Annotated in this window: 51 protein-coding genes and 1 tRNA gene (2 of these 52 cut by a window edge); 26 read left to right on the top strand and 26 right to left on the bottom strand. The window is 49.2% G+C overall.

Features of this window, described 5'->3' with window-relative positions:
- Positions 1–1,422: the 3' portion of a S8 family serine peptidase gene (locus tag B2Q61_RS03400; RefSeq protein WP_290621383.1), read on the top strand. The gene continues 852 nt to the left of window position 1, outside the view; 1,422 of the gene's 2,274 nt are visible here — the last part of the coding sequence; its start codon lies off the left edge, out of view; it ends in the stop codon at positions 1,420–1,422.
- A gap of 79 nt (positions 1,423–1,501) precedes the next feature.
- On the opposite strand, the gene B2Q61_RS03395 is transcribed toward B2Q61_RS03400, so the two are convergent.
- From B2Q61_RS03395 to B2Q61_RS03365, 7 genes are all read right to left on the bottom strand, one after another.
- Positions 1,502–2,770 (bottom strand): inorganic phosphate transporter, encoded by a 1,269-nt coding sequence (locus tag B2Q61_RS03395; protein ID WP_290621382.1) that lies wholly within the window; start codon positions 2,768–2,770, stop codon positions 1,502–1,504.
- An 18-nt stretch (positions 2,771–2,788) separates the two neighbouring features.
- A complete protein-coding gene (locus B2Q61_RS03390; protein WP_290621381.1) occupies positions 2,789–3,466 on the bottom strand; it encodes a TIGR00153 family protein in 678 nt (225 codons plus the stop codon).
- 156 nt (positions 3,467–3,622) lie between these two features.
- Positions 3,623–4,333: a phosphate signaling complex protein PhoU gene (gene phoU, locus B2Q61_RS03385; protein WP_019676505.1), complete on the bottom strand. Its 711-nt coding sequence runs from the start codon at positions 4,331–4,333 to the stop codon at positions 3,623–3,625.
- Between the two features lie 44 nt (positions 4,334–4,377).
- Complete coding sequence (gene pstB, locus B2Q61_RS03380; protein WP_290621380.1) at positions 4,378–5,145, bottom strand: phosphate ABC transporter ATP-binding protein PstB; 768 nt, start codon at positions 5,143–5,145, stop codon at positions 4,378–4,380.
- A gap of 28 nt (positions 5,146–5,173) precedes the next feature.
- A complete protein-coding gene (gene pstA / locus B2Q61_RS03375; RefSeq protein WP_414631486.1) occupies positions 5,174–6,163 on the bottom strand; it encodes a phosphate ABC transporter permease PstA in 990 nt (329 codons plus the stop codon).
- Between the two features lie 2 nt (positions 6,164–6,165).
- Positions 6,166–7,962 (bottom strand): ABC transporter permease subunit, encoded by a 1,797-nt coding sequence (locus B2Q61_RS03370; RefSeq protein ID WP_290621379.1) that lies wholly within the window; start codon positions 7,960–7,962, stop codon positions 6,166–6,168.
- Positions 7,959–8,924 carry a PstS family phosphate ABC transporter substrate-binding protein gene (locus tag B2Q61_RS03365; protein WP_290621378.1) on the bottom strand — a complete coding sequence of 322 codons (966 nt, stop codon included), beginning with the start codon at positions 8,922–8,924 and terminating at the stop codon, positions 7,959–7,961. Before B2Q61_RS03365 ends, B2Q61_RS03370 begins: the two co-directional genes overlap by 4 nt.
- Positions 8,925–9,128: 204 nt before the next feature.
- Here B2Q61_RS03365 and B2Q61_RS03360 point away from each other — a divergent pair, with 204 nt between their 5' ends.
- The 3 genes from B2Q61_RS03360 to B2Q61_RS03350 all read left to right on the top strand — a co-directional run bounded on the left by B2Q61_RS03360 (position 9,129) and on the right by B2Q61_RS03350 (position 13,441).
- Positions 9,129–9,638, top strand: a complete 510-nt coding sequence (locus B2Q61_RS03360; RefSeq protein ID WP_290621377.1) for a glycine cleavage system protein R — start codon at positions 9,129–9,131, stop codon at positions 9,636–9,638.
- A 138-nt stretch (positions 9,639–9,776) separates the two neighbouring features.
- Positions 9,777–11,912 carry a polyphosphate kinase 1 gene (ppk1, locus tag B2Q61_RS03355; protein ID WP_290621376.1) on the top strand — a complete coding sequence of 712 codons (2,136 nt, stop codon included), beginning with the start codon at positions 9,777–9,779 and terminating at the stop codon, positions 11,910–11,912.
- Positions 11,909–13,441, top strand: coding sequence for an exopolyphosphatase (locus B2Q61_RS03350; RefSeq protein WP_290621375.1), 1,533 nt, complete (start codon positions 11,909–11,911; stop codon positions 13,439–13,441). Before ppk1 ends, B2Q61_RS03350 begins: the two co-directional genes overlap by 4 nt.
- A 45-nt stretch (positions 13,442–13,486) precedes the next feature.
- On the opposite strand, the gene B2Q61_RS03345 is transcribed toward B2Q61_RS03350, so the two are convergent.
- Positions 13,487–14,389, bottom strand: a complete 903-nt coding sequence (locus tag B2Q61_RS03345; RefSeq protein ID WP_290621374.1) for a patatin-like phospholipase family protein — start codon at positions 14,387–14,389, stop codon at positions 13,487–13,489.
- Positions 14,390–14,669: 280 nt separating this feature from the next.
- Between B2Q61_RS03345 and B2Q61_RS03340 the strand changes: the two genes are divergently transcribed.
- The 6 genes from B2Q61_RS03340 (at position 14,670) to B2Q61_RS03315 (ending at position 21,249) form a co-directional block, all read left to right on the top strand.
- Positions 14,670–16,112, top strand: a complete 1,443-nt coding sequence (locus tag B2Q61_RS03340; protein WP_290621373.1) for a dihydrolipoyl dehydrogenase — start codon at positions 14,670–14,672, stop codon at positions 16,110–16,112.
- Between the two features lie 80 nt (positions 16,113–16,192).
- A complete protein-coding gene (gene corA / locus B2Q61_RS03335; protein ID WP_290621372.1) occupies positions 16,193–17,149 on the top strand; it encodes a magnesium/cobalt transporter CorA in 957 nt (318 codons plus the stop codon).
- Positions 17,150–17,281: 132 nt separating this feature from the next.
- A complete protein-coding gene (locus B2Q61_RS03330; RefSeq protein ID WP_290621371.1) occupies positions 17,282–18,601 on the top strand; it encodes an amidohydrolase in 1,320 nt (439 codons plus the stop codon).
- Between the two features lie 26 nt (positions 18,602–18,627).
- Positions 18,628–19,239 carry a DNA-3-methyladenine glycosylase I gene (locus B2Q61_RS03325; RefSeq protein ID WP_290621370.1) on the top strand — a complete coding sequence of 204 codons (612 nt, stop codon included), beginning with the start codon at positions 18,628–18,630 and terminating at the stop codon, positions 19,237–19,239.
- Between the two features lie 253 nt (positions 19,240–19,492).
- On the top strand, positions 19,493–20,395 hold the full coding sequence (locus B2Q61_RS03320) for an SDR family oxidoreductase (protein WP_290621369.1): 903 nt from the start codon (positions 19,493–19,495) through the stop codon (positions 20,393–20,395).
- An 8-nt stretch (positions 20,396–20,403) separates the two neighbouring features.
- Entirely contained in the window at positions 20,404–21,249 is an 846-nt protein-coding gene (locus B2Q61_RS03315; RefSeq protein ID WP_290621368.1) for a hypothetical protein, read from the top strand.
- A 7-nt stretch (positions 21,250–21,256) separates the two neighbouring features.
- Here B2Q61_RS03315 and phoR read toward each other — a convergent pair whose 3' ends face one another.
- Together phoR and phoB are read right to left on the bottom strand one after the other, a co-directional pair.
- Positions 21,257–22,600 carry a phosphate regulon sensor histidine kinase PhoR gene (phoR, locus tag B2Q61_RS03310; RefSeq protein ID WP_290621367.1) on the bottom strand — a complete coding sequence of 448 codons (1,344 nt, stop codon included), beginning with the start codon at positions 22,598–22,600 and terminating at the stop codon, positions 21,257–21,259.
- Between the two features lie 5 nt (positions 22,601–22,605).
- Positions 22,606–23,292 carry a phosphate regulon transcriptional regulator PhoB gene (gene phoB, locus B2Q61_RS03305; RefSeq protein WP_290621366.1) on the bottom strand — a complete coding sequence of 229 codons (687 nt, stop codon included), beginning with the start codon at positions 23,290–23,292 and terminating at the stop codon, positions 22,606–22,608.
- 368 nt (positions 23,293–23,660) lie between these two features.
- Here phoB and B2Q61_RS03300 point away from each other — a divergent pair, with 368 nt between their 5' ends.
- Positions 23,661–26,348 carry a hypothetical protein gene (locus B2Q61_RS03300; protein ID WP_290621365.1) on the top strand — a complete coding sequence of 896 codons (2,688 nt, stop codon included), beginning with the start codon at positions 23,661–23,663 and terminating at the stop codon, positions 26,346–26,348.
- Between the two features lie 102 nt (positions 26,349–26,450).
- The gene (locus B2Q61_RS03295; protein WP_290621364.1) at positions 26,451–29,111 is read left to right on the top strand and encodes a TonB-dependent receptor domain-containing protein; all 2,661 of its coding nucleotides are present in this window, start codon (positions 26,451–26,453) and stop codon (positions 29,109–29,111) included.
- A 52-nt stretch (positions 29,112–29,163) separates the two neighbouring features.
- On the opposite strand, the gene B2Q61_RS03290 is transcribed toward B2Q61_RS03295, so the two are convergent.
- The 11 genes from B2Q61_RS03290 to B2Q61_RS03240 all read right to left on the bottom strand — a co-directional run bounded on the left by B2Q61_RS03290 (position 29,164) and on the right by B2Q61_RS03240 (position 40,619).
- Complete coding sequence (locus B2Q61_RS03290; RefSeq protein ID WP_019676526.1) at positions 29,164–29,865, bottom strand: OmpW/AlkL family protein; 702 nt, start codon at positions 29,863–29,865, stop codon at positions 29,164–29,166.
- A gap of 59 nt (positions 29,866–29,924) precedes the next feature.
- Positions 29,925–30,485 (bottom strand): hypothetical protein, encoded by a 561-nt coding sequence (locus B2Q61_RS03285; protein ID WP_019676527.1) that lies wholly within the window; start codon positions 30,483–30,485, stop codon positions 29,925–29,927.
- A gap of 132 nt (positions 30,486–30,617) precedes the next feature.
- Positions 30,618–31,313 carry a response regulator transcription factor gene (locus B2Q61_RS03280; protein ID WP_019676528.1) on the bottom strand — a complete coding sequence of 232 codons (696 nt, stop codon included), beginning with the start codon at positions 31,311–31,313 and terminating at the stop codon, positions 30,618–30,620.
- Positions 31,310–32,902 (bottom strand): sensor histidine kinase, encoded by a 1,593-nt coding sequence (locus B2Q61_RS03275; protein WP_019676529.1) that lies wholly within the window; start codon positions 32,900–32,902, stop codon positions 31,310–31,312. The genes B2Q61_RS03280 and B2Q61_RS03275 overlap by 4 nt, the downstream gene beginning before the upstream one ends.
- Positions 32,903–33,013: 111 nt before the next feature.
- Positions 33,014–34,123, bottom strand: a complete 1,110-nt coding sequence (locus tag B2Q61_RS03270; RefSeq protein WP_019676530.1) for an OprO/OprP family phosphate-selective porin — start codon at positions 34,121–34,123, stop codon at positions 33,014–33,016.
- Positions 34,124–34,377: 254 nt separating this feature from the next.
- On the bottom strand, positions 34,378–35,163 hold the full coding sequence (pstB, locus tag B2Q61_RS03265) for a phosphate ABC transporter ATP-binding protein PstB (RefSeq protein WP_290621363.1): 786 nt from the start codon (positions 35,161–35,163) through the stop codon (positions 34,378–34,380).
- A gap of 68 nt (positions 35,164–35,231) precedes the next feature.
- The gene (gene pstA / locus B2Q61_RS03260; RefSeq protein ID WP_290621362.1) at positions 35,232–36,623 is read right to left on the bottom strand and encodes a phosphate ABC transporter permease PstA; all 1,392 of its coding nucleotides are present in this window, start codon (positions 36,621–36,623) and stop codon (positions 35,232–35,234) included.
- A 3-nt stretch (positions 36,624–36,626) separates the two neighbouring features.
- Positions 36,627–38,024, bottom strand: a complete 1,398-nt coding sequence (gene pstC / locus B2Q61_RS03255) for a phosphate ABC transporter permease subunit PstC (RefSeq protein WP_290621361.1) — start codon at positions 38,022–38,024, stop codon at positions 36,627–36,629.
- Between the two features lie 170 nt (positions 38,025–38,194).
- Positions 38,195–39,223 carry a substrate-binding domain-containing protein gene (locus tag B2Q61_RS03250; RefSeq protein ID WP_290621360.1) on the bottom strand — a complete coding sequence of 343 codons (1,029 nt, stop codon included), beginning with the start codon at positions 39,221–39,223 and terminating at the stop codon, positions 38,195–38,197.
- A gap of 217 nt (positions 39,224–39,440) precedes the next feature.
- Positions 39,441–39,662, bottom strand: a complete 222-nt coding sequence (locus B2Q61_RS03245) for a hypothetical protein (protein WP_290621359.1) — start codon at positions 39,660–39,662, stop codon at positions 39,441–39,443.
- 222 nt (positions 39,663–39,884) lie between these two features.
- The gene (locus tag B2Q61_RS03240) at positions 39,885–40,619 is read right to left on the bottom strand and encodes a phosphate signaling complex PhoU family protein (protein ID WP_290621358.1); all 735 of its coding nucleotides are present in this window, start codon (positions 40,617–40,619) and stop codon (positions 39,885–39,887) included.
- A 161-nt stretch (positions 40,620–40,780) separates the two neighbouring features.
- Here B2Q61_RS03240 and B2Q61_RS03235 point away from each other — a divergent pair, with 161 nt between their 5' ends.
- From B2Q61_RS03235 to folM, 5 genes are all read left to right on the top strand, one after another.
- A complete protein-coding gene (locus tag B2Q61_RS03235; protein WP_290621357.1) occupies positions 40,781–41,125 on the top strand; it encodes a metalloregulator ArsR/SmtB family transcription factor in 345 nt (114 codons plus the stop codon).
- A 19-nt stretch (positions 41,126–41,144) separates the two neighbouring features.
- On the top strand, positions 41,145–42,155 hold the full coding sequence (locus B2Q61_RS03230; protein WP_290621356.1) for an ArsJ-associated glyceraldehyde-3-phosphate dehydrogenase: 1,011 nt from the start codon (positions 41,145–41,147) through the stop codon (positions 42,153–42,155).
- Between the two features lie 2 nt (positions 42,156–42,157).
- Positions 42,158–43,405 carry an organoarsenical effux MFS transporter ArsJ gene (gene arsJ, locus B2Q61_RS03225; protein ID WP_290621355.1) on the top strand — a complete coding sequence of 416 codons (1,248 nt, stop codon included), beginning with the start codon at positions 42,158–42,160 and terminating at the stop codon, positions 43,403–43,405.
- A 127-nt stretch (positions 43,406–43,532) separates the two neighbouring features.
- On the top strand, positions 43,533–45,437 hold the full coding sequence (locus B2Q61_RS03220; RefSeq protein ID WP_290621354.1) for a putative bifunctional diguanylate cyclase/phosphodiesterase: 1,905 nt from the start codon (positions 43,533–43,535) through the stop codon (positions 45,435–45,437).
- Positions 45,438–45,494: 57 nt separating this feature from the next.
- Positions 45,495–46,262 (top strand): dihydromonapterin reductase, encoded by a 768-nt coding sequence (folM, locus tag B2Q61_RS03215; RefSeq protein WP_290621353.1) that lies wholly within the window; start codon positions 45,495–45,497, stop codon positions 46,260–46,262.
- Positions 46,263–46,319: 57 nt separating this feature from the next.
- Here the strand turns inward: folM and B2Q61_RS03210 are convergent, their stop codons facing one another.
- Positions 46,320–46,616, bottom strand: a complete 297-nt coding sequence (locus B2Q61_RS03210) for a high-potential iron-sulfur protein (RefSeq protein ID WP_290621352.1) — start codon at positions 46,614–46,616, stop codon at positions 46,320–46,322.
- 267 nt (positions 46,617–46,883) lie between these two features.
- On the bottom strand, positions 46,884–47,882 hold the full coding sequence (locus tag B2Q61_RS03205; RefSeq protein ID WP_290621351.1) for an SMP-30/gluconolactonase/LRE family protein: 999 nt from the start codon (positions 47,880–47,882) through the stop codon (positions 46,884–46,886).
- A 147-nt stretch (positions 47,883–48,029) separates the two neighbouring features.
- Here B2Q61_RS03205 and B2Q61_RS03200 point away from each other — a divergent pair, with 147 nt between their 5' ends.
- From B2Q61_RS03200 to B2Q61_RS03165, 8 genes are all read left to right on the top strand, one after another.
- Positions 48,030–48,653: a GNAT family N-acetyltransferase gene (locus B2Q61_RS03200; RefSeq protein WP_290621350.1), complete on the top strand. Its 624-nt coding sequence runs from the start codon at positions 48,030–48,032 to the stop codon at positions 48,651–48,653.
- Between the two features lie 113 nt (positions 48,654–48,766).
- The gene (locus B2Q61_RS03195) at positions 48,767–49,225 is read left to right on the top strand and encodes a hypothetical protein (RefSeq protein WP_290621349.1); all 459 of its coding nucleotides are present in this window, start codon (positions 48,767–48,769) and stop codon (positions 49,223–49,225) included.
- Between the two features lie 119 nt (positions 49,226–49,344).
- Positions 49,345–49,911 (top strand): type 1 glutamine amidotransferase domain-containing protein, encoded by a 567-nt coding sequence (locus B2Q61_RS03190; protein ID WP_290621348.1) that lies wholly within the window; start codon positions 49,345–49,347, stop codon positions 49,909–49,911.
- A gap of 97 nt (positions 49,912–50,008) precedes the next feature.
- A complete protein-coding gene (locus B2Q61_RS03185) occupies positions 50,009–51,292 on the top strand; it encodes a sensor domain-containing diguanylate cyclase (RefSeq protein WP_290621347.1) in 1,284 nt (427 codons plus the stop codon).
- Entirely contained in the window at positions 51,264–53,231 is a 1,968-nt protein-coding gene (locus B2Q61_RS03180; RefSeq protein ID WP_290621346.1) for a TonB-dependent receptor plug domain-containing protein, read from the top strand. Before B2Q61_RS03185 ends, B2Q61_RS03180 begins: the two co-directional genes overlap by 29 nt.
- The gene (locus B2Q61_RS03175) at positions 53,231–53,725 is read left to right on the top strand and encodes a YfiR family protein (RefSeq protein WP_290621345.1); all 495 of its coding nucleotides are present in this window, start codon (positions 53,231–53,233) and stop codon (positions 53,723–53,725) included. The genes B2Q61_RS03180 and B2Q61_RS03175 overlap by 1 nt, the downstream gene beginning before the upstream one ends.
- 104 nt (positions 53,726–53,829) lie before the next feature.
- The gene (locus B2Q61_RS03170; RefSeq protein ID WP_290621344.1) at positions 53,830–54,801 is read left to right on the top strand and encodes a GGDEF domain-containing protein; all 972 of its coding nucleotides are present in this window, start codon (positions 53,830–53,832) and stop codon (positions 54,799–54,801) included.
- A gap of 173 nt (positions 54,802–54,974) precedes the next feature.
- Positions 54,975–55,682 carry a substrate-binding periplasmic protein gene (locus tag B2Q61_RS03165; RefSeq protein ID WP_290621343.1) on the top strand — a complete coding sequence of 236 codons (708 nt, stop codon included), beginning with the start codon at positions 54,975–54,977 and terminating at the stop codon, positions 55,680–55,682.
- 3 nt (positions 55,683–55,685) lie between these two features.
- On the opposite strand, the gene B2Q61_RS03160 is transcribed toward B2Q61_RS03165, so the two are convergent.
- Together B2Q61_RS03160 and B2Q61_RS03155 are read right to left on the bottom strand one after the other, a co-directional pair.
- Positions 55,686–56,402, bottom strand: coding sequence for an efflux RND transporter permease subunit (locus B2Q61_RS03160; RefSeq protein WP_290621342.1), 717 nt, complete (start codon positions 56,400–56,402; stop codon positions 55,686–55,688).
- A 198-nt stretch (positions 56,403–56,600) separates the two neighbouring features.
- A tRNA-Leu gene (locus tag B2Q61_RS03155) sits at positions 56,601–56,687 on the bottom strand.
- A 193-nt stretch (positions 56,688–56,880) separates the two neighbouring features.
- Here B2Q61_RS03155 and B2Q61_RS03150 point away from each other — a divergent pair.
- Positions 56,881–57,396: an RDD family protein gene (locus B2Q61_RS03150; RefSeq protein WP_290621341.1), complete on the top strand. Its 516-nt coding sequence runs from the start codon at positions 56,881–56,883 to the stop codon at positions 57,394–57,396.
- Positions 57,397–57,423: 27 nt separating this feature from the next.
- On the opposite strand, the gene lptG is transcribed toward B2Q61_RS03150, so the two are convergent.
- A protein-coding gene (lptG, locus tag B2Q61_RS03145) for an LPS export ABC transporter permease LptG (protein ID WP_290621340.1) crosses the window boundary here: on the bottom strand, positions 57,424–57,671 show its 3' portion. It continues 820 nt past the right edge of the window; the window shows 248 of its 1,068 coding nt (coding positions 821–1,068); the start codon falls outside the window, past its right edge; its stop codon occupies positions 57,424–57,426.

Here is a 57,671-nt window from a genome sequence, read left to right as displayed (position 1 = left end):
GCGTTATCTTATCCGGCATCCTATGACTCTGTGGTCTCGGTTGCTGCCGTAGATAACACAAAAACCCTGGCAGGCTTTTCTCAGCGCAACGCTCAGGTAGAATTGGCCGGCCCGGGTGTAGATGTGCGCTCTACCTACCCTGAAGGTACGGCACTGGAAGGACAACTTAGTGTAAATAGCGTATTTTACGCTGCAAACCCGATGTCTGGTTCTGCCGGCGGTTCGGTCAATGCAGAATTCGCTGACTGTGGCCTGGCAATTGACGCCTGTACCGACGTTGCCGATAAAGTCTGTTTAATTTCCCGGGGTGAAGTCGCCTTTTCGCAAAAAGTGGAATCATGTCAGGCGGGTGGAGGTCTGGCTGCCATTATTTATAACAATGAAGCGGGCAATTTCAGCGGTACTGTTGAAGGGACAAGCGCGACGATTCCAGCGGTGAGTATTTCACAGGAAGATGGCCAGATGCTGATGACTCAACTTGGCAGCATGGCTAATCTGACATCGGGCGCCAGTAATTATGGCCTGATGAGCGGTACTTCGATGGCATCACCTCATGTTGCCGGTGTAGCCGCATTGGTCTGGAGCCATTTCCCCACGTGTAGTAATGCAGAAATTCGCGCTGCGCTGGCTGCCAGCGCTGATGATTTAGGAGCCGCAGGACGTGACACGTCTTATGGTTTTGGTTTGGTGCAAGCTAAAGACGCCGTAGATTATCTGGCCGAGTTCGGCTGTGCCGGTTCGGGCGATGGCCCGGACGAGCCTACGCCACCAGAGGCAACAGCCCTGGAAAATGGCGAAACTGTAGCGGATCTCGCGGGCGCTGGTGGCGAGGCGTTATTGTTCTCGCTGGACGTGCCCGCCATGGCAACTGATTTGGCATTTACCATGAATGGTGGCACTGGTGACGCTGATCTGTATGTTAAATTTGGCGCTGAACCCACCGCAAGCGACTTCGACTGCCGGCCCTATCTTGCTGGTAACGACGAGAGTTGTCTTATCGATCCGGCCCAGGAGGGGACATACTTCGTTAAGGTAATGGGTTACACCACTTTCACCGGCGTTAGCCTGACGGGTAGCTTTATCGCCGAAGATGAGCCTGGCGATCCGGATTTACCTGATGCCGGTGGTGAAACCATCACCAATATCAATGTCGGCCGTCGCAGCTGGCAGCACTATACGCTGGATGTGCCGGCAGGCATGGCTGAGCTTAGCGTAACCATTACCGGTGGCCGCGGCGATGCTGATCTTTATCTGAAGTATGGCAGCACACCTGGTGCAGGAAGCTATGATTGCCGGCCAAACCGCAATGGCAACGAGGAAACCTGTGTTATCAGCAATCCTGAAGCTGGTGTCTGGCATATGTCAGTTTATGGCTTTCGCACCGTCAGAGATTTAACCCTGATCAGTGCATACCAGCCGTAACCCATTAGTCTATTCAGGACGGGTCGCAGCCAATAGAAAAGGGGCTGAATTTCAGCCCCTTTTTGTTATTTCAAAACGACTACAGCGTAAACAAGAACTGCAGGATATAGAAAAAGATAATCGCCAGGCCAGCACCAACCGGCAGGGTGATTACCCAGGAAATAAAGATATTACGTACCACGCCTAAGTTAAGTGCAGCAATACCGCGGGCTAACCCCACACCTAATACCGCCCCTACCAGGGTCTGAGTAGTTGATATTGGTAAACCGGCACCCGACGCGATAACCACCGTTGACGCCGCCGACAATTCTGCAGCAAAACCACGGCTTGGGGTTAAATGGGTAATAGCGGTGCCGACGGTTTTAATTACTCTGGCGCCCAGCGTAGCCAGACCAATCACAATACCAACCCCCCCCAGAGGCAGGATCCACCAGGCCAGGGCGGCTTTGCTGGCGATTTCGCCACCAGAGCTGACCACGCTGACTACTGCTGCCAGCGGGCCTATGGCATTGGCAACATCGTTTGAGCCATGCGCAAACGCCATACAGCAAGCGGTGGTGATCATTAATACACTGAAAATGCGCTCAACATTATTAAATTGCATTTTTTTATCTGCAGCCGGGTCAATTTTAATCCGGCTGATAGCCACTTTACCAATGAGGCCGACGATCACCCCCAGTACCAGTGCCATTAAGTAACCATTGGCAGTACTGATATCCAGACCAATATGCTTTAAGCCTTTTTGCACCGTTACCAGCGCCATAACAAATGCAGCAAATGCCATATAGAACGGGACATACTTCTTGGCATTAACAATGGGTTGATCGGTATCGAAAATCAGCTTTTGGGCACTCATAAAAAACATATAGGCCAGAATACCTGCCAGGATAGGCGTGACTACCCAGCTACCAACTATGCCACCCACCTTATCCCAGTGCACCGCATCAAAACCCACGCCAACAGCAGCGAAACCAATAATAGCGCCGACAATAGAATGCGTGGTTGATACCGGCCAGCCAAAATAGGATGCGGCAATTAACCAGGTAGCTGCAGCCAGTAAGGCGGCTATCATGCCGTATACCATCAGCTCAGGTGCATCGACAAAAAATGCCGCGTCGGTAATGCCCCCCCGGATGGTCGACGTAACCGAGCCACCGGCGAGATACGCTCCGGCAAATTCAAAAATAGCTGCAATAAAAATAGCCTGCTTAATGGTAAGCGCTTTAGAACCAACCGAGGTTCCCATCGCGTTGGCAACGTCGTTAGCACCAACACCATAAGCCATCAAAAAACCAAAAACTGCAGCCAGAATAATCAGAATGAGGCCGTATGATTGAATAATATCCATCAGTAATACCTTTGTTAATTAACGGGCGAGCATTATTTCTAAGCGGGAACCCACTTTCTGGGCAATGTCGGCCAAATCGCCAATCCACTCAATGGTCCGGTATAAAAACATCACGTCTACCGGGTTCAAATCGGCTTCGGCAATCCGAACCGCCTTGCGCAGCTTAATCTGCATTTCGTCAGTGTCATGTTCAATCGCATCCAGCTTTTCTACCATCTTGATCACGAGATCAACCTCACGACCACGGAAACCCGTTTCCAGCAACTCATCCAGCTCGTTGATGGCCTCAGAGGCCATCGCCGTGGCATCAATACAGCGCTGGATATACGCATGAAAGTCGGTTTGAATGGCCTCAGGAATCTCCAGCTCGCGGCCCAGTACCCGGCCAGAGATATCTTTGGTTTTATTAGCGATTTTGTCTTGCTGCGCCACTAATTCCAGAATATCAGTCCGGTCTACCGGCAAAAATAAGCCGCGGGGCAAGTTAATCCGGATGTCCCGCTTCATGCGGTCGGCATCTTTTTCCAGGGTAACGATGCCTTTTCGCACCTCTGCCGCTTGAAGCCAATCTTTCTGATACACCGCAGCAAAAAACGGTAACAGTAGCTCACTGGCTTCGTGTACCTTGCGAATATGTTCTTCGATAGGTTTTATCGGTGATTTAGCAAACACGGATAAAAATGTATTACCTGGCATAGTGTGGCCTCATAATATTCAGGGTGAATAAGGTCGGCGCGCATTGTAACTGCAATCAAACCGCAATAAAAATGAAATATTAGCAGATAAAACAGAAACGCCTCAGCCAGAAGTCTGGATGAGGCGATTTAAAAAAGCGAGTCTGTTTTGATAAAGTTAGCTGCGGGCTTCTTTCTCTAGCATTTCTTCTGAGCTGTGTCTGACCACTTTACCCTTTACAAAGAAAATAATGTATTCAGACAAATTTTTACACCTGTCACCAATCCGCTCCAGCGAACGGGCCGACCACAACACATTCATAATTTTCGGTATTGAGCGGGGGTCTTCGATCATATAGGTCATCAACTGGCGGGTGATAGACTCATATTCACGGTCAACTTTTTTATCTTCTTTGTGCACCGTTAACGCCGCTTCGACATCCATTCTGGCAAACGCGTCCAACACGTCATGTAACATCTGGCCGACATGCCGGCCCAGATTATCCAGATTAACCAGCAGGTCTTGCTGGGCACTGTTAAACGATTCTAATGCAACCTTGGCTATGCGCCGGGTTTCATCGCCGATCCGCTCCAGATCAGCGATCGTTTTTAATATTGCCATAATTAACCGTAAATCGCTGGCAGCCGGCTGGCGCTTAGCAATAATCCGGGTACATTCCTGATCGATTTGCAACTCCCAGTCATTGACCTTTAAGTCGTTCTGAATCACTTGTTGCGCCAGCTCGCTATCGCTGTTGGCTATTGCTTCCAGTGCATCAAACAGCTGTCTTTCAATTAAGCCGCCCATCGCCATTACATGGTTACGAACCTGCTCTATCTCTTCATTAAACTGACTAGAGATATGCTTTGATAAATTTAACTTATCCATTGCCTGACCCTTGCTGCTGTTAAATGTGCTGTTTGCTGAATCCGTTAACCAAACCGTCCGGTAATATAATCTTCGGTGGCGCGCTGGCTGGGATCAGTAAACATCTTATTTGTCTCATCAAATTCTATCAGCTGCCCCATATTTAAAAAGGCGGTGTAATCTGACACCCGGGCAGCTTGTTGCATGTTGTGCGTTACGATTACCAGAGTATAGTGCTGTTTTAAATCGTACATCAGTTCTTCAATCTTTAGGGTTGAAATCGGATCTAATGCCGACGCTGGTTCATCGAGCAGCAATACTTCGGGCTCGATCGCGATAGCCCTGGCGATAACCAGTCGCTGCTGCTGGCCACCCGATAAGTTAACCGCGCTATCATGCAACCGGTCACGTACTTCGTCCCACAACGCTGCTTTACGTAAAGCAGATTCCACTAGCTCGTCTAATTGTCTGGCTTGCTTAATGCCCTGCAAACGCAGACCAAAGGCCACATTTTCATACACACTGTGCGGGAAAGGGTTAGGTTTTTGAAAAACAATGCCGACTCTGCGCCGCAGCTCCGCCACCTCGACCGCCGACTGATAAATATTCTGGCCATCCAGCAACACGCTGCCGGTGGTCTGGGTATCGTCCAGTAATTCGTTCATCCGGTTAAAACTTCGCAGCAAACTTGATTTACCACAGCCAGAGGGGCCAATAAACGCGGTAATCTTATGCTGTGGAATACGCATGTTGATGCGCTGCAATACCATCTTATCAGCAAATTTCAGCGATAAATCCTGCACTTCAAGTTTTGCTGCAACCTCTACATTCATATCTTACCCTGCTAATGTTACAGTTTTATTACTCATTAACCGTCCGATTGCGATAGCGCGAATTTAACCGCTTACGCAGCCGGTAAGCCAGCAAATTCAGTATAAATATCAATGTTATAAGCACCATTGCTGAGGCAAACACCAGCGGCTCAGCTCGCTGTGCGTCCGGGCTTTGTAACCCGGCGTCGTAAATATGCATACTCAGGCTGGTTATTTTTTGTTGCAGCTGCAAATATGGGAACTCAGAACTGATCGGCAGCGCCGGTGCAGACTTTACCACGCCGACAAACACTAACGGCGCCACTTCGCCAGCGGCACGCGCTATCGCCAGCATCAGAGCGGTAACCATCGCCGGAGAGGCCTGAGGTAGCACGATCTTCCAGATTACTTCTGCTTTCGTGGCACCAAGTGCAAAGCAACCCAGGCGCAAATTTTTAGGGATACCGGCCAGCCCCTGCTCAGTTGCCACAATAACCACCGGTAAGGTGAGCAATGCCAACGTCAACGACACCCATAGCAACCCCGGGGTTCCAAAAGTCGGCGTAGGCAATTGGTCTGGATAAAACAGACTGTCGATGCTGCCGCCCAGAAAGTAAACAAAGAACCCCAGGCCGAATACGCCAAATATAATAGACGGCACCCCGGCCAGATTATGCACGGCAACCCGAATCACTTTTAATAGTGGCCCTTCTTTGGCGTATTCGTGCAGATAAACTGCCGCCAGCACGCCCAGTGGCGTTACCAGCACCGACATCAGCATTACCATCAGCACGGTGCCGAGAATGGCAGGAAAAATGCCTCCCTCGCTTGAATCGCCACTGAGAAACTGCCACCAGTTCTGTAGGTATTGTAGTAACTTACTGCCAAGATGGCCTGACATGTCTGCTGGCCAGAACACACCAACACTCTGCATGACAATAAATACCAGTAAACCACCGACCAGTAACAAACTCAATGCCACTGCACCTGCATTTAACCAAATCCATGGGGTACCCTGAGCAAACCAATTTCGCAGCACGGTCATAACCTCTGATACTTTTTACGTAAGCGTTGCCGGATCACTTCAGCCGCGGTATTGGCAACAAAGGTAAACAGTAATAACACCAGAGCGGCAACAAACAATACCCGAAAATGACTGCTGCCGACGGTTGCTTCAGGTAATTCGATAGCCAGCGTGGCTGTTAAACTGCGTAGACCTTCAAACACATTAAAATTAGTTATCGGGCTGTTGCCGGTCGCCATCAGAATTATCATGGTTTCACCAAGGGCCCGGCCAACCCCTACCAGCGTGGCAGCAATCAGGCCTGGCGCAGCAAGCGGCAAGCTAATTCGCAGCACAGTCTGCCAAGGTGTAGCGCCTAAGGCCAGTGCACCACGGGTTAATTGTCGCGGTACCTGATACAGCACGTCATCTGCAATCGCGAAAATACCGGGAACGACCGCAAAGCCCATCGCAATACCGATTACCAGCGCGTTGCGCTGCTCATAAAAAAAGCCCTGCTGATCAAGATAGACGCGCAAGCCGCCATCAAAAAGGCTGCGGTCTAACTGACTTGCTCCGACAAATATCAGAGCGCTAATCAGCGCCAGCCATAGCATCAGCAGCGGGATTTCCCAACCGTCACTCCAACGCAACCTAAGTTGCAGCGGCACCTTCGGCCACAGTGCAGCAAATACCAAAATACTCAGTGGCAAAAATATTACCCACAGTAGTAACGCCAGCAAATGCCCTTCAATAGCCGGCGCCAGCCATACTGCGGCAATAAAACCGAGAATTACCGTTGGAAACGCCGCCATCAACTCAATCAGGCCTTTTATTCGTCTGCGCGGCCCTGCAGGCAGAAAGCAGGCGCTATAAATGGCGGCCATAATCGCCAGCGGCGCTGCAAACACCATGGCATAAAAAGCCGCTTTCAGGGTACCGGTGGTGAGAGGGACCAAGGAAAACTTCGGTTGATAGTTATCTGCAGCTGATGAGGTTTGCCAGACAAAATCAGGCCTGGCAAACCCTTCGTACCAGACACTGTGCCATAACGTTTGCCAGTTAACCTCCGGATGAGGGTTATCCAGAGCAAAGGGGTAGCGGGTTTGGTCAGTGTGAATACTCAGTTGCTGGTTGTTGGCTGAAAATACCAGGCCGGTAGCGTCAGTAATCGCCGTAGTCTGCTGCCACAATGGTCGGGCAATACTCGAGTAATAAACTGCCAGTTGTCCATCTGCCGCCAGAGTAGCAAAGCCGCGCCGGTTGTGTTCCGGAGCAATGTGCAGTATCGCAGCCTGTTGGCCGGGCAGTTCTCTTACCAACTGTAAATGTGCGGCCTTGCTATTTTCAGCCACTAAATACCATTGTTGCAAGCGACCACTCTGATACCCGGCCAGCACAGCCTGATCAGCAGTCAGCCAGCTTAAACTGGTCAGTGTGTCAGCAGTTTGGGTCAATTGCCATTGCTGTAAACAGTCTGCAGCATGCTTGGTAGAATGTAAGCAGGCATGGCCGTCTGCGGTTGCCAGTAACTGATAGTTGCCGCTGCCAGAAACAGCATTAAACGCCGGGGTGCCCGGCCAGCCAGATAGCTGGTTTTGTTCTAACGGAGATGGTGCTGAAAACACCGCAGCCACTGGCGGCAGCGCAGTGCCGGTAACGCTACGGAATAATGGCACAACTTCGCTAACCAGATAGATAAACAAAGCCGCCAGCATTATTACCACGCTGATACCTGACAGACCAATGACTGCCTGCAACAAACGATTATACCAGCGCCGGCGACGTTGCAGCTGACGTGTTGCCTTGTGTGCAGCAAGCGGCAGCGGTGTCATGGTTGCTCCGACAATGCTGGCAGACCGAGCGTTTGCCGCCAGCGCGCAATCACCGCTGCGGGTAACGGCAAAAAGCCGTCCTGCAGCACGATTTGCTGACCCGCCTCCGATAATACCAGATCAAAAAAAGCGGATTGGTTCGCCGTCAGCGCCCGGCCAGGTGTCCGATTGACATAAATATAAAGCTGCCGGGCCAGCGGATAATCCCCGCTTAATGCATTAGCAGCCGTTGGCGCAAACGCCGGACCATCGTCTACCGCCAGCGCCAGTACCTTGACATCGTCGGTTGCATAGCCAATACCAGAATAGCCGATACCACCTTGCGACTGGCTGATAGCCCTGAGCATGGCAGACGAACCGGCCAGCTGATTAGTCCGGGCTTTGATATCGCCATTACACAATACATGTTGCTTAAAGTAACCATAGGTTCCCGACACGGCATTGCGACTGTACAGCGAGATAAAACGCTGCTGCCAGGGCCCGGTCAGCCCCAACTGCCCCCATCGCTGAAGATCGGTTGGGGCACCGCAGCGCCGGTTTATTGAGAATATGGCGTCCAGCTGAGACAGGCTTAACTGATCCAGCGGATTATCGGGATGAACATAAACCGCCAGCAGATCAATAGCTACCGGCACGGCCGTTGGCAGATAACCAAACCGCTGTGCAAACTGCTGCAATTCCGTCTGGCGCATCGCCCGGCTCATGGGCCCAAGCTGCGCAGTGCCTTCAATCAGCGCAACGGGGGCGGTGGATGAACCAATACTTTGGATTTGAAAATTCACGTTAGGGTGGCGACGTCGGTATTCGTCTGCCCACAATTGCATGACTTGCTGCAGGGTATCAGAACCAACACTGGACAGAGTGCTGTCGGTTTTGGCTGCAACGGCTGACACCCAGCCCCCCCCTAAAAACGATATCAGGATCAGCCCTGGCAATGCTGTGTGCCATTTGGTTAGCACCATCTTTTATACCCGTACTTTCAGACTTGCTGGCCCTATCTTATAACAGCTGCGCATGACAAGACAGCAAACCAAAAATAAATAGTTAACTAGCGTTTTAAAATCATAAAGTTGGGTCTACACTCTAAAACACTTTTTCACGTATATTATGTAATAGCTGACCGCTCACCGGCGGTTTAACCTTTAGTGATAGTAAGGGATGTCAATATGAAGCAGTTAGTCCTTACCGTTATTGGTAAAGATAAAGCAGGGTTAGTAGAACAGTTAGCCAGGGTAATAAATGACCAAAATGGCAACTGGATGGCCAGCAACTTAAGCCATCTGGCAGGTTATTTTGCCGGCATAGTGCAAATAGAAGTGGCAGAACCTGATCTGGGAGCTTTAGTCACCGCGCTGAGCAAGATTAGCGATTTAGATATCAAAGTGCAGCAAGGTGAGCAGAGCGAGCTGAACAAACAACAACAATTGCGCTTTGTTATTACCGGCAATGATCGCGCCGGAATCGTCCGTGAATTATCGTCGGTGATTAAGCATAAGGGTACGAATATTATTCAGTTTTCCAGTAACAGACAAAGTGCGCCAAACTGGGGGGTACCGCTGTTTCATGCTGAAGCCACAGTGCAGTTGCCAGCAGGCCTGAGCCGTGATGAGGTCATTAAGGCTCTGGAAGCTATTGCTGCTGATATTGTGGTAGATGTGGAAACCTCAGTAGACTAACCCCCCGTTACCTTACCTATGGTGATCCCCAGTTATGATGAAACGCGACTGCCAGCGGCTAGCTGGCAGTCGCGTTTCATCATTCTGTCACAAAAATGCCATAGTGTGCTTTGCAGGCAGTAAGCAGGAGCAATCAACATGGATCAGCCAGCATCACCATCCCAGAACAGCGGGGCTCACCCCGACTACCCGTTATTTCCTCGCGAATTAAGTTGGCTGGCCTTCAATGGCCGGGTGCTGCAAGAAGCGGCAGACACCCGCAACCCGCCGATTGAGCGCTTACGGTTTTTAGGTATTTACTCCAATAATCTGGATGAATTTTTCCGGGTGCGGGTCGCCGATGTTAAACGGCGCATTCTGCTGAAAAAGTATCAGACCTGGGAGCATGAAGATGCGGAAACCCTGCTGCAGCAAATACAGCTGCAGGTTAAAGAGCTCGCCAAGCAATTTAATAAAATATATCTGGATATTCAGCTGGAGCTGCGTAAGCACAATATCGAATTGATTGATGACAGTAAGCTGACTGAAGCGCAGTCAAGCTGGGTAAAAGCCTTTTTCCGCAGTGAAGTAAAACGGCATATTTCACCCATTATATTATCCAGTACCGACAGTTCGCTGAGTAAAATTCTGGAAGATAACACCACCTATCTGATGGTGGAAATGACCGGCAGCGGCAAACCTGACTACGCAATTATTGAAGTGCCTACTGCGGAAGTATCGCGTTTTATTGAGCTGCCGCTGCAGTTAAATACCCGTAAAAAGAATGGCCATTACCGCCGTCAGATATTGTTGCTGGACGACATTATTAATCATTGTGCCAGTGATTTATTTAATGGTTTTTTTCAATTCGATACGATATGTACCTTTTCGCTCAAACTGACCCGCGATGCCGAGTACAATATCAGCGATACCCTGGATCAAAGTCTGATTGATAAAATGTCAAAAGGCATCCGGCAGCGCTTAAAGTCTGAACCAACCCGACTGGTTTACGATGCCGCCATGCCGGAACAAATGCTTAAAGTGCTGACCCGGCAATTGGGCACCAGCTCTACTGATGCCCTGATTGCCGGCAGTCGTTATCGCAATTTTAAGGACTTTATCGGTTTTCCGAACCTGGGCCATCAGAGTATGGAGTTTCCGGCCATGGAGCCACTGCCAAGCCCGGATTTTGAGCACTACCCAACCAGTTTCGATGCCATCCGGGCCACCGATATTCTGCTGTATTACCCCTACCATAATTTCAGTTATTTTACCGAGTGGGTGCGCCAGGCATCGTTTGATCCGAAAGTCAGCCATATTAAAATGACTATGTACCGGGTAGCCAAACACTCACGGGTTATCCATTCGCTGCTGGATGCGGTGCGCAACGGCAAAAAAGTAACGGTTGTGGTCGAGCTTAAAGCCCGTTTTGATGAAGAAAATAACATCAACTGGGCACGAAGAATGACGGATTCGGGTATTGAAGTTATTTTTGGCCAAACCACGTTAAAAATCCACTCAAAACTGTGTTTAATAACCCGGCAGGAAAAAGGCAAAGCCGTTCGCTACGGTCATATTGGCACCGGGAATTTTAATGAAAAAACCGCCCGTATCTATACCGACATGAGCCTGTTTACCTGCCATAGTGAAATTACTGCTGAAATTGATCAGGTATTTGAGTTTATTCAGTACTCCTACCGGCCTTTTAATTTTCAGCACTTAATTGTCTCCCCTACCTGGAGCCGGCCGCGGCTATTGAGTTTAATTCAGCGTGAAATTGATTTTGCTACCAGCGGCCGTAAAGCCGAAATCTTTTTAAAAGTGAACAATCTGGTCGACGAAGAAATTGTCCAGCTATTGTACAAAGCCAGCCAGGCCGGGGTTAAAATCCGGATGATTATCCGCGGCATGTGCTCGTTAATGCCAGGGCTGGCGGGTAAAAGCCAGAATATTAAAATTATCAGCGTGCTTGATCGTTATCTGGAGCACGCCCGGGTATATTTGTTTCACAATGGTGGCGACAATGCATTATATATCTCCTCTGCGGACTGGATGACCCGCAATATCGACCAGCGGGTCGAGGTAGGCGTGCCGGTATATGATAGCCGGATCAAGCAACAAATTATCAGTACCCTGGATATCCAGTGGCGGGATAACGTTAAGGCGCGTATTATTGACGGCAAACATTCAAATGCTTATGTTAAGCGTGGCAATAAACGCAATCTGCGTTCTCAACAGGAGATTTATTATTTTCTGGCGCGACAACAGGCGATACAGGTTGATACAGACAATTGACAGATTCTGAAAAAATAGCGTCCTCTGACGCTGATTACATGGCAGCCGTTGATCTTGGCTCCAATAGTTTTCATATGGTTATTGCCAGGGTAATTGATGGCTCATTGCAGTTATTGCATCGGGAAAAGCAAAAAGTGCAGTTGGCTGAAGGCCTGAATGATGAGCTGGTGCTTAGCGAGGAAGCTATTGAACGGGGTTTACAGGTACTGGCCCAGTTTGCCGATACCCTGCAGCCTTTTGCTCCCAATGCAGTGCGGGTAATAGCCACTTACACCCTGCGCCGGGCCCGTAACTCAGCCACCTTTTTGCGTCGGGCAAAGGTGGTATTCCCGTTTCCGATAGAAGTCATCTCCGGTCAGGAAGAAGCCCGTTTTATTTATCAGGGCGTGGCCCATTTCGAGCATTTCAGTAACAAGCGGCTGGTGATTGATATTGGCGGTGGCAGTACTGAATTTGCTATTGGCGAAGGCCTGCAGCCATTACGATTAAGCAGCCGTAATATGGGCTGCGTTAGCTATGGCCAAAGCCATTTCAGCCAGGGCAAGATCAGCTCGCGCCGCTTTGAGCGGGCTATTTTACAAGCCGAGCAGGAACTGGAGCCCATTGTCAGTAGTTTTCGTACGGCCGGCTGGCAGCAAGCGGTTGGCACTTCAGGTACCGTAAAAACCATTAAAGACGTGATTGCGGGTCTTGGCTGGAACAGCACCAGTCTGCGGCTGAATGATTTAACCGCCTTAAAACGGCACGTGCTGCAGTACGACAATGCCAGCGAACTGGAACTGGCAGGCTTAACAGATGATCGCAAACTGCTGCTTTGTCCTGGACTGGCGATTCTAATTGGTGCATTTAACATGCTACAAATTGATGAGATGGTGTATGTCGATGCCGCGCTCAGAGAAGGCGTGTTGTATGAAATGAGCGAGCGCCTGCAACATCATGATATTCGCGAGCACACCATCAGCAGTATGATGCGCCGGTATACCGTTGATGATGCCCAGACACAACGGGTACAACACACCGCTCAGGCTTTATTTAACCAGGTGCAAACGGCCTGGCAGCTGACTGACGACGATGGCCTGCTGCTCAGTTTTGCTTGCAGAGTATATGAAATTGGTCTGCATATTAACTCGTCAGGTATTCAGAAACATTCGGCTTATATTTTGCAAAATGCCAACCTGCCGGGCTTTAACCAGGAGCAACAGCAGTTACTGGCCTGTCTGGTGCGCTTTCATCGCCGTAAAATCCGGGCAGATGAGCTGCCTATTTTCAGTTTGTATCAGTTGCCTCAGGTTATAAATTTATTGGTGTTATTACGACTGGCAGTGTTGCTAAATCAGAAACGACGCGATGATTTTATCCCGCAATTCACTGCCAGTGCCAGTGCCCAGCAGCTACAACTGCTATTGCCGCCAGAATGGCTGACCCAGCAAAGTGTGTTATCTGCTGATTTGCAGCTGGAACAAAAAGCCCTGAAGAAAATTGCGTTCAGGCTGGATTGCCCGGGCCTGCCAGAAACAATTGTTTATTAATAACAGACTGTCTAGTTGTCAGCGCCTGACCAACGAATCGCCACTTTAGCCGGTGGCTATCTTTGATAACGGCATGGCTTCCAGGTTATTTGTGGCTTCCGAGATACCCGATACCTGCTGCAAACCGCTGCGCCGGCCGGCCTGATAGCCGGCTTCCAGCAGTTGCGGGTTCTGACAAAAACGGCCTACGGCAAAATCAGCAGGCGGCGCCACCACATTCACTTTGCAATCTGCCGGTGGGCTGGCAATAAAATTCAATGCCTGATTATAACGCGCTGTTCTGCTTAGCACAGCGCTGAACATCTGGGGGTACTGTTTAAAAAACGGTTTCATTAATACCGGCAAGCGGCTGGTGCGTTTGCGATACCCCTCAGGCTGTGACAAAACCACGGTAATGTCGCGCGCGCCCATGGCATAAGCCTTTAATACCGGAATGGCATCAGCCAAACCACCATCAGTCATCTGCTCACCGTTAATTTGTGGAAAATCACGGTACATCAGCGGTATCGCGCACGATGCCGGAAACAACTGATGCATGTTGTCTGCGGTCACCTCAAAATAGTGGGCCAGGCCGGTATTCACACTGGTAGTGACGGCATAAAGCGGTACCTGCTGACGCAGATAGTGAGCAACATTCAGCGGGACTTCGTCAAAAGAGGCATGCCATAACCAGCTGACATCGCAGAAATGGCCGCCCTTCAGGTAACGGCGCCAGTTTAAAAAATCGGTGCGACGGGCATGGTCCAGTAAAATTTGCCGGCTGCGGCCATGATTGCCGGCCAAATAGCCAATTAAATTAGTGGAGCCGGCAGAAACGCCAATAGCAAACTGAAACGGCTGATACTGCTGCTCCATAAAAGCATCCAGCACGCCTGCCGCAAAAATGCCCCGCATGGCGCCCCCTTCCACCACCAATGCCGACGATGCTGGCGCTAACTGCTTACTCATCGTACCTCCTGTTGCCAGAGTAAAGCCTAGCACAGCACCCGTCAGAGATACAGGTCAAACTTTAACCAGCCTTCTATGAATTAAGGCTGTAGCGGGTGTCTACCTGCTTACAGGGCATGGCTGAAATTTTTGCAGGTGCATCGCTATTACTGTGTCCTCGACTGCTTCTGCTATGCTGTCAGTAACTAACACTCTGATCCCGCGGCGAAAGCACAGATATACTTATACTTGCTTTTAGCTGACGGCAAAACAGAACTGCTGACAGTATCAGGACCGATTTATGGATAGAAAACAGGTAGACGTTGCCATCATTGGTGCCGGCACGGCCGGGCTAACCGCTTATAATGCAGCGCGCAAGCACACCGACAAGCTGGTACTGATTGAAGGCAGCAGCTATGGCACCACCTGTGCCCGGGTGGGTTGTATGCCCAGCAAATTATTGATTGCCGCCGCAGAGCGTGCCCACGACGCTGCACATAGTGAGCTATTTGGTATTCAGATTAATGATGTTGTTATTGATAGCCAGCAGGTGCTGCAACGGGTTCGTAAGGAAAGAGATAACTTTGTCGATTCAGTACTTAAGTCAATGGAAGATATTCCTGATGACCACAAACTAAAGGGCCCTGCCCGTTTTCTCTCGCCGGGTTTGCTGGCGGTTGGCGCAACAACAGAAATAACCGCAAAGCGTATTGTTATTGCTACCGGCTCAAGCCCTTATATTCCTGAGATGTTTCAAGGCCTGGGCGAGCGGCTGCTCACCACTGACACTCTGTTCGAATTGGCCGTCTTGCCAAAGAATATAGCCGTATTTGGTGCCGGTGCGGTCGGACTGGAACTGGGCCAGGCGTTAAGCCGGCTGGGTGTTGACGTGTATATGTTTGGCCGCAGCGATGCGTTGGCCGGCATTGCTGATCAAGACATTCGCGACTATGCCAGGCAATGTTTTAGCAAAGAATTTTATTTAGACACCGATGCCGACGTCACTGATATTTCAGCTGTGACTGACGGTGTGACCATCAGTTTTACGCATCGTAACAACGGGCCGGTAACCGGGCTGTTTGACTATGTTTTACTGGCCACCGGTCGCTCACCTAACCTTCAAAGCCTTGACTTGCCTAACAGTGGCCTGACCTTAAATGACAAAGGCGTGCCGCTGACCGATCCTTCAACATTACAATGTGGCGATAAACCGGTGTTCCTGGCCGGTGATGCCAATCAGCAAAGCCCGCTGCTGCATGAAGCAGCCGCTGAAGGCAGAATTGCCGGAGCTAACGCAGGACGTTATCCAGAGCTTAAAACTGCAAAGCGCTATGTGCCGTTTTCAGTGGTATTCAGCAGCCCGCAAATTACCCGCGTCGGCACTGTGCCCTGCCAGATGACAGCGGCTGAACGGCACAACTATGCAGAAGGTTGCTGTTCTTTTGAAGATCAGGGCCGCAGTAAGGTTATTGCAAAAAATCAGGGCATACTGAAAGTATACGCCAGCCGTGACAGCGGCGTGTTTAGCGGCGCCGAAATGTTGGGTCCGGCGGCTGAGCATATAGGCCATCTGCTGGCCTGGGCAGCACAACAACAGATGACAGTTTCTTCGATGCTGGCGATGCCTTTTTATCACCCGGTTATCGAAGAGGGGCTGCGTACCGCGCTGAAAGATTTGCAGCGTAATCTACAAAAATCCAGTGCTGAGGTTAACCCCTGCCTGGAATGCGGCCCCGGGACCTAGCAATGATGGCTATCGCATTTAATCAATATTGGCGCTTTTGGTAGACTGCAGGCTTAGCATAGCTTATTAAGGGAGGCGCTATGATCCGCTTATTTACGATTGATCAAAGTATTATCCGGGAAATTCCGGTGGCCGGGGCCACTGATGATATTGAGCTGATGCGCACCGCTCACTGGATAGACGCCCATGAGCCGACTGAGCCCGAGCGTGAGCTGCTAAGTACCCTGCTCAGTGTCGAGCTGCCTGAATCAGATGATGTCGAGGAAATTGAAGCCTCAGCCCGCTGCTTTGTGGATCAGGCCGGCATTCATGTCCATTCACTGTTTCTTGCGCCCCAGGAAGGACGGCATACCACGGTAACCGTTGCCTGCATTTTGCAGGACGAGCGGCTTATCACCATTCGGGAAGATGAAATTGCCGACTTTCGGTTATTACGGTTGCGGGCACGGCGTGGTCAGGTAACGTGCTCTGATCCGGCCGGGCTGCTGGTCACTATTCTTGAGCAGAAAGTGGAAAACCATGCTGATACGGTAGAAGATTTGCACCGGCAGCTGGAAGACGTCAGTCATCTGGTACTGGAAGAAAAAGATTCAGAGCTTTATCAGGCGATTAGCAAAATGGCGCGACTGGAAGACAGCAACGGTAAAATCCGGCTGTGCTTAATGGATACCCAGCGCGACATCTCTTTTTTGCTGCGCAATCTGAAAGGCCGGCCCGCGCACGAAGAAACCCTGCGGGAAATTATGCGTGACGTCGAAACCCTGATGTCCCACACCACCTTTTTATTCGATAAAATTAACTTTCTGATGGACTCAACCCAGGGTTTTATCAATATCCGCCAGAATCAAATCATTAAAACCTTTTCCATTGCTGCGGTAGTGTTTTTACCCCCAACGCTGGTGGCCAGTGCCTATGGTATGAACTTCAGCCATATGCCGGAATTGGAATGGCTGCTAGGCTACCCGTGGGCGTTGGGGCTGATGCTGCTTTCCGGTTTTGCCCCCTACTGGTTTTTTAAACGCAAAGGCTGGTTGTAACAGCCTGGTTATAACAGCCTCGTTGTAACAGCATGGCTATAACAGCCAGCTTGGAACTGCAGCATATGGCTTGGCTTTTTTAGCCAGAGCGCTTAAGGTAGGAATACTTAATAGTCACTATCCGGAATTGCTATGCGTCTGTCACTGCTAAGCCTGTCTGTTTTACCTTTTTTATTCACGCCACTGGTTATTGCTGAAGAGCGGCCTGAGCTTGCAAAAAACATTCAGAACGTGATGCCAAAGGTTATTGCCTGGCGGCGCGATATTCACCAGCACCCGGAACTGTCAAACCGCGAGTTTCAAACGGCCGCTAAGGTCGCAGCCCATTTAGAAAAACTGGGCCTTGAAGTACGCACCGGTATTGCCCACACCGGTGTGGTCGGTATTTTAAAAGGGGCAAAGCCCGGCCCGGTAGTGGCGCTGCGGGCCGATATGGATGCCCTGCCGGTAACCGAGCAAACCGGTTTGCCGTTTGCTTCTAAGGTAACCAGCGAATTTAACGGCCAGCAAACCGGCGTTATGCATGCCTGTGGTCATGATGCCCATGTTGCAATACTAATGGGTACCGCAGAAGTGCTGAGCAAACAGCAAGCCGATATTGCCGGCACTATCATGTTTATCTTTCAGCCGGCGGAAGAAGGCCCGCCAGCCGGTGAAGAAGGCGGCGCCAAGATGATGCTGGCCGAGGGGCTGTTTGCCAATCCTGCCCCAAGCGCTATTTTCGGGCTGCATGTCTGGCCGGGCGAACCGGGCCAGCTGCAGGTTAAAACCGAAGGCATAATGGCCGCGGCCGACAGCTTTCAGATAACCGTTAAAGGCAAACAAGTGCATGGCTCCAGCCCATGGCGTGGCATCGATCCGATAAATGTCACCGGCCAGCTGATTAACGCTATTAACCTGATCCCGGCCCGGCAAATTGATGTAACTAAGGCACCGGCGGTGGTGTCATTTGGTCAGGTACACGGCGGGATCCGCTGGAATATTATTCCGGATGAGGTGAAATTAGAAGGCACCATCCGTACCTTTGACAGCGGGATGCGCGAAGACCTAATCGCCCGGATGGCTCACACCAGCGAACACATTGCCAAAGCCAGCGGCGCCGCAGCCGATTTTCATGTCCATAACTTTGCGGCGGTAACCTGGAACGATCCGGCCCTGACCAACTGGGCGATGCCAAGTTTACAATGGGCGGCGGCAGATAACGGCGTTGCGTCGATAAAACCGATCACCGGGGCCGAAGATTTTTCGTTTTATCAGCAGCAGATCCCGGGGGTATTTTTCTTTTTAGGTATCTCGCCGGATAACACGCCACTAAGCGAGGTGCCACCGAATCATTCGCCAATGTTTGACGTTAACGAAGATGCGCTGATAACCGGAGTACGGGCATTAACCGGCCTGGCGCTGGATTATCTGGCCGCGCCACCACAGAAAACAGCAGCAAAGCCTAAATGAGCCCCGAGCCAATGAACAGAGAATCGATGATCATAGAATCAGTGAACACTGAATCAACGACCACAGAGCCCTGTCGTTGCAGCTGGGTTGATTTAACTAAACCCGATTACGTTGCCTACCATGACACTGAGTGGGGCGTGCCGGTATATGACGATACAAAGCTGTTTGAGTTTTTAACCCTGGAAGCAGCACAGGCCGGGCTTAGCTGGTATACGGTATTAAAAAAACGTGATCATTACCGGGCTGCTTTTGCCAACTTTGACCCGGTTAAAGTGGCCGCCTTCGATGAGGCTAAAGCCGCTGAATTGCTGCAAAATCCGGGGATTATCCGTAACCGCTTAAAAATAGCGGCCGCTATTAATAATGCTGCCCGCTTTCTGGAAATACAGGCCGAGTTTGACAGTTTCAGCGCTTATCAGTGGCGCTTTGTTAATGGCAAACCACAGCAAAACAGTATTAGCAGTGCCGCAGATTTTCGCGCCACCAGCCCGGAATCCGATGCGTTTAGCAAAGATTTAAAAAAACGCGGTTTTAAGTTTGTCGGCTCAACCATTATTTATGCCCATATGCAGGCCTGCGGCATGGTCAATGATCATCATAACGGCTGTTTTCGCAAAGCACAGCTAAGCAGCAGCTAACCCTTAACCCAGAGCCGGGAGCTCATACCTCATAATTCATAACCCTCAGGCTGGCGCTGCAAATTTTACGTCTGGCGACGGTAATATCTTCAGTAGCAGGCTCAGCTGTGCGGCTTGCTATACCGGTATTGCGCTTACGATTTTTAGCTATCTTCCTGATCTGTTTTATTTTTTTCTTTATCTTTATTACAGGCATAAAACCTGCAACAAGCTTACACGCTTACTTGTTTTCGCTACTGGCAGGAGGTGCTGAATGACCACCAAAAATCAATTCTCAATGCAGGATCCCCGCAAACAATATACTACCGGTAACACTGAGCATGACCCTTCACAGCCCGACCCGGGACTTGACGCTAAACTGAGCCCGACGGCAGACCATGGTGAAGACAGCTATCAGGGCAGTGGCCGGCTACTGGGTCGCAAGGCGCTGATTACCGGTGGTGATTCCGGTATTGGTCGGGCGGTGGCTATTGCCTTCGCCCGCGAAGGCGCAGATGTGGTAATTAATTATCTGCCAGACGAACAGACTGATGGCGAAACCACGTTAAAACTGCTGCAAAAAGCCGGGGTAAATGCATATGCGGTACCCGGCGATATTGCCGATGAAGCCTTTTGTAAAAAGCTGGTGGCCGAGACAATCAGCAAGCTTGGCAGCATTGATATTCTGGTCAATAACGCCGGGAAGCAGCAGTTTGAGGCAGAGCTGGCAGATTTAAGCAGCGAGCAATTTCAGCAAACCTTTACCACCAATGTGTTTGCCATGTTCTGGATAACGAAAGCCGCTGTGCCGCATATGCCAGCCGGCGCCAGCATTATTAATACCACCTCTATTCAGTCTTATCAGCCATCAGCAGGTTTGCTGGATTACGCCTCTACCAAGGGCGCCATTACCAGTTTTACTAAAGCATTAGCCAAAATGCTGATCGACAAAGGCATCAGAGTTAATGGGGTAGCACCGGGGCCCATCTGGACGCCGCTGCAGCAAAGTGGTGGTCAGCCGCCGGAAAAGCTGAAAAATTTTGGCAAACATGTGCCAATGGGCCGCCCCGGCCAGCCGGCTGAGCTGGCGCCGGCTTATGTTTTTCTGGCCTCGCAGGAATCCAGTTATCTGACTGCCGAAGTAATTGGGGTGACCGGTGGAGAACATTTACCTTGAGCGCCCCGATGCAAGATACCAGCGCTGAACCGGTTAGCTCGCCGCTCGGTACCATTAACCAGCATTTTCATCAATGTTATGCCAGGCGCAAACAGGATTTCAAAGATAAGATAAGCCGGGGTGAAGTATTACTGATTATCCGGATGGATAGCCGGCTGGTGGCCAGCTGCGGTGATGACATTCAGGAGCTACCGGTAAATGGTGAGACTTATCATCAGTGCAAAGCGTTAGCCCATAGCACTCTGGCAGCCTATTACACGTTACTGCACTCGCCGCCAGAGCAGGCTGTCTCATTGTTAAAAGACTGGTTACCACAACTAAAAAGTGAGGCGGCGCCTGAGCTGGCCAGCATTATTGCCGCCCACATTCGCCAGCTTGTTGACGATGTTACAAAGCACAGCACCGTTAGCCACTTGCAGATCCAGCACTTTGCCAAAACGCTGGAGCCGGTATTTGCCAGGTTACTTGCGCTCAGTGCTGAAGATGAGGTTAAACAATTGCATCGTCAGTTAACCAGGCTGACCAGCAACTATGATATCCCCACTTCAGATAGCTTTTTTATTGTATTTGGCGGTCCGCAGGCCCGCTCGCGCGAGCTGGCCAAACTGGTTTTTACCAAATGGTGTGACGAGTCAGATGATTTGCTGGCAGATAGCCGCCACCATGTCCGCTATGTTGAAAATGCCACGACAATTGCCGATGCGACCGAGCTGGTTGCAACCCTGATGGCCGATCGGGAACTGGCACAAACCTTTCTGGGCCGAGCCGAGGGGCTGGAGCAGGATGTGCTCGGTAAAGCGGCCGAACAAGCGCTTGCGCGTTGCTGGCCTGAAGCAAAGCCGTTGCGCCGCTAGTGCCGGATTATTTCACCTTAAATTTGGCTTTTTTCAGCGGAGCAGTTTTGTTGTTACCGAGTACCAGTTCGGCCGGTATAGTAAAAGAGAAGCTACTGCCCCGCCCAGGTTCGCTGAAAATCATCAGTTGGCTGTTATGGCGCGACAACACATGTTTAACAATGGCCAGGCCAAGGCCGGTGCCGCCGGTGTTGCGTGCCCGGGCCTGATCCACCCGGTAAAACCGCTCGGTTAAACGTTTAACATGATGCGGTGCGATGCCCTCCCCGGTATCATTTACCGCAAATACTGCTCGTTGATGCTGGCGCTGCCAGCTGACCGTGATGTCGCCACCGGCCGGGGTATATTTGATAGCATTGGTTACCAGGTTATTAAAAGCGCTACGCAGCTCTTCGGTAACGCCGGTCACTTTTAAATCCGCTTCAATATTAAAGCTGATATTGTGCTGCTTTTCATGGTTCAGTGCCTCGGCTTCCTGCTCCAGAGTCGCCAGCATAGCCGGCACATCCACCTCATCGTCAAACTGAACCCGGGCAGAGGCTTCAATTCGCGACAAGGTCAGCAGTTGCTGCACCAAACCGTCCATCCGCCGGGTTTGCTCCAGCATCACGGTATGCGCTTTTTGCCACATGGCAGGATCAGGTAACCGCTCAGCGTCTATTACTTCCAGATAGCCCTGCAGCACGGTTAACGGTGTGCGAAGTTCATGCGAGACGTTGGCAACAAAGTCTTTGCGAATTTGTTCCAGCTGCTTTAACTGGGTAATGTCGCGGATAATCAGCAGGTACTGCTCGCTGCCATAGGGCATCATTTTACATTCCAGCACCAGGGTGTTATTGCCGCTGGCACTGATTTCCAGTGGCTGCTGAAACTGCTTCTGCTTTAAGAAACTCTGAAATTCAGGATTACGCACCAGGTTATCAATCCGCTGGCCTTCGTCACTGGGCCAGCGCAGCCCGACCAGCATCTGAGCCAGCTTATTACACCAGACAATGGTCCAGTCACTGGTCAGCACTACTACCGCCTCGGGTAAGGCTTCTGCACCATCCCGGAAGCGCCGTACCAGGGTACGTAGCTCTTTGCGTTTTCTGCGTTCGCGCCGTTGCTGATAGTAAATGCCATCGAAAATTTGTTGCCAGAAGCCTTTGCCTTCCGGCGGGGTCAGTTTACGATCGTGCCACAACCATTTAGTGATTAAAAACAAATGGTTATAATTAGATCCCAGCAAATAAAAGCTCAGCAGTAGCATAAACAACATGCTCTGGCCGAAAGGCCAGCCCACTAGCCCCGCCAGGGAATAAAAAAGGAAGACTTTCGCGAAAATCTTCCCTTTAGAAAGCTGTGGCCGCATAAAACCTACTTAGCAGAAAAGCGATAGCCTGAGCCCCGCACAGTTTGCACCAGCTTATCATGCCCTGCGATAGAAATCGCTTTACGCAAGCGCCGAATATGCACATCGACCGTGCGGTCTTCCACGTAAACATTGGTACCCCAGACATGGTCCAGCAACTGCTCACGGCTGTATACCCGCTCCTGATGCGTCATAAAGAAATGCAGTAACCGAAACTCGGTCGGCCCCATATCCAGCGGCTCCTGCTCTGCCATCACCCGGTGTGCTACCGGGTCCAGTTTCAGGCCCTGCACTTCAATCACTTCATCCAGGCTGGTTGGCGATACCCGGCGGATCACCGCTTTTATCCGGGCCATCAGCTCTTTCGGTGAAAACGGCTTGGTCACATAGTCATCGGCGCCAACTTCCAGGCCGCGTACTTTGTCTTCTTCTTCACCGCGGGCGGTGATCATAATAATCGGGATATTACGGGTCAGATCATGCTGCTTCATTTTCTTGGCAAACTGAATACCGCTGCCACCCGGGATCATCCAGTCCAGCAAGACTAAATCCGGATAGGGTTCAATCAGCTGATTGACCGCACTGGGGAAATCTTCAGCAGTGATAGCCTGATAACCATTTTGTTCCAGTACAAAACATAACATATCGCGGATCGGGGCTTCATCTTCCACCACCAGGATCTTTCTTGCCATAGGGTTCACCACATTCTGTTAGCCGGCAACACTACCGGACGGTTCTAACTGTCTCTGCTACCTAGTATTACTGCAGTTTATGACATTTTTATGAAAACACGAGGTTAATCTTAGCTAACCCGGAAACCGTCAGCCAAAAACACAACTAAATAACAATTGTCACAATATTAAAACCTTAGGCTGCTCACCATTACATGACAGTAAAATGAATTTTTTTTGACAAACCTGATGCCACACCAGAGACCGCCACACGTTGCTGCCACTGTAACCCAGGCGTCGCATTTATGTAATAAAAGCGTCATTCAGCTGCTGTAGGGTGCCTGCAACTTAATTGGCAACACCGATAACAACTCAACGGAGAGATGGTAATGGCATTACGCAAACTGTTAAAACTAAGCGCAATCGCGTCAGCGTTAATACTGGCTGGCTGCGGCGGCGATTTAGTCGTTAATACTGGTGTCAATGATAACGGCGGCGGCAATGGCGGCGGTGGCGGTAACCCGCCACCAGTGGTATCAGACTGTCCGGCATTTGCCACCGAAGGCGATAGCCTGGCCGGTGTTAATTTGCCAGTGTGTGAAATCAGCGGCACCATTACCAGCGACACCCGCCTGAGCAATGATATTGCATGGTCACTAAGCGGCAAAGTTACTGTCGGTAACGATAACGCTGACAGTGCCACCCTGACTATTGAACCTGGCACCTTTGTTTTCGGTAAAAGCGGTGCCGATTATCTGGTAGTAGCCCGCGGCTCGAAAATCCAGGCAGTAGGTACAGTCGACGCGCCCATTGTTATGACCTCCGTTAACGACATGCTGGGCTTATCAGATAACGAGTCATCAGCAGAATGGGGCGGCCTGGTATTACTGGGTAACGCACCAAGCAACAAATGCGACCAGGCTGCACTGGCCAGTTGTGAAATTCAGGCAGAAGGTGAAGCCGGCCCATACGGCGGTGCCGATCCGGAAGATGACAGCGGCGCTCTTAAATACGTGCAGGTACGCTATGCCGGTTTCGAGGTTATCCCGGACAACGAACTAAACGGTATTACCTTTGCTGGCGTCGGCCGTGGTACTGAGGTTGAATATATTCAGGTACATAACAACCTGGATGACGGTGTAGAGTTTTTCGGCGGTACCGTAGACGCCAAATACGTCGTGCTAACCGGCAACCGCGATGACTCTTTAGATTGGGCAGATGGCTGGAGTGGCCGGATGCAGCACGTTTTAGTACGTCATAACCCGAACGATACCAAAGCTAACCGCGGTATTGAAGCCGACAACCAGTCCGGTAACTTTACCGCTGAACCGGTATCGAAGCCACGGATTGCCAACATGACCATCATCGGCAATAACTTCGATGGTGAAGATGACTCAGAAGGCGTGTTACTGCGCGCCGGTACGGCCGGTGAGCTATACAACTTTATTGTCACCGGCCCGGCGGGCATGGGTGAATGTTTTGAAGTTAACTCTGCTGAGTCAGTAACCAACACTGGCAATGGCGAAATTATCTTCCGCAACTCAATTCTGGATTGTGCAGAGCCGACCAAAAACTCGACAGATGACGCCGGTAACGTCACGCTGGATGCCAACGCCTGGTTCCGTGCTCAGCCCGGCAACATTATTGGTGACGCCTTATTAGGTGGCTATATCCCTGCGCCGAATTCACCGGCCCTGGGTAACGGCTACAACGTCGCAAACAACGTTGACAGCTGGTTTGACAATGTTGATTACATTGGCGCCTTTGACGGTGAAGAAGACTGGACAGTAGGCTGGACGGTCGGGCTGCACCCGGAAGATGACTTAGCCGCCTGCCCTGCCGGCACCAGCGAAGTTAACAGCTTATCAGGTCGCTTAAACTGTCAGTTAACCGGTGACATTACAGCCAACGTGACCCTGGCGGCCGGCGCTGACTATGTATTAAGTGGCCGGGTACGGATTGGTGTGGACAAAACTACTGCCGCCACCCTGACTGTTGAACCCGGTGTGCGGATTTACGGTAAATCAGGTGCCGACTTCCTGGTGGTTACCCGGGGCTCAAAAATTGAAGCTAACGGCACCGCCGCCAACCCTATCGTCATGACCTCAGTGCAGGACATTATCGGCTCGCCAACCGCTGCCGGTCAGTGGGGTGGCTTAGTACTACTGGGTAACGCGCCGAGCAACAAATGTAATCAGGCAGATTTAGCCAGCTGCGAAATTCAGGCAGAAGGCGAAGCCGGCCCCTACGGTGGTGCCAATGCCACTGATAACAGCGGTACCTTAAATTATGTGGTGGTTAAGCATGCTGGTTTTGAAGTTATCCCGGATAACGAACTGAACGGCATCACCTTTGCTGGCGTCGGTTCAGGCACAAAATGTTCCAATATCCAGGTACACCAGAACGTGGATGATGGTATCGAAATGTTCGGCGGTAGCGTCAGCTGTAAAAACGTGGTGTTAACTGCTAACGGCGACGACTCAGTAGACTGGGCAGATGGCTGGAACGGCAAACTGCAATTCGTGCTGGTAAAACACGCTGCCGATGGCGCCAAGGCTAACCGCGGCATTGAAGCCGATAACCAGTCTGGCAACTTCACTGCCACGCCGGTATCCAATCCTACTGTTGCTAACCTGACCATTATCGGTAACAGCTTTGACGGTGACGACGATTCAGAAGGCGTATTACTGCGCGCTGGTACTAACGCACAGCTGGCTAACTTTGTTATCACCGGACCAGAGACCATGGGCGAATGTCTGGAATTTGATTCAAACGAAACCAAAGCCCTGGCAGCAGCCGGTTCATTAACCATGACCCACTCGGTCATTGCCTGTGCCGAGCCATTCAAAGGCGACCTGGGCAACGGTACCACCACTGAACAGTGGTTCCTGGCTCAGCAAGGCAATAGTGTGGCAGCTAATCAGGCTGCGGTATTAGACGGAATCTTTACCATCGATGCCACCGCCCCGAAAGATATGTCTGCCGTTGACAGCTTCTTCGAAGCCGTTGATTTTATCGGTGCAGTTGAAGCCGGCAATGACTGGACAGCTGGCTGGACAGTTGGCTTGGAAGACTAAGCAAATCGGCACTGCCGGGGCAACCCGGCAGTGCCTTTTCTTATTCAGACATTCGATATACCAAGACTAGTAACCGTTTTAAGCTGATAGGACAACGTTCAGATGAGCAGCATTCAAAAATTTAGTTTCAGCCGTGTTGGTCGCAGCGTTTTGCTGGCCTTAGGCACGACCACTGCGATGATGTCGTTAAATACCATTGCACAAGAAACGCCAGAACCCACTCAAGCCGGGCAGGAAGATGTCGAACGTATTTCTGTCTCCGGCCGCCTGATGAGCTCTGCTGCCTCTGCTGCTGCAGAACGTCGTGAGCAAGCCTATGTAGCAGAAGTACTCGGTATGGAGCAAATTTCCCGCGCCGGCGACAGCAATGCTGCAGCCGCCCTGCGCAGGGTTACCGGCTTAACCCTGGTAAAAGATAAATTTATTTATGTGCGTGGTTTAGGTGAGCGTTATTCCAGTACCTTATTAAATGGCGCCATGGTGCCAAGCCCGGACCCAACCCGCAACGTTATTCCGCTGGACATGTTTCCGGCCGGTATTATTGAAAGCCTGGTGGTGCAGAAAGCCTATTCACCGGAGCTGCCGGCAGCTTTTGGTGGTGGTAATGTTAATATCCGCACCACTGCTATTCCACTGCAAACCAGTTTTAATGTCTCAGTCGGCGCCGGCTATAACAGCCTGAACAGCGATGATGGCTTTGACTATGTCGGTGGTGGTGATGACTGGCGCGGTAAAGACGATGGTCAGCGCAGTATTTCGCCGGCACTGGCTTTTGCCCAGCAACAATATGGTGTTCTGACGCCGGTTAACATCGCTGAAGCCTTAGGCGGCATTAATGCCACCACGCTGGCCCAGGCAGAAACCATAGTGCGAGAGCTGGGTACCGCCTTTAATCGCGATATTGATATCAGCCGCACCACGGTAAAGCCTGACTTTGATGCCAGCGCTTCTTTTGGCACCCGCTTTGATCTGGCCAAAAATGTGGTATTCGGAGTAATGACCGGCCTTAGCTACGACCGTTCCACTCAAAACATTGACGAGCGCGAGCGCTATTACTCAGTATCAGGCAGTAATCTGGTGCCGCTGAATCGGTACGACGATATTAAAGGTACTGAACATCAGATGAAACTGTCGGGAATGCTGAATTTCGGTTTAGAGCTGGGGGTTGATCACCGGCTGGAAACCTCAACCATCTATCTTAGCGACACCAAAGACGAAATTAAGATTAAAAACGGCGACAGTATCGAAACCATTAACGAGACTAACCGTTCTAATACCGATACCAGCATTCTGTATGAAGAGCGTACCATGCTGAGTAATCAGTTGCGGGGCAAGCATAACTTCCCATACTTAATGGATTTAGCGCTGGACTGGCAATACACCGATGCCAAAGCACGCCGCAATGCGCCCGGTGAAGTGGAATATCGATACCTGAACGAAACCCAGGACGATGGTTCGGTATTTTCATTTCTGCGCCGCAATCAGAATGCAGTCAATTACAGTTTCAGTGATATGAAAGATAACACTGAAAACCTGAGCTGGAATGTGATGCTACCGCTAACATTCGGTAAAGCAGAAATGACCTTCAGCGGTGGTTACAGTTACTTTGAGCGTAGCCGTAATGCCCAGACCGACCGCTTTAACTTTGATACCGTAGGCTATAGCCTTGAGCAACTGTCAGGCAGCTTCTCGGAAATCTTCTCTGACAGCAATATTTTAAACCCGGCGAACGGCTTTAAAATTTCTAACGTTACTACCCAGGCCGATGACTATCTGGCTGCGCAAATGATTGATGCCGGCTATGGGGCCCTGGAAATTAACTACGATTACATGTTCCGGTTAAACATTGGCGTGCGCTATGAAGATTTTAAACAGATTTCATTGCCACTTACTGCCGATGGCACTGTCAGTGGTACCGTTACTGACTCTGTGTTACTGGAAGATGGCTTTTACCCGGCATTGTCATTAACCTGGTTTGTCAATGATGACCTGCAGGCCCGCTTTGGCTACAGCAAAACTTTGGTACGCCCCGATTTACGGGAAGTAACACCGGTATTGTACGTTGACCCGTTAACCGACTTTAAAGTAACCGGTTTTGCCGGCCTGAAGAGCACCGACATCGGCAGTTTTGATGCCCGCTTAGAATGGTACTACGACAGCAGCAACTACAGCTTTGGTTTGTTTTATAAGGACCTGGAAAACCCGATTGAAGCTATCGAACTATCGGGCTCTGATGGCAACTTGCTGATGTCATTCCGTAACGCCCAAAGTGGTAAGGTGTATGGTGCGGAAGCTGAGTTTTTACAGCAACTGGATATGTTTAGCGGCGAATTCGGTAAATTTGCCAATAACTTTTTTGTCGCCGGCAACCTGACGGTCAGTGAATCTGAAATCAGCATTCAACCGTTTCCGGGTGCGGATTTAACCAACCTGACGCGGGGCTTAAGCGGCCATTCCAAGTATGTTGCTAACCTGCAACTGGGCTTTGACTCTGACAATAACCAGCATAATGCCACCCTTACCTATAACGTATTCGGTAAGCGGATAGCCTTTGCTGGGGTTAACGACAAAGACGATGCCTTTGAGCAGCCTTTTAATTCACTGGATTTCACCTATGGTTTCACGCCGCTGGAGAATATGACCGTAAAACTGGGCTTGAAAAACTTACTGGATGAAGAAGTGGAAATTTTGCAGCAGGGTGAAATTCTGCAGCAGCGCACTGAAGGCCAGAGCTACAGTTTAAGCTTCTCTTATAAATACTAGCAATTTGAACGTTAAAAGCCACCGTATAACTACGGTGGCTTTTTTGTTGCTTTTAAAAATAATATTTAACGCCAAACATACTGACTAAAGGGTCAATTTTAACTCTAACTTGCTGTATCGCTGCATTATTTAATCTCACTTCTGCATCAGTTTCGATATCGATCATGCTAAGCATAAGATGTACTCCCCATTGCTGGTTTATCCGCCAGTCAAAGCCGGCCTGATAAGCTAAACCCAGGCTGCCTTCCAAATTCAGAGATAAATTGTCTTGTGCATTTGCAACGCCAAGATCAGTCAGCGCCTGGCGTAAATCAGCAGAAATAGACTCCTGAAAGAAATGAGTATAATTAATGCCGACACCGATAAAGGGCATAAAATCAGTAGTTGAGGTTAGCGGATAAAAACGGGCAAATACTGTAGGGGGTAAGTGTTTTGTATTACCAATTTCCAGACCATCTATCGCTGAACCCGCAACATGGATATTGTGCGAAAATGGGGTGGCCGCAACCACGCTGGCTGACCAGTATCGATTAAAAGCATAATCAACTGTAATGCCAAGCTGAGTGTTATCATTTACCGTGACTGAGGTAGAACCTACAGGCAGTGCTGCCACTTGCTCAACCACATTAAGGTTACTGCTACTGGCATCTGGAGCCACCGTAATTGGGCCAACGTTTACTGACCACTGTGCCTGAGCGTTAAAAACAGAAAAGCCAACAACAAAGGCAATCAACGTTTTAGTGCTTTTATTCATAATTCTTTCTCAGATAAATTAAAAAAACCCCCTTTTCATCAAAAAAAGGGGGGGACAGGTCAGTTTGCCGAGTATGGCAGTGACGAGTGATGGAGAACTATTCGCAACGAACCATCAGCGGCTTTTTTAAAGCCCCAGGTTTTATCTACTGTGGTTTTATTGCCTGATCGGTCAGTAACATGAACATGGCCCATGGTCAGGGCCACGTCGCCATTGATATAGACTGCAGCATTGTTAAAGGCATATTCCTTCCATCCTTTTAAAGCGAAACCTGAATCCTGAGCAAAGTTTTTGTCGTCAGCTACAAAGTAAGATAACGCACCGTCATAAGTTGTCCGGAATGTCTGCTCGCCATTTGCCAGGGTGGGCTTGAATAATACCGCGCCTAAGTTGTAGCCGTATGCATTGTCCAACACTTTTTTAGCCACAGATTTAGCCGCCTTTACTCCACCCGCCTCGTGGGCATTGCTGATATTAATCAATGCATTACCCCAAGCTTGCTGGGCAGCCTTAACTTCGTCAAGAGTAATATTGTTGTTGACAATCTTTTCGGCGTGAACCAGGGAAGACATTAAAACAGCAGCGGCGCACAGTGATAGTTTTGTTAAAGTGAATTTCATATAAACCTCTACGTTATTTAATCAGCGAGGTCATTATTACTCTGTGGTGCGGCATTCTTCTTTACAATAAGATTAACGAACGCCATGCCTTATCATTAACAGAACATGACAATAGTGTGCAGCAACGCTGCACTATTGGATTGCAGCATCCGGAGCAACATCATTCAGACTGTAACCATGCCCCCTATATGTGTGGATGTACTTTTTCGTGTAGTCTTCATCAATTTTTCTACGCAGGCGCCTGACATAAACATCGACTACGTTGGTTAAAGGATCAGTATTCATTCCCCATACGTTAGCGAGAATACGCTCACGGCTAAACACCTTCCCAGGTTGAGACATTAAAAAATCCAGCATCTGCAACTCTTTTGCTGTTAACTTGATGATCTTGCCTGACCGGCTAACCTGCAACGCGGATTTGTCATATGCCAGCTCACCAAAATGAACAATATTATCAACTTGCGCGAATTGATCTCTTTTAGACAATACGTGAATTCTTGCCAGCAACTCTTCAAATGCAAATGGCTTACCCAGGTAATCGTCCGCACCACTGTTTAGCCCCAACACTCGGTCCTGCACTTCATTCAGCGCTGATAAAATCAGAATTTTGGCTTTTATTCCTCTGGCTCGCATCCGACTACAGAGTTCTATACCATCAATATTGGGTAGCATTCTATCCAAAATAATTACCGCGGGTTGAACTTGCAGTACCAGGTCAATAGCACCCTTGCCATCAGCACAGGTTTGAACCAGAAACCCTTCACTTTTCAAGCCTCGTTCAAGAAAGCTCGCAACCCGGACATCATCTTCAATAATGACAATACTCATGTGGACATGCCCTCGATGCTGATTTTAATGCTGACAGTAGTACCTTGATGCAAACGGCTTTCTAATTGAATCAGTCCCTTGTGCTGCTCTATCAGATACTTTACCAGCGAAAGGCCAATTCCCAAGCCATCAGGCCGGAGTTTTCTGGCATTATCTGCCCGATAATACCGGTCGAATACGTTACCAAGCTCATAATCCGCTATGCCAATACCATAATCTGTAATACTACATTCAAATTGATTATCTTTGATGCATACAACCATATCTAACGCGGAGTTAGCAGGCGAGTACCGCAACGCATTGTCAAACAGAATTTGCCACGCTTGTAATAATTTTCCAACGTCTGCTTGAATGCTATGGTCTGACATTTCTATTGCATCGTCAAAATGCAGACGTAATTCCCTACCCTGAACTTTCGACTCTCTGCGGACTTGACCAACCAGCTGAGTCGCAACCTCAACCAGCGGCACTGACTTTACATCGAGCAGCGCCATACTATTCTCGCCACGAATTAACATGAGCAAATCATCAATTCTGCCCGATAGTGCGGCGCCAGCATCGAGAATACGCCTTAGCGTCTCTTTATATTCTTCTGCTGATTTCTCTTTACCTCTGAGTCCTATTTCTGCCTCACCACGAATTGCGGTTGCCGGCGTACGCAATTCATGACTCACGTCAGCAAAAAATTGCTTTTGTTGCGCCTCAGCATGCTTTAACTGCTCCAATGCATGCTTAAGCTGTGCGGTGCGGGACGACACTTCCTGCTCTACTTCAAGGGTATGCCGCAGCTCTGCTTGCCTTGCTTGTTCCAGTGCTGCAGACATAGTGTTAAAACTTGTCGCAACATTTCTGAATTCTTTGTCATCCAACTCGGCTATCCGGTGAGTAAAATTACCTGACGCTACAGCCGAGGTACCCTCAAGTAAACGAGTAATCGGTGAATACAGCGCCCTTAACAAAAGCACCGCGAGCAAAACTGCGGTTAGGCTGCCAAATACGGCCAGCGACAGTACAATAGTTCTTACTTTTGACAGCGCGTCAACCGCCGCTGACTCTGCTTTAGATGCCCGTTGCCGCTGCAGTTCTATCGCTTCGGCAATAAGGCTTTTTAAATCCAGCCCCTCTAATTTATCAAAAGTTTGGATCAGTAATCGCCATATCTCTGCTTCACTTAGGGTAATCGACTCTTTATCCAATAAACTTCGTTTTAACGCAAAAATGTTAGTTTCAAGAATAGAGAGTGCCCTGACCTGCTTGTTAACTTCCTGATGATCCTGCTCGCTATCTGACAATTGTTGGTCATTAACCAATAGCGTTTGTAAGTTGCTGAGAATTAGCTCCATTTGTGCCATCAATCGGTCACGCTCGGCCAGTGGAGCATCATTAGTAAGTAAGTATTGTGCCAGCCAAACCTTCAAACGCTGTTTATCCGCACCCAGGGCAATAAACTCTGCCAACATCTGGTTTGATACTCTGCCGCGTTCAACATGATAAGCGGCAATACCAGAGGTCCAGAAAGCAGCAACGGCCTGAACAATACAAAACATAACCAGTAAGCCAAAAGAAAGTAGTAAACGGTTTCGGTACATCGAGCTTATACTCCGGATAAACTTTTTTATTGTTGGAAGTTATACGTCAGGTAAATGATTAAAGATGAAAAAAACCCGGTTTAAACCGGGTTTTTCTGAATAGTTAATGTTTTAAAAGTGATATTGAGCCCTAACTCCAAAACCTATAGGCTCCTCATTGATACCTGAAGCTGTATCAACATCAGTATACACAATATTACTCATAAAACGAATATTACTACTTAAGTAATAGTTAACGCCAACGGTCAGATTTTTCTGCTCGCCACCCATAACAACACCGTCATTAAGGTCAGTAACAGAGTATCTGGCGGCAACTTCAATTGCGCCTTTTGCTGAGCTTGGTTTAATACCACTGAATGAGCCGTTTTTGTATGAACGCGATTCTCCAGTTATCACATAACTTGCCTGCATGTGGTATCCGCTAAAGCTAAGATCCTGCACTGCAGAGGATGTATTCACTGATAATGCTTCAGCTTCAAATGACCACGCGCCATTAATTGCTGCAAACTCCAGTCCGGTAGTGATCAGATTATCAACGTTATTGAGCGTTCCGGTGTCGATAAGACGAATGGCCGGATCAATTCTTAACTCAGGGCGGTCCCGAAAACGCAAGCTGTTATAGTCGCCTAAATCCTGATACACCACTGCCGCACCAAAGTGGTACTGAATATTATCGATTTTGGGGTGATAAACCAGACGTTGCGCCAGGCCCATGCTGTCGTCCTTTCCAGCATCGCTTTCAGTATTCATGGTTCTGCCAAAAGCCATCGAGCCTGAAGTAATATCACCAAAGGTTTTATCAAAACGAACGCCTAACTTACGGTCAGGCGTAATCACTGTTGAACCACTTGCCCGCTCCATAAAAGTCATAGAGTTTGAACTCGTCAGGGTATTAAGGCTAAACGGCAACCGTTGGTGGCCTATAGTCAATGAACCACCGGCGAATTTTGTCCGCAGGTTTACATCGGTAGCACTCGCGTCACCACCTTCAGCAAAATCATATTCGATGACAAAGCGCCAATCTGATGAGAAATTACCTTGTAATCCCATGCGGCCCCGACGAACATTAACGCCATTACCAAATTCTGTTTGGTCATCATTGACAAACCCAGCATCGAGGTGCAGGCGACCTCGTGGTTCTACTTCAATATCTGCCGCCAGAACGTTTCCGGCAATTGAGGCCGAAAGTATCGCAACAGTGATTTTGCTCATTGAGTTCATTACTATTCCTTTTGAAGGTTAAAGATGTAACTAATGTTTACCGAGAGAGTATATTTCAGCTTAATGACACTTTAATGACAGCGTGGCATTTTTATGACGCTAAAATGATGTTTTTATGACTGTCTATACACAGCATGCTACTACCATCACTATAGGAAGTATTAATCAGTTTAGTCAGATAGCCAAGTCTATAATAAAATAACAGAAAGGGAGCGAATGCTCCCTTTTTTAGCGCTTTTGACATCGCAACGATCTCAACCGTAGCGCCCGGTAATATAATCTTCAGTTCGCTTATTAATAGGGTTGGTAAAGACTTCGTTGGTGGCACCAATTTCAATTAAGTCACCGAGGTGAAAAAAGGCAGTACGGTCTGACACCCGCGCGGCCTGCTGCATATTGTGGGTAACTATTACAATAGTAAAGTTTTGTTTTAACTCGTCAATCAGCTCTTCGATAATCGAAGTCGCGATAGGGTCCAGTGCTGAACACGGCTCATCCATCAAAATAACATCGGGGCTGACGGCAATACTGCGGGCAATACATAACCGTTGTTGCTGGCCACCGGATAAGCCGGTGCCAGGCTGATCCAGCCGATCTTTCACTTCATTCCATAAGCCGGCGCGGCGTAAACTGGACTCGACCACATCGTCCAGTTCTGATTTACGGCTGGCCAGGCCGTGCAGGCGCGGACCGTAAGCAATATTCTCATAAATCGATTTTGGAAACGGGTTTGGCTTTTGAAATACCATTCCTACTTGCGCCCGCAATTGCACCACATCCAGCGACGGGTCATAAATATCCCGACCATCCATTTTAATACTGCCGGTTACCCGGCAAATATCAATGGTGTCATTCATCCGGTTCAGACAACGTAAAAACGTTGACTTGCCGCAACCTGAAGGGCCGATAAAGGCAATAACTTCGTTTTCTATTACATCCAGATCAACACCATGGATAGCTTCATTGTCGCCGTAAAAAACTCTGACATCACGCGCTGTCATTTTTACCTTGCCAATGCTGTTTGTCTCAATTGCTGTCATCGCTAAATCCGCCGTAGTTACCACTTATTCAGTTAATTTGCTCGAGTTGGCTGCGCTGCGCGTCAGACCTACCAGCGTTTTTCATATTTTTTACGCAGCCAGATGGCCAGCCCGTTTAATGTCAACATTAACGCCAGCAATACGATAATAGCAGCGGAAGTACGGGCTTCAAAAAAGTTACGAAGCTCATTGCCCTGCCACAAATATATTTGTACTGGTAACGCTGTCGACTGCTCGAACGGGCCGGCCGGTATTTGTGCGACAAAAGACTTCATGCCAATAAGTAATAATGGTGCTGTTTCACCTAAAGCCTGTGCCACGCCTATGATGGCGCCGGTTAGAATGCCCGGGATAGCCAGTGGCAACACATGATGAAAAACTGCCTGCATTTTAGACGCCCCCAACCCCAGTGCCGCCTGGCGGATTGACGGTGGTATGGCTTTAAGGGTCGAGCGAGTCGCGATTATTACAGTAGGTAAGGTCATTAAGCTCAATACCAGGCCGCCAACTATCGGTGCCGACATCGGCAGTTTGAACCAACCAATAAAGACCGATGCGCCCAATAAACCGAACACGATAGACGGTACCGCCGCCAGGTTATTAATATTAACTTCGACTAAGTCAGTAAGCTTGTTTTTTGGCGCAAACTCTTCCAGATAAATCGCGGCTGCTACGCCCATTGGCACAGCCAGAAAAATCACTACCAGCATCATATATAGCGAACCGACGAAGGCACCCGCCAGGCCGGCAGATGCGGGCGAACTGCGGGAGTCGGGATTCATAAACAAGGCAAAACTGAAGCGATTTTCAATAACGCCCTGCGCTGACAGCATTTCAACCCATTGCCGCACCTTCGGGCTTAGCTGCTGCTGCGAGTCAGGCAGACTGCGATCAATGTTGCCTTTTAACCAGACGTCTATATTTGCGTCAGTTAGCAAATGCACCGTTTTGGTCTGGCCGATGATATCGGGGTTTTCTATTACCATATCGCGCACGGCGTAGCGCTCACCTGAGGTCACTATCCGCGCTGCGTCACGACGATACTCACGTGATTTAGCTTCCGGCAACACCTGATACAAGCCTTCCAGAATTAAGCGGTTAAAGTTAACCATACCGACTTCAGTTTGCCATTCAATAAAACGCTGCCGAAATTCATTATCTGTTTCATCGCCACCTTGCACTGGTTTTTCGCTGACACTAATGACGGCAGGGTCGAAATAAATATCAAGCGTAATATGCGCCTGCCAGAATGCGGGCACACCTTTGGCAAAAATATTAACAAACAAAATAGCGACCAGGATCAGGCTAATAATGACAGCCCCCAGCCCAGCGCCTTTAAACAGCTTTTCCTGACGGTGCCGCCGAGCCAGTGACGCCGCCACCTGTTGCTGGGTTTTACTCAGTAACACCGGTTCAACAGCGACATCTTGGTCGGTGGAGCTCAGTTTGTTATCAGTCATAAGTTACTCGTATTGTTCCCGATATTTACGCACAACAACCAGCGCTACAACATTCAGCAGCAAGGTAATGACAAACAGGGTTAATCCCAATGCAAAAGCGACCAGGGTCTGAGGACTGGCAAAGTCATTGTCACCGGTTAACTGGTTAACAATCGATACCGTTATCGTTGACACGGCTTCAAACGGATTGGCGGTTAATGTCGGGCTGTTACCCGCCGCCAGCACCACAATCATGGTTTCACCAATAGCCCGACTGGCAGCAAGCAGCACCGCCCCCACTATGCCTGGCAGCGCAGCAGGAAGCACCACTTTGCGAATGGTTTCCGATTTCGTCGCCCCCAGGCCAAGCGATGCATCCCGAAGCGCCTTAGGCACCTGAGTAATAATGTCATCAGAGAGCGATGAGATAAAAGGTACAATCATAATGCCCATTACCACACCGGCTGTCAGTGCAGACGTCGCCCGGATAGTCAGGCCAATACTGGCGCCAAAATCGGCTAAAAATGGCCCCACCGTTACCAGTGCGAAGAAGCCGTAAACAATAGTGGGAATACCAGCAAGCACTTCAATAATGGGTTTCGCCGTCGCGCGAAAGCTGGCCGGTGCATATTCTGCCAGGTAAATCGCCACCATTAAACCAAGGGGAATTGCGACCAGCAACGCGATACCCGCAATCATCATCGTACCTGAAAGCAACGGCAGCAAGCCAAAACTTCCCTGACTTCCGGTCAGTGAACCTTCAGCGACGCCTGTCGTCGAAAAGCGTGGGTTCCAGGTAGTGCCAAGGAAAAAATCTGCTGGCGGTATAAAACTGAAGAACTTGATGGTTTCACCCACCATTGATAGCACAATGCCGATAGTGGTTAAAATGGCAACAGTGGAGCAGATTATAAGCACGGCTTTAACGGTGCGTTCGATCTGATGGCGCGCCCGCAAATGAGGCTGAATGAGTTTAAAACTGAAAAACAAACCCGCTGCGGCTATCGCTGCCATCAGACCCGTTAACAGTAACGCACTACTCGTTTGTAATTGTTGCATATACGCAGCAGCGGCCAGCTCCCACTGCTCAGCCTCTGCCACCACACCAAAATTAGTAGCAAGATTGCTGATCCGGCGCATAATCACATCGGCAGTTAACCCTTCTGCGGCTAACGCTTCTGCAGGCAACTGGGCGGCCACCATACCGTTTATCACCCCAGGGGACAAAAGTGTCCACAGTACCAGAATGAAAAACGCCGGGATAACGGCCCACAAGCCGACCATCATGCCGTAATGATGCGGTCTGGAGTGCATTTTTTGCTGCGGGTTAACTATCGCAACCTTGCGACTGCGCACCATGCCAAGCTGATAGCCTATAGCCATCAATGCCAGCAGCAGTACAATTAACGAAAAATTACTCATGGTTGCTCCATTCGCCAATCCGGATTATCCCACAGGGATAAATACTTCTTAAATAAGCCGCGCCAGCTTAACGCGCCTATATTGCAGTTTTATTACAGCCACTGTCATATTACTGAAATAGAAAAAGAGGACCGCATGGTCCTCTTGCTTCTTTTAGCTTACTAAAACAGTTATAGCGACTTTTTAGCGCGAATGTTAGCAATAATGGTGGCGCGCTCGTCATCATCAAGTGGAATTAAGCCTGCCATTTCCAGCGGACTACCAAAGCCTGAAGCCGCATCAGAGACGAAGTATTCAGCGAATTCTTTCAAGCCCGGAATAACGCCGATATGCTCGCCTTTTACGTAGAAAAACAGCGGACGTGAAACCGGGTACGTGCCAGCGATGATATTGTTTACGGTCGGTTCAACACCGCTTACTGTTGCTACCTTTATCCGGTCACGGTTTGCTTCATAAAAGCTTAAACCAAACACGCCCAGGGCATTCTTCTGTGCCTGCAGCCGGGCCAATGTCTCAGTATAGTCACCGGCAATTTCCACTACGCTGCCATCGGTACGCATCGCTAAACAAAAATTGTTTTGCTCCGCTTTTGGCAGTGCCTGCACTTCTGCAAACGTTTTACAGCCATCCAGAATAACTTTTTCTTCGTAAACTTCACGGGTACCATGGTTTGAACCCGGAATAGCTAGCAAAATGGCCTGATCTGGTAAAGACTTATCAATTTGCTGCCAGTTAGTGTAAGGGTTGGCAACCATTTTGCCGTTTTGCGGCACCTGAGCAGCCTGGGCCAGAAACACGTGTTCTGGCTTTAATTTAAAGATGCCTGCATCAATCCGTGACGCGAACACGATACCATCGTAACCAATTTTCACTTCGATAATGTTGTTAACGCCATTGGCATTACACGCTTCTACTTCAGCCGGACGAATAGCCCGTGAAGAGTTAGCAATATCAATGGTGTTGGTGCCAACACCCTGACAAAATTGACGTAAACCACCTGAAGAGCCACCGGAACCGACTACAGGAGTGCGGAACTGCGCAAAATTATTGCCAAATTCTTCAGCAGCGATAGAAGCAAACGGCAGCACAGTAGACGAGCCAGCCACCTGCACAGTGTCACGATTTGCCTGAGCTTGCCCAGCAAACGCCAGGCTGACGGCAGAAGCAACAATCAGTTTAGTAAGCTTATTCATTTTCATTTGATCGATCCTCAGTATGAGATGCATTTGATACTGCACAGTATGCGATACTTTTATTGCAGTAATATGACAGCCCTCCCCATCCTGTTCAGCCACTTTACGGCCATAAAAAAACCCGCTCGAAAGCGGGTTTTGAATAAAACTGAAGCATTATGGTCAACCTGGCCAGATTAACTATTTACCGCAGTATAATTCTGCTACCGCGGTGCAACTCGGTTTAATCCTGTTTTTTCTTAACCGCAACTCTTTTGGTTGGCGGGTTTAACCACACCACATGGCCGGTATGTTTTGAGGTACGGGTTAGACTGTTGGTTTCTGTCAGCCGGTCATTGTCTACTACATAAGTGTATTGCTGTTCGCTCATGCTGGAACAACCAGATAAACCAACAAGTGCTACCGCTGCTAATACTGTCACCAGGTGCTTTTTATTCATTTTCATCACTGTACTCCTGCTACGTCTTATCCAGACTATAGTCAGCACAGCACCGGCTGTCTAGCATATTTTTATTACAGTTTAGTGAAGGTTGATGATATTTTTAAAATAACAATAAACCATTGTTTCACATACATTTATTATGATGGCAGCAATGTTCAATTCGTCATAATTACGTCATGTTGTTTAACGTTTTGTTAAATGTCAATTTTTGGGCCGCAGCAGACATTATCGGGGGCGTCGTGGCTGTAATTCAATCCGGGCTGACTGCCCCCTGCTGACTCTGGCCATATATATGGCCTGCCTGGCCAGGTTAACGCTGTGCTCGGCGATCCGTTCCAGGGCTCTGGCCACCCAGTTCGCCCCTAAAACCGCATCAAGCTGATCCGGTTGCTGACTATTTTCAGCCAGATTGCGCCGTAAAATCGCGCCATAACATTGATTCACCGTTGCAGCCATATCAAGCGCCTGCTCCGCCTTTGCTGTACTGGATTGCTGCAGTGCCGCCAGGGCCAGCCCCAGCATCGTGCCCACCGGCGTGGCAAGAGTATCAATAGCAGCCAGCTGCTGTGGCGACGGCGGGCATGTTGAGTTCAGCAGCACCTGCTGGGCTATCTGCACATTCTGGTTGCAAATCTGCTCGATATCACTGATCGCTTTTAACAACGCCAGCACCAATCTTAATTCACGATCGCTGGCGGTATGATTTAACATATCAAGACAATGATCATCCATTGCCACTTCAAAATCATGAGCACGTTGCAACTGGCTCAGCACCTGCTGTGCCTGACGCTGATTATTGCTCTGGTAAGCGCTCAATGCCTGTTCAAACTGTTGCAGGGCCAGGCTACTGACCGCTTGCAACCGCTGCCTTGCCTGGGCCATTTCAGCACTGAAGCCTGCCTGGCCGCTATCTGGCTCAGTGTGGTTGCTGGCTGATTCTGACGGGCTGTCATTTTGCATAGTGGTTCCTAAGGCAATAGGGTAGTGGCCGCATCTTAACGCTGCCACTGCCAACGGTAAAGTGCAGCTTAATAAGCTGCCATGTGCAGCCTTGCAGCTTGACATATGGAAAAATGCATATATGATTATTCGCATATTAAGCCATCCGGTACCGCAGCCCTATGCTCACCCCCCTAGTATTTTACAAAGCCCTGGCCGATGATACCCGGTTAAAAAGCCTGCTGTTAATCACCGCGCAGCAAGAGCTGTGTGTTTGTGAGCTGATGACTGCCCTTCAGCTGAGTCAGCCAAAAATCTCCCGCCATTTAGCTCAGCTGCGAAAAGCCAATATCCTGGCGGATCGGCGCAGTGGCCAGTGGGTGTTTTATTCGCTGCACCCTGAGCTGCCCGCCTGGGCCCAGAAGGTGTTACAACAAACACTGCTGGCAAATGCGGCCTATCTTGCCCCCTGCCGGCAACAACTTACCCTGGTATCAGAGCGCCCTGCTTCACAGAGTTGCTGCTGACAATAACAAGGAAACTGACATGAGCATAAAAGTAGGTATCAACGGTTTTGGCCGGATTGGCCGCCTGGCACTGCGCGCAGCCTTTGACTGGCCTGAACTGGAGTTTGTGCAGATTAACGATCCGGCCGCTGATGCGGCTACCCATGCCCATTTGCTGAATTTTGATTCGGTGCATGGTATCTGGCGCCATAATGCCAGCGCTGAGGGCAGTAACATTGTGATCAACGGTAAAACCATTGCTGTTAGTCATAATAAAACCATCAGCGATACCGACTGGTCAGGCTGCGACTTGGTTATTGAAGCCTCTGGTAAAATGAAAACCGTTGCCGCACTGCAGGATTATTTAGCGCAAGGCGTAAAGCGGGTAGTGGTCAGTGCTCCGGTAAAAGAAGCCGGTGCGTTAAATGTGGTCATGGGCGTTAATCATCAGTTGTATGACAAAACTAAACATCAGATAGTCACTGCGGCCAGCTGCACCACTAACTGCCTGGCGCCGGTGGTCAAAGTTATCCATGAACAACTGGGTATTAAGCATGGTTCAATTACCACCATTCATGACTTAACCAATACCCAGAGCATTATGGACACCCCGCATAAGGATTTACGCCGCGCCAGGGCCTGTGGCAGCAGTTTAATCCCGACGACGACCGGCTCAGCCACGGCTATTGTTGAAATTTTTCCGGAATTAAAAGGCCGTTTAAACGGCCATGCGGTGCGGGTACCGCTGACCAACGCCTCGCTCACCGACTGCGTATTTGAAGTGGAACGCGAGACCACTGCCGAAGAAGTAAATGCAATGTTCAAAGCGGCAGCAGAAGGTGAACTGAAAGACATTCTCGGTTTTGAAACCCGGCCGCTGGTGTCGGTTGATTACAAAACCGACCCACGCTCCAGCATTATCGATGCCCTGAGCACCATGGTGATTAATGGTACCCAGGTAAAGATATATGCTTGGTACGACAATGAATGGGGCTACGCTAACCGTACGGTCGAGCTGGCAAAAATGGTCGGTTTGCAGGATCAGGCCTGAACATGAGTCTGGCAGCACTCTCCCCCGCGGTACGCCAGTATTTACTGGTAACGGCTAATTACTGGGCATTCACCCTGACCGACGGTGCACTGCGAATGCTGGTGGTGCTGCACTTTTACAGCCTGGGCTACAGTGGCCTGAGCATTGCCATGCTGTTTTTGTTCTATGAAATTTTCGGTGTTATCACCAACCTGGTCGGTGGCTGGCTGGGGGCGCGAATTGGTTTAAATAACACCATGAATATTGGCTTGTTTTTGCAAATTGTCGCGCTGTCGATGCTGTTACTCCCTGCAGCCTACTTAGTGGTGCCCTGGGTCATGGCCGCGCAGGCATTGTCAGGTATTGCCAAAGACTTAAACAAAATGAGCGCTAAAAGCAGCATCAAAATGCTGGTGGCCACTGAGGCGCAGGGCACGCTGTTTAAATGGGTGGCGCTACTGACCGGTTCCAAAAATGCGTTAAAGGGCCTGGGTTTTTTTATCGGCGGCCTGTTGCTCAGTTTAATTGGCTTCCAGCTGGCCATTCTGGCTATGGCCGGGGCTTTGGTACTGGTCTGGACTTTAAGTTTAATCAAATTAAAACAAGATCTGGGAAAAAGCACTGCCCGGCCTAAATTCAGTGAAATGCTATCGAAAAGCCGGGCCATTAATATTTTATCGGCGGCCCGGATGCTGTTATTCGGTGCCCGCGATGTCTGGTTTGTTATCGCCCTGCCACTTTTTTTAGCCAGCACCCTTGGCTGGGACCACTGGACCGTAGGTGGTTTTCTGGCATTGTGGGTTATTGGCTATGGCGCTGTGCAAAGTATCGCCCCGCTGCTGCTGGGTAAAAACACTCTCCCGGATGGTAAAACAGTCACATTATGGGCCCTGGTACTGTGTGTTATTCCCGGACTGATTGCCCTGGCACTTAGCGCCAACTGGCAAATTGAACTGGCATTGTCAGCAGGGTTAATGCTGTTTGGCGTGGTGTTTGCTATTAACTCGGCTGTGCACAGCTATTTAATTGTCAGTTATGCCAGAAGTGATGGTGTTTCCATGGATGTTGGCTTTTACTATATGGCCAATGCCATGGGCCGGCTACTGGGTACTGTGCTGTCAGGTTGGCTTTATCAGACTGCCGGGCTTGCCAGCTGTTTGTGGGTCTCAACAGCGATGCTGGTACTGACCGTATTTATTTCGGCAATGCTGCCTGCCATCGGCGAAACAGCTACTGCTGACAATAATAAAAACAACCCGCCATCTAAGTAAGGCACTCCGGCAGCCAGTTAGTATCACGTCATTAGTCACAGCCGTAATAAATACTCCCGGTAATTCGCGCATCATAAAAAATGCGGCTACAGTAAAGAAACCCGATAAAAATGTAGTATCGACTTGAATGCCGAATAACTCTGAACATAGTCAGAAATCTGCTATTAATTATCCAAATCAGTCACAGAAGCTGCGCACCAACCGTTTATTACAAATAATAGGTCTGACCCTGTTCAGCTTAGTGTTAGCGGTGGCTGTGGCCGACGGTACAACGAAATGGGTGCTGGTTGCTGGCTGTTTTACGCTGGCATTGGCAGGCATCTTTGCCTATCAACGCCATGTTACGGCAGCCACAGTAGTATTACTGTGGGCCATGTGTCTGATGTTGTCGGCGCTGGCATTTATTTCTGGTGGCATCAGAGACCTGGCGCTAATGGGCTACCCGGGCGTACTGGTGTTTGCTGCTATGCTCGGCAATAGCCGACTGTTTTTTTCCCTGATCGCATTTATGCTGGCTTTTTGCGCCTCACTTACCTATCTTGCGGTTAGCGGCATCGTTTCTCCGGTTATCCCTACCATCAGTGCGGCACACTTTGTGTTCGTGGCGGCAATTTTACTGGTAACCGGTGTCAGCGTCTATCTGCTGTACCGTGACCAACAACGCCTGATGACCAGCCTGCACGCTGAAAATCACCGGGTAAAACAAAGTCAGGCCCATATCGAGCACTTAGCCCTGCATGACCCCCTCACCGCGCTACCCAACCGCATATCATGCCAGCAACATTTCCAGCAACTGTACAGCCAGTGTCTGAGCAATTCGCAGCAGCTCGCTGTGCTATTTCTCGATTTAGACAACTTTAAACCGGTCAACGATTCGCTGGGCCACGCGGCGGGCGATTTGTTACTGCAGCAGTTAGCCAGGAGGCTGGAGAATTTATTATCAGAGCATGACATCCTGTGTCGTTTCGGTGGCGATGAGTTTTTATTGCTGGTACCCGGATTCAGTAGCAATGAAGCGTTAGCGGCTACAGCTGAAGCCTTACTGCAGCAAACAACATCCCCGTTTTATATTATGCAAAATATGATAGAAATCTCTGGCTCGGTGGGTATCGCAGTTGCACCACAAGATGGCATTGAATTCAGCGAAATTTGCAAACATGCTGATATGGCAATGTTTCAGGCCAAAGCTGATGGCCGCAACATTTATCGGTTCTACCACGATGCACTGAACAAGGCGAGCATCGACAAATTCAATATGTTGCAACTGATGCGTAAAGCATTAAAAAACAGCGAATTTCAGTTATATTTTCAGCCAAAGATCCGACTGAGTGATCAGCAAATCATCGGCGCTGAAGCCTTACTGCGCTGGCCGCAGGCCGATGGCAGCATGATTACCCCGGACGAGTTTATTCCGCTGGCGGAAAGTAGCGGTTTAATAGTTGAAATTGGCGAATGGGTATTGCAGCAAGCCTGCCTTGCTTGCAGTCGCTGGCATCAGCAAGGCTACAGCAACCTTACCATCGCGGTTAATTTATCTTATGTCCAGTTTCGTGACGGCAAGCTGGAGCAGCAGGTGCAGCAAGCACTGAGTGCTGCCGCCTTACCGGCACATGCTTTGGAAATGGAGTTAACCGAGTCATTGCTGATTGGTGAAGGCGACAATATTGCCCGGCAACTGGCAGCGTTGCACCAGTTAGGTCTTCGGTTCTCCATCGATGACTTTGGGACAGGTTACTCAAACCTGGGCTATTTACGCCGCTTTAATGCCAGTAGGCTGAAAATTGATAAATCCTTTATCTTGTCACTCTGCTTATCCGAGCGGGATGAGCCACTGGTACGGGCGATTATTCAGATGAGTAAGAGCCTGGGCCTGAAAACGGTGGCCGAAGGTATTGAAAACAGTGCTACTGCGGCGCAACTGGCCTTGCTGGGTTGTGACGAGGGGCAGGGTTTTTACTGGGCCAGGCCTTTGCCTGAATCTGACTTTCTGGGCTATGTCAGTGCAGAAATCATGAATGAAACCAGAAAATAAAACCTGATCAGCCTCTGTTGCGTATAGTCTGCTTTATCTTATAACAAAGCCTCACTTATGCAAAAATCTCACTCAGCTAAAGGCCTTATTGTTATTACCGGAGCGGGCCAGCGGGTTGGCTTACATTGTGCCGCTGCATTACAACAACAGGGTTATCAGTTACTGGTAAGTTACCGTAAAATGACTGCTGGTATTGCTGCATTGCAGCAAGCGGGTGCCCATTGTATCGCTGCTGACTTTAACCAGCTTGAAAGTATGGCCACCTTCATTGCAGCTTTACAGAATTACCCGGCCATCCGGGCAATTATCCATAATGCGTCCAGCTGGCAAGCGGACTTGCCCCGGCAGTACGCCAGCGATAGCCAAACAATGTCAGCGCAGTTACAACAAGATGCTGCAGTATTTGATGCGATGCAGCATATTCACGCCCGGGCGCCCTATTTACTGAACCGCGCTTTACTGCCTAAATTACTTGCCAGTACCGACGGCGCCGATATTATTCACTTAACTGATTTTGTGGCTAGCGTTGGCAGCAGCAAACATCAGGCTTATGCTGCATCAAAAGCTGCGCTTGAAAATCTGACATTGTCGCTGGCGCGACAGTTAGCGCCGAAAGTTAAAGTAAATGCCATCGCACCAGCATTAGTAATGTTTAACGAAAATGACGATGCCGTTTATCGCCAGCAAGCACTGGCAAAATCACTAATGGCCGTAGCACCGGGGCCAGATGAAGTATTGCAGACTATTTTATATTTACTACACAGTAACTATATCACCGGCAGGATACTGCCACTTGACGGCGGCAGACATTTAAAACTGCCTTAAACAGCGTGATCCTGAACGAAAAAAAACGGCGCCGGCCGTTTTTTATTATTGCATAGGTTACGCCGCGATTTTTTTAACCCAAGCCGCGCACCAGCCCTCACTGGCCACCAGCTTGCCAGGGAAAATAGCACAGGGCCGCCATTCCTGACCAGCTTCACCCTGGACCAGATTGCAATTGCTGCACTTCTGGCCCGCCACTTCTGACTTATGGGTATAGCGCATGGCTGCTGCCAAGGGATCATCCAATTTCAGTTGTTCCGCGGCCAGCGCGCTTAAACTTATGCCACCTGCAGTCAGGCCAATAACGGTACCTGCAGACACTTTAAAAAAGGTTCGACGGTTGAAGTTGCTCATAACTCACTCTCCTGCATTATGTATTAAGTATAATACTGGCTAAAAGGCCTGATGGTTTTGATGAACATCAACAAATTAGTACAAAAAACCGCCTGGCCATCACAACATCATTGGCAACGGCCTGCCGCCTATGATTTCTGCCATATTCTGTTAATACTAGTGCATATTCCACAGTAGATATGCCGCTTTGCTGAGTTGATCATGAATTATTGAACATGCAGTGGCAAAAACCGACTTATCTGGCTTTGCTTTTTCTTTTGCCTTACATCAATCCACAATCAGGGCAATCCGCAGCAAATAGTTAGTTGCAGTAATATACAAATAGCGATTACCCGGTGACAGAGCAACATTCGCTGCAGCCACCCCTGTTTTGATAGTTCCTAAATGTTCACCCTTTGCAGTAAAAACCCATACCCCGCCTGGCCCGGTTGCCAGCAAATGGCCTGATGGCAATACTTTTAAGCCATCGGGTAAGCCTCTGCTACTGTTGGTGTAACTGGTGGCATCAAAAAATAGTTTGCCTGGCCCCAGGCTGCCATCAGGCGCAACAGCATAGCGCCACCACTGGGCGGCGCTCTGTTCAGAGTTGGCGACATAAAGCCATTTCTCATCGGGGGAAAATGCCAGGCCGTTTGGTCGGCTCAGGTGTGTTACCTCCGCTGTTAATGTGCCGTCAACAGCCAAGCGGTAAACGGCATTTGCCGTCAGGGATTTCTGACTGGCGTTGTCGCCGCCTTTTAAGCCGTAAGGTGGGTCGGTAAAATAGTAGGCCCCGCTACTGTGTTGCACCAGATCATTCGGACTGTTCAGCAACTTACCCTGATAATGATTTACCAACGTTTGGTACTGTGGCCGGCCGTCTTTTATGGCCGTTAATACCGCTAAGCGCCGGTCGCCATGTTGCGCCAGCACCAACTGCTGCTTATTGTTTACAATAAGACCATTGGCCCCCTGGCCAGGGTTATCTTCGGGATATAGGCCGGTATAGCCTGATGGCGCCAGATAAACGGTTAACCCGTCTTGTATGTTCCAGCGATACACTTTATTTTCCGGCACATCGGAGAATAATACATCACCTGTGTCTGGTTCAACCACTGGCCCCTCAGACCAACGAAAACCTTCTGCCAGTATTTCAAGCTGCGCATCGGTAGCCACCAGTTGCAACATCTCTGGCTGCTGCACAGAAACCGGTTGTGCAGGTAGCTGGCCAAACACATTGACGCTATATACACAGCAGAGCAAACTCAAAAACAGTAATGCCTTCATTTACTAACTCCAAATAAGCTGTCGCATAACTCACACCTTACCCTGAATCTGTAACCCGGTACTACCCTTTATCAGACTGCATGACATTTACCAATTTATTGCGCTTTGTTAGCATGGCCAGTGTTCATCTAACGGCGATTAATTATTATGTCTGATAAGCTGATTACCACATGGTATTTGCATTACCAGGGTCCAACACTCCCAATGCCACACTTGCCGGCAGACTGCCTGTTAATGGAAGCAACGGTTCCCAGTCCTGAACTTAGCCAGTTTTTATTCACCGCGGTTGGTAACCACTGGCACTGGTTTAGCCGGCTTAGCTGGGATTATCAGCAATGGCTTGATTATTTAAACAAAGACTCCGTTCGTACCTGGGTGCTGTATCAGGCGGGCACTATCGCCGGCTTTGTTGAGCTAAATTATCACCCTGTCACTGTTCATCTGGAAAAGGGCCCTAGCGTTGAACTAAAGTTTTTTGGTTTGCTGCCTGCTTTTACGGGTAAAGGTCTGGGGCCTAAACTGGCACAAGCAGCCGTTGCATTGGCCCAGCAATGGCTTAGTCGTAGCATGCCTAACACAGCTAACAAGATGCCTGTCTGGGTGCATACCTGTTCGGCTGATCATCCGGCAGCGCTAGCTACGTATCAGAAAGCCGGTTTTGCTATTTACCACACGACTCAGGAGCCCGCTGACATTCCCGGTGATTATGCCGAAGCAATTTTATGCCGAAATTACCTGCATTCCCGTTTGTCTCACTTCGCGGCCATCTAGTTCAGCGTTGCGCTTCGCTGACCACTGGTCTCATCCTTGCATAGTTCTGGCATTTACCATTTTAATTAAACCATCTGGCAGCAGTATTGCCGGCTTTTTAACGAGGAGAAATTATGAAAGTGGATTCAATTCGCGGTTTACTCGACTGGACAGCTGGCTATTACCAACACTTATCAAACTGTTTTAGCAAATCCGCTGAGCAGCAACAAAACAAACGTCCGCAGATGCTGTTGAACTACCTTGCAGATAAAGAAATGGATCTGGCAACCCGGATCCGCGCTTTTAAAGAGGTTGGCGAAGACAAAGCTTTAAATACCTGGTGTACAGAACATATTGATAAGCATCCACTGATGGCAGAAGCTGCTTGTGATGATGCTTTTAATACCATGGATACCAATGCCATTATCACCGAAGTTGAGCAACAGCATCAAACCATCATTCTGCTTTATGAAAATCTGTACGACCGCAGTCAGAAATCAGAAATTAAAGAACTTTTGGCGGAAGTTCTCGATTTACAAAAACAACAAGCACAGCAAATGATGCAAGGCGCAAACCGGTTAGAAGATATCTAAACACCAGCTTCAAAAACACCACAGGTAAGTTTTACCGCTGCGAAGTAGAAGTTTTACAGCATTGTTGTAACTGTTGGATTAACTGCAGCCTCGCTGCTTAGTGTCAAAGGAGACCGATTATGAGCGAACCAAAACCCCTTTTAGGTAAAAAAGTAGCCATTTTAGCGACCAATGGCTTTGAACAAAGTGAATTAACCTCACCCCGTAATGCCCTTCTTAACGCCGGAGCGGACGTCGATATTGTCTCGCAACGCAGTGGCGAGATCACAGGCTGGTCAGGTAAAAACTGGGCCGACGAAGTCACAGTTGATAAAACCCTGGATGACGTAAAAGCAGAATATTATGACGCTTTGGTATTACCAGGTGGTCTGATTAACCCCGACACCTTACGCCAGGATGTCAGTGCCATTAAGTTTATCCAGGGCTTTTTCAGTGACAGCGCGAATAAACCGGTAGCCGCGATATGCCATGGCCCCTGGTTACTGGCAGAAGCCGGCGTATTAAAAGGCCGTAAGGTTACCTCTTATGGCAGTATAAGTACCGATCTAAAAAATGCCGGAGCCAGTTGGGTAGATGAAGCGGTGGTGGTAGATAATGGTCTGGTAACCAGCCGTAACCCTGATGACCTGCCGGCATTTAATAAAAAGTTGCTGGAAGAGATCCGGGAAGGACGGCATCATGTTTAGGGTAAATTTACTATCGGTGTTTGCAAACGCCTGATGTCACCTATAATAAGTTGAACTGATACTGCTTTATATGACTTAATGTAGTATAAATTCCACAATGAAGAGCAAACAGGCTTTGTTGAGCCCGACTAAACCCCGCCACTCACTGGTACGGAAACTGACCCGGCAAAACCTGACTGTTTTGCTGGGCAGTATGCTTGTTACCTTCGCCCTGATTGCAATAATGCTGTGGCTGACCGCCCGTGAGCGCCAGGGCAGTGCCGCAGAACTGGCCGCTATTCAGCTGGCCAGTAACGTTTCGGCCATGCTGGTATTTAACGACCCCGCTGCCGCTGAGTATGAATTGGAAGTGCTTGCCAAAAACCGCGATCTTAGTGGCGTGGCGCTTTACAATGCCGATGGTGAACTCTTCGCTAATTTAGCAGATGTGCCAACGCTGCACTGGCAGCAAATGCCGGCATCTGTCGAACCAGTGCGCCGATATCAGGGGCTGGAAATTGCCCTGACCGTGCCGGTAGTGGTTCAGGATAACATCGAAGGGGTGCTGTATGTCCGCGAGAATCTGCATCAGTTAATGAACTGGTTTTTGCGGGGATTGCTAATGATCTCGATGTTGATGGCTGTCATATACTGGTTCGCGGCCAGACTGTTGATTTCTCTGCAGCGCAAGGCGCTGTCGCCTTTAATTGCATTATCGGCTCTGGCGGAACAAGTGGCTGGTGAGCGCAATTTCTCATTAAGAGCCTCCGTAGTGAATGATGATGAAATCGGCAGCTTAACCCAACGCTTTAATGAATTGCTGAAGCGAGCCGAGATTTGGCAGGCAGAGCTGAGCAGCAAATTACAACAACAGGCTGCCCGGGGTGATGAGCTGGAACATCTTGCAATGAAAGACAGCCTGACCCAGCTGCCGAATCGACACAGCTTTACTGAGCTGTTAAACCAAATGGTACTGGATAGTAGCAACAGCAATACGATGTCGGCGCTGATGTTTATTGATATAGACAACTTCAAATTCGTCAATGATAATTACGGCCATGATGCCGGTGATGAGGTGCTGATAGAAGTCAGTCGCAGGATCCAGACAGCAATTCGTGCTGACGATACGCTGTGCCGGCTGGGGGGAGACGAATTTGCGCTATTGCTGCCCAAACAGGTAACACCGAACCTGACCGAACAAGTTTGCAAAAGATTACTACAAAAGATCAATCAACCCATCTGGGTTAAAAATGCACAGATGCCGGTGACATTAAGTATTGGCGTCGCACTGTGTCCGCAGCACAGTAGCAGTGCAGCCACATTACTGCAGTTGGCCGATGAAGCCATGTATAAGGCAAAAAGGGCGGGGAAAAATGGTTACCAGATATATAGTGCTGATTAACGCTTTAGTTTTGTCAGCGATCAGCATGCAACTGCAGGCACAACAGGTACCAAGCCTGGAGGAGTTACTGCAACAGCCAACCGCAACCGATCCGGCCCGGATTGAAGTGTCGACCTCAGCACGTCATGCCCAGAGTGCGGGTAAATCGGCACAAGTCACCCATATTGTAACTGATGAAGAAATACGCCGCTTCAACCTGAGAAATTTGATTGAGATCCTCAGTTTTTTCCCGGGGTTATACGTCAGCTCTGACACGAGCTACGGCTATCTGAGCGCACGCGGCATTGGCCGGCCGGGCGACTATAATTCGCGGATCCTGCTGCTGGTCGATGGCACCAGAGTCAATGATAATATTTATGATGCCGGCATGATCGGTAATAATTTTTATATTGATCCGCAACTGATTGACCGGGTGGAATACAGCCCGGGCAGCGGTTCAGCACTTTATGGCAATAATGCGTTTCTGGGCGTGGTAAACGTTATAACGAAACGAGGTAATAAGCTGCAGGGAGGTCAGTTAGCTCTGGCTGCCAACCAACGCGATCAGCTTGATCTTTCACTGTCCTATGGTATTCGCCATGCCAGTGGCCATGAGGGCTGGGTGTCGCTCAGCCGCAGCCAGCAGGACGATATTGCTTTTGCCGATATCAATGCACCTGAGCCGGTGCTTGCCCAACAAACGCTGAATAACGACCTTAACCATAAACTGGCTGCAAGTTACCGCTATCGCCGACTGCAATTACAAATGGCCGGGGTGTCACGTACCCGGGAAGAGCCAGGGGCGCTGATGGCAGACCCAAGCAGAAGCGATATTTTTAAAATAAAAAACCGCAATTATTTTATTTCGCTGCAGCATAGCCACAGCCTGAGCGATCAGGCTGAGCTTTACACCCATTTATCAACCAATGGCTTCGACCTTACTACTTTTACGCCCTTTATTGTTCCAACCGGCGAGATACGCCGCTACCACTTTGATGTCACCGGCAGATGGACCAACCTCGATTTACGCTTAAGCTATACGCCAGAACCGTCGCATCATTTACTGTTTGGGATTGATGGCCAGCACGATCAGCATCAGAGTTATCAGTTCAGTATTGATGATATTATTCCGGTGCTTGCCGTCAGCAGCAAAAACAACAGAATTGGGCTGTATCTGCAGCATGGCTGGCAAATTACTGATAATCATAAATTTATCAGCGGTTTCCGCTACGACTATACCGAACAGAATGTTCGTGAGTTCAGCCCTAAGTTTGGTTGGATATGGCAGCTGACGAACCAGCAAAGCGTCAGAGTAAGTTATGGTACGGCGTTTCGAGCGCCGAATGAATATGAGCAGAACAGCAATTTATACAATGAGCTGCCGGTGCCTGAGTCTGAGTTAATCAACACGCTGGAGGCGAACTGGCAAGCTCAGCTTGCGCATAGCTGGTCTGTCAGTGCCACCGTTTATCATTCTCAGGTGCGCAATTTGATCACCGGTAATTATGGTGCAAGCGCCATAGTGCAGTTTTTTAATGACCGCGCCGTCGAAGCCTACGGTCTGGAAACAACGGCGACGAAAACCTGGCAAAGCGGTGCTACGCTGCAACTTTCTGCCAGCACCCAGCGAGCCCGTTATAAAAATGACCAAATGGGTTTAACCAACTCGCCGGAGCATCTGTTTAAAACACAGTACAGCCAGCCGCTCTGGCGTGACGATCTGCATCTGAACTGGCATATGTTTGCAACATCAGCACGAACCAGCCCCCGCGGCCAAATGCCCGGCTATGCCCGGCACGATATTTTGCTGTCCTGGCAACTCAACCCTAAATTACATATTGTGCTGGGTTTGAAAAATGTATTCGACAAAGCATACGTTGACGCCCCGCTACCAACAGGAGTGCCGCTGCAACAACCCGAACGCAGCGCTGAATTATCCATTAACTGGAATTTCCTGTAATGCGTAGGTTGCTGGCGGTACTTATCGGGGCGACCCTATTTTTCGTTGTGTCGCCGGTGCGGGCTCAGCCGGCGCAGGCATCATTAAAAGCGGCATTGCTATTTCGGTTTGTTCAGTACAGTGAGTGGGCAACTAATCCACCGGCACAGCAAAACTATTGCATCGCCCAAGATGCCGGGGTGTTTAATGCGCTCACCAGCATTCTGCCGGCCCAGACCCAGGTTTCATTGATAACTGCAGCTAATCAGGCAGCAACATGCACTGTTTTATATTTAAGCGCAGAGCTCGCCTCAAAACCAGAATGGTCACAATTACTGCAAACCACTGGTCGGCTTACCGTCGTAGAAGGTGCAGAGTTATTTCGTCAGGGCGCCATGTTTGGCCTGATTGCTGAACCACACCGGATATCGTTTCGGGTTAATCTGACATTAGCACGGCAACAGGGCTTTCATCTAAGCGCGCAGATGTTGAAGCTCGCTAAAGAAATTCATTAAGCCCGCGGGAAAAACTCATAATCTGTCCATTTTTTCCTTTTTCGAGAACATTGTCTGCTAATGTCAACTAAGCTTAATGGAAATATTAAGGACAAGCTTAGAAATTGGAATTTATTCAGGAACTACTTAATGGCGATTTTATGCCACACGGCCATTGTCTGCTGTGGCGCACCGATTTACTGATCCTGCATGTTGGTGGTGATTTACTCACGTTTATCGCCTATATGCTGATCCCTTTTGGACTGGTGCGGCTGGTAAAAGCAAGAGATGATTTACGCTTTAACTGGATGTTTTTAATGTTTGCCGGGTTCATTTTTTTCTGTGGTGCCACCCATTTACTTGGGGTCATTAATATCTGGCATGGTTATTACTATATTCATGGCATGGTTAAGACCTTAACAGGATTTATCTCTATCGCTACCGCCTTGTTACTTTGGTATCTGATGCCGCAAATTATTAGCTTACCAAGTAAACGCAACATGCTGCAGAAAATTACCGAACTTACCCAAGCTGAAAAGCAACTTGCCGAATCAAATCAGCGATTAGAAACCGAGGTAAAAAAACGCACGGCGCAGCTGGAAAAAATGGCGACCACCGATGAACTGACCAGCCTAATTAACCGCCGCGAAACCATGCGTATTCTTGATATTGAAATATCACGCACCATCCGCCAGCAAACACCTTTGACTATTATGATGTTAGATTTAGACGATTTTAAAGCTATTAACGACAATTTCGGTCACCTGAGCGGTGATCAAACGTTAAAGACCGTCGCTGAATGCTGCAATGCACAGCTTAGAAAAACAGACTTTATCGGCAGAATTGGCGGCGAGGAGTTTCTGGTTATTTTACCCGATACCGCTATTGTCAGTGCCAGTGAACTTGCAGAGCGGATCCGGCATGCGCTGGAGCAGCAGACCTCGGCTCAAAGCAGCCTGCCGTTATTTACGGTAAGTATTGGGGTGGCGCAATGTCGGCGCACTGATACTCCGGCAAGCCTGATCCAACTTGCAGATGAAGCGTTATACCGGGCTAAAGCAACAGGCCGCAACCGGGTTTGCCTGGCCGAATCATGAAGCACTATGGCAGAGCCAATAACGGTCTTAATAAAGTGCGTGTGAAATAAGCTTATGATTTCAGAAATCCGGCAATACTGGGAGCAATTTCAGACCTCAACCTGTACACTAAAGGGCAAATAACAACAGTATTACGCTGGTTTCCAATTCATCAGCTTTTTTTGGTTTTGACAATGCGCCTGATCTTGCTGTTCATATTTACTTTTTCCTGGCAGCTGTGTGCAACGCCGACAACGCTCAAGGTGGCCGTTAATATCGGTCCGCCATGGGCGTTTTATCAGGAAGAAAAGGGTATTACTGGCATAGATGTTGAAATTATCCGGCATATTTTAACGAACATGGGCTATGACAGTGAGTTTCATCTGCTGGCCTATAATCGTCTGATCAAAGAGTTTAATGAAGGAAAATTTGATGTTGCCAGTCCTGCGGCATTTCCGCCAGACAACGGTTATCTAACCACACCATATTTGCCCTTTGCAGATGTTGTCGTTTCGCTTGAGTATAATAAATACAACATTAATACTCTGGCTGATTTAAAAGGCAAAAATATTATTGCCTATCAGTTTGCTACCTCTGTACTGGGTCAGGAATTTGCGGATGTGGTAAAAGATGAAAACTATTTAGAAATCGCAGAACGCGAGCTTCAGCTAAAATTGCTGGTTAATGCCAGAACCGACGTTGTTATCGGTGAGCGACGGCTGTTAACCTACATCATGCAAAAAAATCACCCGGGCGAAAGGTTAACCATTCACCCCATATTTATCACTAAACCTTATGGTGCCATTTTCAAAGACCAACTGTTACAGCAGCAGTTTGATCAAGAGCTGGAAAAGCTGCAACAGTCTGGTGGTTATCAGGCCATATTAAATAATTGGCCTTAGAAATTATTCAGACGTCGGAGCAGATTTGTCATTACTCAGCCTGGCTTTAAGTTTTAACTGTAACACCGCCAGCGCAGGCAGTAAAAACAGCAAAATAATGGTGGCAAACAAGATGCCAATGCCCAATGAAACAGCGGTGGGTTTGAGGAATTTTGCCTGAACACTGGTTTCCAGAATAATTGGGGTAACGCCTAAAAAGGTTGTCAACGATGTCAGTACAATGGCCCGAAACCGTTGCAGGGTAGCTTTGAGCACCGCTTGTTCAATTTCCTGACCTTCTTCGCGAAAACGGTTAATAAACTCCATCAGCAGCAGACTGTCGTTAATCACCACTCCGGACAGGCCAATCAGGCCAAACAATGACAACAGGGTCAGATCCAAACCGAGCATAACATGCCCCAACACTGCGCCGGTCAGACCAAACGGAATAATAGCCATAATTACCAGAGGCTGACTATAACTGGAAAATACCAGCGCCAGCAGGGCGTATACGGCAAACAACGACAACAGAAAATTCCGGGCCATTGACGGCTTAACCCGCTCCTGCTCAGCCTGATCGCCGCCGACCGTAACCTGCACATCCGGGTACTGACTGCTCATAGCGGCCCAACTCTCATTCAATACTTTCCGGGTAACCTGACCTCCGGTGGTAATGCGGTTATCCACATCGGCTCTTAACGCCGTAACCGACTGGCCGTTCAAACGGCTCAGTCTGGACATTGAATTATTAAGTTATCGAATAAAGACATGCTAAAACCCCGGGATATTCTACTGCAGGGGAACAGACCGTTTAGCAACACTATCGCGCTCAACAAGTATATTGCTGGTATAAAACACTTAATAGCAGGGTACAGCAGCGTGATAATTACAGTTGGTTTAATTAATCAGAAAATCACGTTCAGTGATATGAAAGATAATTGGTGCCTAGGGTCGGACTCGAACCGACACGGAGTTTCCCCCGGCGGATTTTGAATCCGCTGCGTCTACCGATTTCGCCACCCAGGCACTGAGGGATATTTTGAAGTAAACGCCTGCATTATACGGTGCTGCTAAAGCTTGGCAAGTGCTTTTATGACACTTTGTTTTAATTCGCTTTTAATTGCGCAAAATTACAGCAATGCGGAAAAAAGCCGGGCCTGGCATCGTAAAAAAATTCGGCCGTGTTAAACTTGCCGCAGATTACTGACAGGACTTTACTATGCTTTCCCATGCGCTAGCCACTGCCCCCCGTGCCGGTTTTGCCCGGCGTTTAGCAGCAATGATCTACGATATTCTGGTACTGGCTGCTTTGGTAATGCTGGCGGCCGGTATTGCCATGTTGCTGGTACAAATGTTGGCTTGGGGCGGAATGGTAAACCTGAGCGGTTACAGTGACATTGCTGATTACCTGAATACCGGGCTGCGTCGCTGGCTGTATTTTGCTTATCTGGTGGCGGTAATTCTGAGTTTTTATGTTTACTTCTGGTGCAAGGCCGGCCAAACCCTTGGCATGCGGGCCTGGCGTATTGTGGTGGTAAAGCAAAATGGCTTGCCGCTGGTTCCACTGCAAGCACTCGCCCGGGCATTGCTGGCGCTTTTTGGTGTAGGCAACTTTTGGTTATGGCTGCGCTGGGGTAAAGGCCTGGCGTTGCAGGATCAGCTTACCGCCAGCCAGATGGTGGTTATTAGTAAAGAGCACAGTAAAAGCCTGAATGTGCATCAGCAAGCACGCTGATGCAGCATTTTTAATAAAGAGCGCTGACTACACCTTCTTGCGCATAAAATAGAGCGCCAGCCCCATAAACAGCAGGCTAGGTAACATGGCACCGGCTAACGGCGGCAGCTGATACACCAGTGCCAGTGGGCCAAATAACTCGTTGCTCATAAAAAAACCAAAGCCGGTGAGAATACCAAGCAGCACCCTGGCTGCCATAGTGACACTGCGCAGCGGCCCGAAAATAAAGCTAAGTGCCAGTAATAACATAGCGGCAACGGACAACGGTTGCAGTA

Source organism: Arsukibacterium sp. UBA5043, assembly GCA_002415085.1.
Lineage (GTDB): Bacteria > Pseudomonadota > Gammaproteobacteria > Enterobacterales > Alteromonadaceae > Alishewanella.
The sequence above is the reverse complement of the archived record's forward strand: the minus strand, read 5'-3'. Positions and strand labels throughout refer to the sequence as shown.

Bases quoted from the DNA above. Each gene is read 5' to 3' on its own strand.
- B2Q61_RS03200 (WP_290621350.1), top strand. From the start codon at position 48,030: ATGTCTGATAAGCTGATTACCACATGGTATTTGCATTACCAGGGTCCA.
- B2Q61_RS03150 (WP_290621341.1), top strand. From the start codon at position 56,881: ATGCTTTCCCATGCGCTAGCCACTGCCCCCCGTGCCGGTTTTGCCCGG.
- B2Q61_RS03240 (WP_290621358.1), bottom strand. From the start codon at position 40,619: ATGCAAAATGACAGCCCGTCAGAATCAGCCAGCAACCACACTGAGCCA.
- B2Q61_RS03175 (WP_290621345.1), top strand. From the start codon at position 53,231: ATGCGTAGGTTGCTGGCGGTACTTATCGGGGCGACCCTATTTTTCGTT.
- B2Q61_RS03395 (WP_290621382.1), bottom strand. From the start codon at position 2,770: ATGGATATTATTCAATCATACGGCCTCATTCTGATTATTCTGGCTGCA.
- B2Q61_RS03185 (WP_290621347.1), top strand. From the start codon at position 50,009: ATGAAGAGCAAACAGGCTTTGTTGAGCCCGACTAAACCCCGCCACTCA.
- B2Q61_RS03210 (WP_290621352.1), bottom strand. From the start codon at position 46,616: ATGAGCAACTTCAACCGTCGAACCTTTTTTAAAGTGTCTGCAGGTACC.
- arsJ (WP_290621355.1), top strand. From the start codon at position 42,158: ATGAGTCTGGCAGCACTCTCCCCCGCGGTACGCCAGTATTTACTGGTA.
- B2Q61_RS03270 (WP_019676530.1), bottom strand. From the start codon at position 34,123: ATGAACTCAATGAGCAAAATCACTGTTGCGATACTTTCGGCCTCAATT.
- B2Q61_RS03220 (WP_290621354.1), top strand. From the start codon at position 43,533: ATGCCGAATAACTCTGAACATAGTCAGAAATCTGCTATTAATTATCCA.
- B2Q61_RS03180 (WP_290621346.1), top strand. From the start codon at position 51,264: ATGGTTACCAGATATATAGTGCTGATTAACGCTTTAGTTTTGTCAGCG.
- B2Q61_RS03295 (WP_290621364.1), top strand. From the start codon at position 26,451: ATGAGCAGCATTCAAAAATTTAGTTTCAGCCGTGTTGGTCGCAGCGTT.
- folM (WP_290621353.1), top strand. From the start codon at position 45,495: ATGCAAAAATCTCACTCAGCTAAAGGCCTTATTGTTATTACCGGAGCG.
- B2Q61_RS03290 (WP_019676526.1), bottom strand. From the start codon at position 29,865: ATGAATAAAAGCACTAAAACGTTGATTGCCTTTGTTGTTGGCTTTTCT.
- B2Q61_RS03390 (WP_290621381.1), bottom strand. From the start codon at position 3,466: ATGCCAGGTAATACATTTTTATCCGTGTTTGCTAAATCACCGATAAAA.
- B2Q61_RS03205 (WP_290621351.1), bottom strand. From the start codon at position 47,882: ATGAAGGCATTACTGTTTTTGAGTTTGCTCTGCTGTGTATATAGCGTC.
- B2Q61_RS03245 (WP_290621359.1), bottom strand. From the start codon at position 39,662: ATGAAAATGAATAAAAAGCACCTGGTGACAGTATTAGCAGCGGTAGCA.
- B2Q61_RS03190 (WP_290621348.1), top strand. From the start codon at position 49,345: ATGAGCGAACCAAAACCCCTTTTAGGTAAAAAAGTAGCCATTTTAGCG.
- B2Q61_RS03280 (WP_019676528.1), bottom strand. From the start codon at position 31,313: ATGAGTATTGTCATTATTGAAGATGATGTCCGGGTTGCGAGCTTTCTT.
- B2Q61_RS03235 (WP_290621357.1), top strand. From the start codon at position 40,781: ATGCTCACCCCCCTAGTATTTTACAAAGCCCTGGCCGATGATACCCGG.
- ppk1 (WP_290621376.1), top strand. From the start codon at position 9,777: ATGGATCAGCCAGCATCACCATCCCAGAACAGCGGGGCTCACCCCGAC.
- B2Q61_RS03285 (WP_019676527.1), bottom strand. From the start codon at position 30,485: ATGAAATTCACTTTAACAAAACTATCACTGTGCGCCGCTGCTGTTTTA.
- B2Q61_RS03340 (WP_290621373.1), top strand. From the start codon at position 14,670: ATGGATAGAAAACAGGTAGACGTTGCCATCATTGGTGCCGGCACGGCC.
- pstA (WP_290621362.1), bottom strand. From the start codon at position 36,623: ATGACTGATAACAAACTGAGCTCCACCGACCAAGATGTCGCTGTTGAA.
- B2Q61_RS03230 (WP_290621356.1), top strand. From the start codon at position 41,145: ATGAGCATAAAAGTAGGTATCAACGGTTTTGGCCGGATTGGCCGCCTG.
- B2Q61_RS03315 (WP_290621368.1), top strand. From the start codon at position 20,404: ATGCAAGATACCAGCGCTGAACCGGTTAGCTCGCCGCTCGGTACCATT.
- pstC (WP_290621361.1), bottom strand. From the start codon at position 38,024: ATGAGTAATTTTTCGTTAATTGTACTGCTGCTGGCATTGATGGCTATA.
- pstB (WP_290621363.1), bottom strand. From the start codon at position 35,163: ATGACAGCAATTGAGACAAACAGCATTGGCAAGGTAAAAATGACAGCG.
- B2Q61_RS03165 (WP_290621343.1), top strand. From the start codon at position 54,975: ATGCGCCTGATCTTGCTGTTCATATTTACTTTTTCCTGGCAGCTGTGT.
- phoR (WP_290621367.1), bottom strand. From the start codon at position 22,600: ATGCGGCCACAGCTTTCTAAAGGGAAGATTTTCGCGAAAGTCTTCCTT.
- B2Q61_RS03330 (WP_290621371.1), top strand. From the start codon at position 17,282: ATGCGTCTGTCACTGCTAAGCCTGTCTGTTTTACCTTTTTTATTCACG.
- B2Q61_RS03300 (WP_290621365.1), top strand. From the start codon at position 23,661: ATGGCATTACGCAAACTGTTAAAACTAAGCGCAATCGCGTCAGCGTTA.
- B2Q61_RS03320 (WP_290621369.1), top strand. From the start codon at position 19,493: ATGACCACCAAAAATCAATTCTCAATGCAGGATCCCCGCAAACAATAT.
- B2Q61_RS03325 (WP_290621370.1), top strand. From the start codon at position 18,628: ATGATCATAGAATCAGTGAACACTGAATCAACGACCACAGAGCCCTGT.
- phoU (WP_019676505.1), bottom strand. From the start codon at position 4,333: ATGGATAAGTTAAATTTATCAAAGCATATCTCTAGTCAGTTTAATGAA.
- B2Q61_RS03275 (WP_019676529.1), bottom strand. From the start codon at position 32,902: ATGTACCGAAACCGTTTACTACTTTCTTTTGGCTTACTGGTTATGTTT.
- B2Q61_RS03365 (WP_290621378.1), bottom strand. From the start codon at position 8,924: ATGGTGCTAACCAAATGGCACACAGCATTGCCAGGGCTGATCCTGATA.
- B2Q61_RS03160 (WP_290621342.1), bottom strand. From the start codon at position 56,402: ATGTCCAGACTGAGCCGTTTGAACGGCCAGTCGGTTACGGCGTTAAGA.
- B2Q61_RS03370 (WP_290621379.1), bottom strand. From the start codon at position 7,962: ATGACACCGCTGCCGCTTGCTGCACACAAGGCAACACGTCAGCTGCAA.
- B2Q61_RS03195 (WP_290621349.1), top strand. From the start codon at position 48,767: ATGAAAGTGGATTCAATTCGCGGTTTACTCGACTGGACAGCTGGCTAT.
- phoB (WP_290621366.1), bottom strand. From the start codon at position 23,292: ATGGCAAGAAAGATCCTGGTGGTGGAAGATGAAGCCCCGATCCGCGAT.
- B2Q61_RS03360 (WP_290621377.1), top strand. From the start codon at position 9,129: ATGAAGCAGTTAGTCCTTACCGTTATTGGTAAAGATAAAGCAGGGTTA.
- B2Q61_RS03345 (WP_290621374.1), bottom strand. From the start codon at position 14,389: ATGAGTAAGCAGTTAGCGCCAGCATCGTCGGCATTGGTGGTGGAAGGG.
- corA (WP_290621372.1), top strand. From the start codon at position 16,193: ATGATCCGCTTATTTACGATTGATCAAAGTATTATCCGGGAAATTCCG.
- B2Q61_RS03250 (WP_290621360.1), bottom strand. From the start codon at position 39,223: ATGAAAATGAATAAGCTTACTAAACTGATTGTTGCTTCTGCCGTCAGC.
- pstB (WP_290621380.1), bottom strand. From the start codon at position 5,145: ATGAATGTAGAGGTTGCAGCAAAACTTGAAGTGCAGGATTTATCGCTG.